46 protein-coding genes (2 of these 46 running past the window's edge) are annotated in these 57671 nt (G+C 60.4%); 24 read left to right on the forward strand and 22 right to left on the reverse strand.

Features of this window, described 5'->3' with window-relative positions; translation table 11 throughout:
• The 8 genes from dgcA to QOL84_RS21965 all read left to right on the forward strand — a co-directional run.
• Positions 1-1549: the 3' portion of a dimethylglycine demethylation protein DgcA gene (gene dgcA, locus QOL84_RS21930; RefSeq protein ID WP_283438523.1), read on the forward strand. The gene continues 512 nt to the left of window position 1, outside the view; the window shows 1549 of its 2061 coding nt (coding positions 513-2061); its start codon lies beyond the left edge, outside the window; it ends in the stop codon at positions 1547-1549.
• A 164-nt stretch (positions 1550-1713) separates the two neighbouring features.
• A complete protein-coding gene (gene dgcB / locus QOL84_RS21935) occupies positions 1714-3663 on the forward strand; it encodes a dimethylglycine demethylation protein DgcB (protein ID WP_283438524.1) in 1950 nt (649 codons plus the stop codon).
• Positions 3663-4883, forward strand: coding sequence for an electron transfer flavoprotein subunit alpha (gene etfA, locus QOL84_RS21940; RefSeq protein ID WP_283438525.1), 1221 nt, complete (start codon positions 3663-3665; stop codon positions 4881-4883). The genes dgcB and etfA overlap by 1 nt, the downstream gene beginning before the upstream one ends.
• Before the next feature lie 9 nt (positions 4884-4892).
• Positions 4893-5663, forward strand: coding sequence for an electron transfer flavoprotein subunit beta (gene etfB, locus QOL84_RS21945; RefSeq protein ID WP_129395831.1), 771 nt, complete (start codon positions 4893-4895; stop codon positions 5661-5663).
• A 152-nt stretch (positions 5664-5815) separates the two neighbouring features.
• Positions 5816-6382 carry a GNAT family N-acetyltransferase gene (locus QOL84_RS21950; RefSeq protein WP_283438526.1) on the forward strand — a complete coding sequence of 189 codons (567 nt, stop codon included), beginning with the start codon at positions 5816-5818 and terminating at the stop codon, positions 6380-6382.
• Positions 6383-7331: 949 nt separating this feature from the next.
• Positions 7332-10784: an alpha/beta fold hydrolase gene (locus QOL84_RS21955; protein WP_283438527.1), complete on the forward strand. Its 3453-nt coding sequence runs from the start codon at positions 7332-7334 to the stop codon at positions 10782-10784.
• A gap of 124 nt (positions 10785-10908) precedes the next feature.
• On the forward strand, positions 10909-12777 hold the full coding sequence (locus QOL84_RS21960) for a c-type cytochrome (RefSeq protein WP_283438528.1): 1869 nt from the start codon (positions 10909-10911) through the stop codon (positions 12775-12777).
• 24 nt (positions 12778-12801) lie between these two features.
• Positions 12802-14046, forward strand: a complete 1245-nt coding sequence (locus QOL84_RS21965; protein WP_283438529.1) for a metallophosphoesterase family protein — start codon at positions 12802-12804, stop codon at positions 14044-14046.
• Between the two features lie 96 nt (positions 14047-14142).
• Here the strand turns inward: QOL84_RS21965 and gbcA are convergent, their stop codons facing one another.
• Positions 14143-15438 (reverse strand): glycine-betaine demethylase subunit GbcA, encoded by a 1296-nt coding sequence (gbcA, locus tag QOL84_RS21970; RefSeq protein ID WP_008083155.1) that lies wholly within the window; start codon positions 15436-15438, stop codon positions 14143-14145.
• A 295-nt stretch (positions 15439-15733) separates the two neighbouring features.
• On the opposite strand from gbcA, the gene gbcB reads away from it, so the two are divergent.
• Entirely contained in the window at positions 15734-16834 is a 1101-nt protein-coding gene (gene gbcB / locus QOL84_RS21975; RefSeq protein ID WP_283438530.1) for a glycine-betaine demethylase subunit GbcB, read from the forward strand.
• Positions 16835-17039: 205 nt separating this feature from the next.
• Here the strand turns inward: gbcB and QOL84_RS21980 are convergent, their stop codons facing one another.
• From QOL84_RS21980 to QOL84_RS21990, 3 genes are all read right to left on the reverse strand, one after another.
• Positions 17040-17864: an SDR family oxidoreductase gene (locus QOL84_RS21980; RefSeq protein ID WP_283438531.1), complete on the reverse strand. Its 825-nt coding sequence runs from the start codon at positions 17862-17864 to the stop codon at positions 17040-17042.
• 295 nt (positions 17865-18159) lie between these two features.
• Positions 18160-18693 carry an REP-associated tyrosine transposase gene (locus QOL84_RS21985; protein ID WP_102359030.1) on the reverse strand — a complete coding sequence of 178 codons (534 nt, stop codon included), beginning with the start codon at positions 18691-18693 and terminating at the stop codon, positions 18160-18162.
• A 314-nt stretch (positions 18694-19007) separates the two neighbouring features.
• Complete coding sequence (locus tag QOL84_RS21990; protein ID WP_064119210.1) at positions 19008-20048, reverse strand: threonine aldolase family protein; 1041 nt, start codon at positions 20046-20048, stop codon at positions 19008-19010.
• A gap of 126 nt (positions 20049-20174) precedes the next feature.
• On the opposite strand from QOL84_RS21990, the gene QOL84_RS21995 reads away from it, so the two are divergent.
• The 8 genes from QOL84_RS21995 (at position 20175) to fdhA (ending at position 30219) form a co-directional block, all read left to right on the forward strand.
• Positions 20175-20885, forward strand: a complete 711-nt coding sequence (locus QOL84_RS21995) for a TraX family protein (protein ID WP_283438532.1) — start codon at positions 20175-20177, stop codon at positions 20883-20885.
• Between the two features lie 257 nt (positions 20886-21142).
• On the forward strand, positions 21143-22396 hold the full coding sequence (locus QOL84_RS22000; protein ID WP_283438533.1) for a serine hydroxymethyltransferase: 1254 nt from the start codon (positions 21143-21145) through the stop codon (positions 22394-22396).
• Positions 22397-22416: 20 nt separating this feature from the next.
• Positions 22417-23667, forward strand: a complete 1251-nt coding sequence (locus QOL84_RS22005) for a sarcosine oxidase subunit beta (RefSeq protein ID WP_129395820.1) — start codon at positions 22417-22419, stop codon at positions 23665-23667.
• A gap of 14 nt (positions 23668-23681) precedes the next feature.
• Positions 23682-24011, forward strand: coding sequence for a sarcosine oxidase subunit delta (locus tag QOL84_RS22010; RefSeq protein ID WP_007913119.1), 330 nt, complete (start codon positions 23682-23684; stop codon positions 24009-24011).
• Positions 24008-27025 (forward strand): sarcosine oxidase subunit alpha, encoded by a 3018-nt coding sequence (locus tag QOL84_RS22015; protein WP_283438534.1) that lies wholly within the window; start codon positions 24008-24010, stop codon positions 27023-27025. The genes QOL84_RS22010 and QOL84_RS22015 overlap by 4 nt, the downstream gene beginning before the upstream one ends.
• 132 nt (positions 27026-27157) lie before the next feature.
• Positions 27158-27790, forward strand: a complete 633-nt coding sequence (locus QOL84_RS22020) for a sarcosine oxidase subunit gamma (protein WP_283438535.1) — start codon at positions 27158-27160, stop codon at positions 27788-27790.
• A gap of 218 nt (positions 27791-28008) precedes the next feature.
• Entirely contained in the window at positions 28009-28866 is an 858-nt protein-coding gene (gene purU, locus QOL84_RS22025; protein WP_283438536.1) for a formyltetrahydrofolate deformylase, read from the forward strand.
• Between the two features lie 153 nt (positions 28867-29019).
• Entirely contained in the window at positions 29020-30219 is a 1200-nt protein-coding gene (gene fdhA / locus QOL84_RS22030) for a formaldehyde dehydrogenase, glutathione-independent (protein ID WP_008086916.1), read from the forward strand.
• A 57-nt stretch (positions 30220-30276) separates the two neighbouring features.
• Here the strand turns inward: fdhA and QOL84_RS22035 are convergent, their stop codons facing one another.
• The 3 genes from QOL84_RS22035 to QOL84_RS22045 all read right to left on the reverse strand — a co-directional run bounded on the left by QOL84_RS22035 (position 30277) and on the right by QOL84_RS22045 (position 32106).
• Positions 30277-30588: a hypothetical protein gene (locus QOL84_RS22035; RefSeq protein ID WP_283438537.1), complete on the reverse strand. Its 312-nt coding sequence runs from the start codon at positions 30586-30588 to the stop codon at positions 30277-30279.
• 211 nt (positions 30589-30799) lie between these two features.
• Positions 30800-31474 carry an anti-sigma factor gene (locus QOL84_RS22040; RefSeq protein ID WP_283438538.1) on the reverse strand — a complete coding sequence of 225 codons (675 nt, stop codon included), beginning with the start codon at positions 31472-31474 and terminating at the stop codon, positions 30800-30802.
• Positions 31471-32106, reverse strand: a complete 636-nt coding sequence (locus QOL84_RS22045) for a sigma-70 family RNA polymerase sigma factor (RefSeq protein WP_283438539.1) — start codon at positions 32104-32106, stop codon at positions 31471-31473. The genes QOL84_RS22040 and QOL84_RS22045 overlap by 4 nt, the downstream gene beginning before the upstream one ends.
• A gap of 148 nt (positions 32107-32254) precedes the next feature.
• On the opposite strand from QOL84_RS22045, the gene QOL84_RS22050 reads away from it, so the two are divergent.
• Positions 32255-32812, forward strand: coding sequence for a DUF2780 domain-containing protein (locus QOL84_RS22050; protein ID WP_129395815.1), 558 nt, complete (start codon positions 32255-32257; stop codon positions 32810-32812).
• A gap of 1 nt (position 32813) precedes the next feature.
• Here QOL84_RS22050 and yihG read toward each other — a convergent pair whose 3' ends face one another.
• Positions 32814-33701: a 1-acylglycerol-3-phosphate O-acyltransferase, YihG family gene (gene yihG, locus QOL84_RS22055; RefSeq protein ID WP_129395814.1), complete on the reverse strand. Its 888-nt coding sequence runs from the start codon at positions 33699-33701 to the stop codon at positions 32814-32816.
• Between the two features lie 257 nt (positions 33702-33958).
• Between yihG and rloA2 the strand changes: the two genes are divergently transcribed.
• From rloA2 to creD, 4 genes are all read left to right on the forward strand, one after another.
• Positions 33959-34462 (forward strand): retropepsin-like aspartic peptidase RloA2, encoded by a 504-nt coding sequence (gene rloA2 / locus QOL84_RS22060; protein ID WP_053124525.1) that lies wholly within the window; start codon positions 33959-33961, stop codon positions 34460-34462.
• Between the two features lie 72 nt (positions 34463-34534).
• Positions 34535-35215 (forward strand): two-component system response regulator CreB, encoded by a 681-nt coding sequence (gene creB / locus QOL84_RS22065; protein WP_129395813.1) that lies wholly within the window; start codon positions 34535-34537, stop codon positions 35213-35215.
• Positions 35215-36633, forward strand: a complete 1419-nt coding sequence (gene creC, locus QOL84_RS22070; protein ID WP_283438540.1) for a two-component system sensor histidine kinase CreC — start codon at positions 35215-35217, stop codon at positions 36631-36633. Before creB ends, creC begins: the two co-directional genes overlap by 1 nt.
• Positions 36634-36804: 171 nt before the next feature.
• Positions 36805-38172 carry a cell envelope integrity protein CreD gene (creD, locus tag QOL84_RS22075; protein WP_283438541.1) on the forward strand — a complete coding sequence of 456 codons (1368 nt, stop codon included), beginning with the start codon at positions 36805-36807 and terminating at the stop codon, positions 38170-38172.
• 208 nt (positions 38173-38380) lie between these two features.
• Here creD and QOL84_RS22080 read toward each other — a convergent pair whose 3' ends face one another.
• From QOL84_RS22080 to QOL84_RS22115, 8 genes are all read right to left on the reverse strand, one after another.
• A complete protein-coding gene (locus QOL84_RS22080; RefSeq protein WP_283438542.1) occupies positions 38381-39010 on the reverse strand; it encodes a glutathione S-transferase in 630 nt (209 codons plus the stop codon).
• Between the two features lie 176 nt (positions 39011-39186).
• Positions 39187-39366 carry a hypothetical protein gene (locus QOL84_RS22085; RefSeq protein WP_283438543.1) on the reverse strand — a complete coding sequence of 60 codons (180 nt, stop codon included), beginning with the start codon at positions 39364-39366 and terminating at the stop codon, positions 39187-39189.
• Positions 39363-40493 (reverse strand): PepSY-associated TM helix domain-containing protein, encoded by a 1131-nt coding sequence (locus QOL84_RS22090; RefSeq protein WP_283438544.1) that lies wholly within the window; start codon positions 40491-40493, stop codon positions 39363-39365. The genes QOL84_RS22085 and QOL84_RS22090 overlap by 4 nt, the downstream gene beginning before the upstream one ends.
• Before the next feature lie 74 nt (positions 40494-40567).
• Positions 40568-43006, reverse strand: a complete 2439-nt coding sequence (locus tag QOL84_RS22095; protein ID WP_283438545.1) for a TonB-dependent siderophore receptor — start codon at positions 43004-43006, stop codon at positions 40568-40570.
• A 208-nt stretch (positions 43007-43214) separates the two neighbouring features.
• Entirely contained in the window at positions 43215-44189 is a 975-nt protein-coding gene (locus tag QOL84_RS22100) for a FecR domain-containing protein (RefSeq protein WP_283438546.1), read from the reverse strand.
• Positions 44186-44662 carry an RNA polymerase sigma factor gene (locus QOL84_RS22105; protein ID WP_256661316.1) on the reverse strand — a complete coding sequence of 159 codons (477 nt, stop codon included), beginning with the start codon at positions 44660-44662 and terminating at the stop codon, positions 44186-44188. Before QOL84_RS22105 ends, QOL84_RS22100 begins: the two co-directional genes overlap by 4 nt.
• A 245-nt stretch (positions 44663-44907) precedes the next feature.
• The gene (locus tag QOL84_RS22110; RefSeq protein ID WP_283438547.1) at positions 44908-45615 is read right to left on the reverse strand and encodes a 3'-5' exonuclease; all 708 of its coding nucleotides are present in this window, start codon (positions 45613-45615) and stop codon (positions 44908-44910) included.
• Positions 45612-47546, reverse strand: coding sequence for a DUF294 nucleotidyltransferase-like domain-containing protein (locus QOL84_RS22115; protein ID WP_346772243.1), 1935 nt, complete (start codon positions 47544-47546; stop codon positions 45612-45614). Before QOL84_RS22115 ends, QOL84_RS22110 begins: the two co-directional genes overlap by 4 nt.
• Before the next feature lie 258 nt (positions 47547-47804).
• Between QOL84_RS22115 and QOL84_RS22120 the strand changes: the two genes are divergently transcribed.
• Positions 47805-48251: a response regulator gene (locus QOL84_RS22120; RefSeq protein ID WP_283438549.1), complete on the forward strand. Its 447-nt coding sequence runs from the start codon at positions 47805-47807 to the stop codon at positions 48249-48251.
• A 412-nt stretch (positions 48252-48663) separates the two neighbouring features.
• Here QOL84_RS22120 and QOL84_RS22125 read toward each other — a convergent pair whose 3' ends face one another.
• Complete coding sequence (locus tag QOL84_RS22125; protein WP_283438550.1) at positions 48664-50841, reverse strand: malate synthase G; 2178 nt, start codon at positions 50839-50841, stop codon at positions 48664-48666.
• A 696-nt stretch (positions 50842-51537) separates the two neighbouring features.
• Between QOL84_RS22125 and QOL84_RS22130 the strand changes: the two genes are divergently transcribed.
• Entirely contained in the window at positions 51538-52056 is a 519-nt protein-coding gene (locus QOL84_RS22130) for a glycine cleavage system transcriptional repressor (protein ID WP_129395799.1), read from the forward strand.
• A gap of 223 nt (positions 52057-52279) precedes the next feature.
• Here the strand turns inward: QOL84_RS22130 and rarD are convergent, their stop codons facing one another.
• The 5 genes from rarD to QOL84_RS22155 form a co-directional block, all read right to left on the reverse strand.
• Positions 52280-53167 carry an EamA family transporter RarD gene (gene rarD / locus QOL84_RS22135; RefSeq protein ID WP_129395798.1) on the reverse strand — a complete coding sequence of 296 codons (888 nt, stop codon included), beginning with the start codon at positions 53165-53167 and terminating at the stop codon, positions 52280-52282.
• 207 nt (positions 53168-53374) lie between these two features.
• Positions 53375-54349, reverse strand: coding sequence for a serine/threonine protein kinase (locus QOL84_RS22140; protein WP_016983182.1), 975 nt, complete (start codon positions 54347-54349; stop codon positions 53375-53377).
• A gap of 193 nt (positions 54350-54542) precedes the next feature.
• Positions 54543-56444 carry a PhoX family protein gene (locus tag QOL84_RS22145; RefSeq protein WP_283438551.1) on the reverse strand — a complete coding sequence of 634 codons (1902 nt, stop codon included), beginning with the start codon at positions 56442-56444 and terminating at the stop codon, positions 54543-54545.
• 70 nt (positions 56445-56514) lie between these two features.
• A complete protein-coding gene (locus tag QOL84_RS22150; protein ID WP_283438552.1) occupies positions 56515-57279 on the reverse strand; it encodes a TOBE domain-containing protein in 765 nt (254 codons plus the stop codon).
• A gap of 175 nt (positions 57280-57454) precedes the next feature.
• Positions 57455-57671, reverse strand: the end of a protein-coding gene (locus tag QOL84_RS22155; RefSeq protein ID WP_283438553.1) for a ComFC family protein. 518 nt of this gene lie beyond the right edge of the window; only the last 217 of its 735 coding nucleotides appear in the window; its start codon lies beyond the right edge, outside the window; it ends in the stop codon at positions 57455-57457.

A 57671-nucleotide genomic window follows, 5' to 3' on the forward strand; every position in this document is an offset into this window, starting at 1 on the left:
CGTTCACCAGCACATGATCGACCAGTTCTGGAGCCCGCGCGTCAACAAGCGTACCGATGAATGGGGCGGCACCTTCGAAGGCCGGATGAAGTTCGGCCTGGAAGTGTTGAAAGCCGTACGCGCCGAGGTCGGTGACGACTTCTGCGTGGGCATGCGTCTGTGCGGTGACGAGTTCCACCCGGATGGCTTGTCCCACGAGGACATGAAGCAGATCGCCAAGTATTACGACGACACCGGCATGCTCGATTTCATCGGTGTGGTCGGCTCGGGGTGTGACACCCACAACACCCTGGCCAACGTGATTCCAAACATGAGTTATCCACCGGAGCCGTTCCTGCATCTGGCCGCCGGGATCAAGGAAGTGGTCAAGGTGCCGGTGCTGCACGCACAGAACATCAAGGACCCGAACCAGGCCACGCGGATTCTTGAAGGCGGTTACGTCGACATGGTCGGCATGACCCGCGCGCACATCGCTGACCCGCACCTGATCGCCAAGATCAAGATGGGCCAGATCGATCAGATCAAACAGTGCGTCGGCGCCAACTATTGCATCGACCGTCAGTACCAAGGCCTCGACGTGCTGTGCATCCAGAACGCCGCAACGTCCCGTGAATACATGGGCGTGCCGCACATCATCGAGAAATCCACCGGCGTCAAACGCAAAGTGGTGATCGTCGGTGCCGGCCCGGCCGGGATGGAAGCGGCCCGCGTGGCCGCCGAGCGTGGCCACGACGTGACCTTGTTCGAGAAAAAGGAATTCATCGGCGGGCAGATCACCACCGCGTCGAAAGCGCCGCAGCGCGACCAGATTGCCGGTATCACCCGCTGGTTCCAGCTAGAACTGGCGCGGCTGAAAGTCGATCTGCGACTGGGCACGGCGGCCGATGCCGACACCATCATGGACTTGCGTCCGGACATAGTGGTGCTGGCGGTCGGCGGGCATCCGTATCTGGAACAGAACGAACACTGGGGCGCCGCCGAAGGGCTGGTGGTCAGTAGTTGGGATGTGCTCGACGGCAAGGTCGCACCGGGCAAGAACGTGTTGGTCTACGACACCATCTGCGAGTTCACCGGGATGTCGGTCGCCGACTTCCTCGCCGACAAAGGCAGCCAGGTCGAGATCGTCACGGACGACATCAAGCCGGGCGTGGCCATTGGCGGTACGTCGTTCCCGACCTACTACCGCAGCATGTACCCGAAAGAAGTGATCATGACCGGCGACATGATGCTCGAGAAGGTCTACCGCGAGGGCGACAAACTCGTGGCAGTGCTGGAGAACGAATACACCGGCGCCAAAGAGGAGCGGGTGGTCGATCAGGTGGTGGTGGAAAACGGCGTGCGTCCGGATGAGGAAATCTACTACGCGCTCAAAGAGGGTTCGCGCAACAAGGGCCAGATCGACGTCGAAGCGTTGTTCGCGATCCAGCCGCAACCTTCGCTGAGCGAGGCGGGCGACGGCTACTTGCTGTTCCGCATCGGCGACTGCGTGGCGCAGCGCAACACGCACGCCGCGATCTACGACGCCCTGCGGCTCTGCAAGGATTTCTAAAAGCTATTGAACCGATCGTTCCCACGCTCTGCGTGGGAATGCCGCAATGGACGCTCTGCGTCCGCTTTGGGACGCGGAACGTCCCGGGATGCATTCCCACGCAGAGCGTGGGAACGATCATTGAACGCCGTGTTTCTCCAGGTTGTACTGGTGGGAGCTTCACCATGTTGAACACCCTTCTTCCAATCCTGTTGTTCGCCGCTTTGGGCCTTGGTGTCCTCGGCGCGTTGCGGCGGGTGGCCATGTGGCGTCAGGGCCGGGCCTCGAAGGTCGATCTGATCGGCGGCCTGTTGGCCATGCCCAAGCGCTATATGGTCGACTTGCACCACGTGGTGGCGCGGGACAAATACATCGCCAACACCCACGTGGCCACGGCCGGCGGTGCGGTGGCGTCGATCGTGCTGGCGCTGCTGGTGCACGGTTTCGGCCTGCATAACCGCATTCTCGGTTACGCCTTGCTGCTGATGACAGCGGTGATGTTCGTCGGCGCGATCTTCGTTTATCGGCGTCGACTCAACCCGCCAGCGCGGCTGTCGAAAGGCCCGTGGATGCGCCTGCCGAAAAGCCTGCTGGCGTTCTCGGCGTCGTTCTTTCTGCTGACATTGCCCGTGGCCGGAATCCTGCCGGAGAACTTTGGCGGCTGGGTGCTCGCAGTGATTCTGGGAATCGGTGTGTTGTGGGGCGTGTCGGAGCTGTTCTTCGGCATGACCTGGGGCGGACCGATGAAGCACGCCTTCGCCGGTGCGCTGCATTTGGCCTGGCACCGTCGCGCCGAACGTTTTGGCGGCGGTCGTTCCACCGGTTTGAAGCCTTTGGATTTGAACGATCCGAGTGCTCCGCTGGGTGTTGAGAAACCCAAGGATTTCACCTGGAACCAGTTGCTCGGTTTCGACGCCTGTGTGCAGTGCGGCAAGTGTGAAGCCGCGTGCCCGGCGTTCGCCGCCGGCCAGCCGCTGAACCCGAAAAAACTGATTCAGGACATGGTCGTCGGCCTCGCTGGCGGCACCGATGCGAAGTTCGCCGGCAGTCCTTATCCTGGCAAACCCATCGGCGAACACTCAGGCAATCCGCATCAACCAATCGTCAATGGTCTGGTCGACGCCGAAACCCTGTGGTCGTGCACCACCTGCCGCGCCTGCGTCGAGGAATGCCCAATGATGATCGAGCACGTCGATGCCATCGTCGACATGCGCCGTCACCTGACTCTGGAAAGAGGCGCGACCCCGAACAAGGGCGCCGAAGTCCTCGAAAATCTCATTGCCACCGACAACCCCGGCGGTTTCGCCCCGGGCGGGCGGATGAACTGGGCGGCGGACTTGAACCTCAATCTGCTCAGCGAAAAGAAATCCACCGACGTGCTGTTCTGGGTTGGCGACGGTGCGTTCGACATGCGCAACCAGCGCACCCTGCGCGCGTTCGTCAAAGTGCTGAAAGCGGCAAAAATCGACTTCGCCGTACTCGGGCTCGAAGAGCGTGACAGCGGTGACGTCGCGCGGCGTCTTGGCGATGAAGCGACCTTCCAGTTGCTCGCCAAACGCAACATCCAGACCCTGGCCAAGTACAGCTTCAACCGAATCGTCACCTGCGATCCGCACAGCTTCCATGTGCTGAAAAACGAGTACGGCGCGTTCGACGGCAACTACCTGGTGCAGCACCACAGCACCTACATGGCCGAAATCATTCAGGCCGGTGCGCTCAATCTCGGTCAGCACAAAGGCAACAGCGTGACCTATCACGATCCGTGCTACCTCGGTCGCTACAACGGCGAGTATGAAGCGCCGCGTGAAGTGCTGCGTGCCCTCGGCATTGAGGTCAAAGAGATGCAACGTTCCGGCTTCCGTTCGCGCTGCTGCGGCGGTGGCGGTGGGGCACCGATCACTGACATTCCGGGCAAGCAGCGGATTCCCGATATGCGCATGGAAGACATCCGCGAGACCGGCGCCGAACTGGTGGCCGTGGGTTGTCCACAGTGCACGGCGATGCTTGAAGGCGTGGTCGAACCGCGTCCGCTGATCAAGGACATTGCCGAGCTGGTCGCCGACGCACTGCTCGAAGACGCCGCGCCGAACAAGCCTGCGACCCCGGCCAAACGTGAACCTGCGGAGGCCCACTGATGAGCGACATTATCCGCCGCGACCCACGCGCCGAATGGATTGCGCGTAACCGTCTGCATCCGCTGCACGCGGCCATGCAACCGGCGCAACACAGCTGGATGGGCCCCAACGGCATCATCCGCAAGAACCTGCACGGCATCGGTTTTATCGGCCCCAACGGCATCAAGCGGATCGACCGCAGCGGCGCGCAGCAGGGCGGGGCGGTCAAACGTTCGGCGGCTGTGGAAGTGCAATTGCCGCTGCATCAGGTGCCCGCGCCCGCGTTTTATATCAGCGTGGTGCCGGACATGGTCGGTGGCCGCTTGAGCAGCCATGATCGCGACTTGCTTGGTCTCGCCCATCAACTTGCCGGCAAGGATGGCGCGGTGTTGGCGGTGGTCTTTGGCGAGCACAAGGAAAACGCTTTCGCCACCGCCGGCGTCGATCGCTTGCTGGTGCTCGAAGGCGAACAGTTCAGCGGTTATGCACCGGAACAGCGGGTGCAAGGTTTGCGCGCTGTGGATAACCAGTTCAACCCGCGTCATTGGCTGCTGCCGGACAGCCGCAGCGGTGGCGGCGAACTCGGTCGGCGCTTTGCCGCTGCACTGGGTGAACGCCCGGCGACGCGGGTCTGGCAGGTCAAGGATCAGGAATGCATCGGCCGCGCTGGCGCTGGGCTGCAAGACCTCGCCCGTCCGATTGCACGGTTGATTCTGGCTGCGGCCGAATGCGCCGAGCCGGTCAGCGAAACCCGTCACGAAGCGTTGTCGGTGGAGTTATCCACAAGCGTCGCGCGCAGCCTGTCGCGGATCGAAGATCTCGGCGCGGTGGCGGTCGATCCGGCAGCGATTCCGATGGCCGAAGCGGAGTTCATTTTCTCCGGCGGTAACGGGGTCAAGGATTGGGCACTGTTCCACGAAACAGCCGCCGCACTCGGCGCCACCGAAGGCGCGTCGCGGGTGGCGGTGGACGATGGCTTCATGGCGCGTGATCGCCAGGTCGGCGCGTCCGGCACCTGGGTTACCGCGCGGGTTTATGTGGCTGTGGGTATCTCTGGTGCGATCCAGCACCTGCAGGGCATCGGCGCCTGCGACAAAGTCGTGGCGATCAATCTCGATCCGGGTTGCGACATGATCAAGCGTGCTGACCTCTCAGTGATTGGCGAGAGCGCCGAGATCCTGCAGGCCCTGATTGCGGCGGTCGCGGCTTACCGCAATGAAGCCAAGCGCGATGCGGCTTAAGGAAACGCTATGAACACGAAGATTATCAGTCTGGTTTCAATTGGCGCCCACCCGACCTCCGGGCGGCCGCGCCGCGCCGATCAGGACGCGCGCGCCGTGGAACTCGGTCTGCAACTGGCTGGGGATAACCTGCAAGTGCTGCATGCCGGCGACGTTGCGGAACCGGCGTTGCGCGCTTATCTGGGCATGGGCCTGGAGCAGATGCATGTGCTCGAGCAGCCTGCTGGCGCCGATGCTTTGCCGGCGCTGACCGCGTACCTGCGCGAAGCGGGCGCCCAAGTTGTACTGACCGGCAGCCAGGCGGAAACCGGTGAAGGTTCGGGGATGTTGCCGTTCCTGCTGGCCGAAGGTCTGGGCTGGCCGCTGGTGGTCGGATTGGCGCAGGTCGAATCGATCAACGACGGCTCGGCGCTGGTGCTGCAAGCGTTACCGCGCGGGCAACGGCGGCGCTTGAAGGTGAAGCTGCCGTTCCTCGCGACTGTGGATAACGCCGCGCCGAAGCCTCGGCAGAGCGCTTACGGCCCGGCGCGACGCGGAATTCTGGAGGCTGCTGATGTCGAGGTTGTCGACGATGAACTCCTCGCGGTTGCCACCCTGCAATCGGCCAAACCACGGCCTAAACGCTTGAAAGTGATCAAAGCCAAAAGCGGCGCCGACCGCATGAAAGCCGCTACCGCCAAAGCCAGTGGCGGCGGTGGGCAAGTGCTCAAAGGCGTCACCCCGCAGGCCGGTGCCGAAGCCATCCTCAAGTTGTTGATTGAAGAAGGCGTCGTCCGCTAGCCCCGCCCCCCCCAAATCTCTGTAGGAGCTGACGAGTGCAACGAGGCTGCGATCTTTTGACGTTGATCTTTGAAAACAAAATCAAAAGATCGTAGCCTCGTTGCACTCGTCAGCTCCTACAGGTCAGTGGGTTCGCCAAAGGAATAATGTGAATGACTGTTGAGTTTCGACCTGCGCGGCGTACGGATGCGCGTGAGATTGCCCGCTTGTTTCAGATTTCCTCGGAGGGGGCTGCGGATTACATCTGGAGTCAGTTGGCCGAGCCTGGGGAAGCGCTGCTGGATGTCGGCGAACGGCGTTATGCCCGCGACGACGTGGATTTCTCTTGGCAGAATTGCCTGATCGCTGAGGCCAATGGGCGGGTCGTTGGCATGATGCACAGCTATGCCATGCGCGAAGATCCCGATCCGACGCCGCCCACCGATCCGGTGCTGGCGCCGTATGCCGATATGGAAGTAGCGGATTCGTTGTACATCTCCAGCCTGGCGCTGCACGAAGGCTGGCGCAATCAGGGATTGGGCGTGCAGTTCCTCCAGCATGCCCAGGCGCGCGCCGATCAGTTGGCGCTCAACGGTTTGAGCCTGATCGACTATGCGGCCAATACCGGTGCGCGGCGTTTCTACGAGCGCCATGGCTTCGGCATCATCAAAACCTGCCAGGTGGCACCGCATCCGCTGATTCGGGTGACCGGTGCGGCTTATCTGATGCACCGCGCTTAACGTTCGGTTATCCACCGGGCAGCGTTTACGCACAATCCCTGTTGGTCAGTCTGTGGATAAGGTGTTCGCGCCTCACTGCAAGTCACGTCAATCGTGGCTTGCAGCCCGCAGATCAAAAAACGACCAGCCTAAGTGACGGTTTTTCCGAGGGTTTTCCTCAGGATAACGGCGTAAGTTGCCCCCAATCTCTGTTGGCGCTTCTGTGGATAAGATGTTCGCTATCCGCTGCGAGCCTTATAAAACGTGGCTTACAGAGTATTGGTCAATATTTGTTCAATTTACGGTTGTGTTCGACAAATTGTCTATCGAAGAGTGATTTTTCACAGCCTTGCGGGTTTTTCCACAGACAAGGCAAAGTTACCCCCGATCTCTGTTGGCGCTTCTGTGGATAACGTGTTCGCCATCTGCTACAGGCCATGCAGGCCGGGGCTTACGAGGATATGATCAAAAAACGACCAATGCGCCTCGCAAACCGTCCTTCTGGATAAGTCACGATTTTTCTTCGCAAATCAGCGAGTTATTTTCCCACTCATCCACAGTTACCCCCATTTGCTGTGGGTGGCTATGTGGATAACTTGTTCGTCGAACCCGATAAGCCCCGCCCGCCATAGTGCAAACGGCACTTGATCACATTTCATACAGTTCTAAGGCGTTGCCTTGACTTCGAATCCGCTGCTGTCTTCACTGCAATGGCACAAGGACAGCCGTCACTTATCCACATCAGGTTCTGGGAGAACGCATGATGGATAGTCGCTCACACCGCTCCCCGCCCTTTCCCCGCAAGCGCACGCTGCGTCGTGCCGCCAATCAGCACGCTCGCCTGTAGCGCGCCAACCTGCCAGACCGCTGTGCTGTCGCCGGACTTGATCCGGTGGCCAGGTGTCCGTTCGCCCATCGATTGCAGGCAACCGCAGAGTTGCCCCATCTGCCTGATTAGAGGATGCACCCCATGACACGGATCGCAACGCCCATCAGCGAGATCAAGGAACACTACGATGTGATTGTCATTGGCTCGGGTTACGGCGGCGGCATTGCCGCGTCGCGCCTGTCCCGTGCCGGCAAACGTGTGTGCCTGCTCGAGCGCGGCCGGGAAATCCAGCCCGGCGAATACCCCAACACCATGATCGCCGCCACCGAAGAGCTGCAGGTGCATGACCCTGATGGTCATATCGGTTCGCGCACCGGCCTGTTCGACTTGCACATCAACGCCCAGCAAAACGTCGTGGTCGGTTGCGGCCTCGGTGGCACGTCGCTGATCAATGCCAACGTAGCCCTTGAGCCCGAGCCTGGTGTGTTCGACGACCCGCGCTGGCCGCAAGCGGTGCGTGAACACCGCGACACGCTGCTCAAGGACGGTTATGCCCGCGCTCGCGAGATGCTCAAACCCACTCCTTATCCGAGCACTTCGCCGAACCTGCCCAAGCTCGACGCCAACAAGAAATCGGCTGATTTTCTCAAGCAAGGTGCGCATTTCTACAAGCCGCCGATCAACGTGACCTTCGACAAGTTGCCGAATAACCTCAACCACGTCGGTGTCGAGCAGCTGCCGTGCAATCAGTGCGGCGACTGCGTCTCGGGCTGTAACAACAAAGCCAAGAACACCACGTTGATGAACTATCTGCCGGACGCCTGGAACCACGGCGCAGAGATTTTCTGTCAGGCCGAGGTGCGCCATCTGGAGCGCGACGGTGACGGCTGGATCGTGCATTTCCAGTACCTCGACAGCGGGCGTGAAATGTTCAGCGCGCCGACATTGTTCGTGAAGGCCGATATCGTCGTGGTCTCCGCCGGCACACTTGGCTCGACCGAAATCCTCCTGCGTTCGCGCGACAAAGGCGTGGTGATGTCCGGCCAACTCGGCGAGAACATGAGCGGCAACGGCGACATCCTCGGCTTCGGCCACAACTGCGAGCAGGTCATCAACGGCATCGGTTTCGGCGCACATTCGGCCAAGGAACTGCACCCGGTCGGCCCGTGCATCACCTCGGTCATCGACATGCGCACCGAAGGCGACTGGCGCAGCCGCATGGTCATCGAAGAAGGCTCGATCCCCGGCGCGCTCGGCCGGCCGATGGTGCCGAGCATGGCGGGTTTCGCCGAGATGATCGGCGTGGCCACCGATGACAGCTTCAGCGGCAAGGTGAAATACAAGGAGCGCGAAGCCGAAAGCTTCCTGCGCGGCCCGTATTACGGCGCGCTGCACAACATGCAGACCTACCTGATCATGAGCCATGACAGCGGTCAGGGGCGGATGGTCCTCGACAACAAAGATCAACTGCGCATCGATTGGCCCGGCGTTGGCGAGCAGGAGAACTTCAAACTCGGCAACCAGCGTTTGCAGCAGAGCACCAAGGCGCTCGGCGGCGTGTGGGTGGAGAATCCGATCTGGACCAAACTGCTCAAGCACAGCATCGTCTCCGTGCATCCGTTGGGCGGTTGCGTGATGGGTGAAGACGCCGCGCAAGGCGTGGTCAATCACAAAGGCCAAGTGTTCAGCGGCGCCAGTGGCACCGATGTCTACACCAATTTGTACGTGACTGACGGCGCGGTGATTCCGACGTCGCTGGCGGTCAATCCGTTGCTGACCATCTCTGCCGTGAGTGAACGCAACATGGGTTTGCTCGCCGCCGACCGTGGCTGGCAGATCGACTACACGCTGCCGTCGGCCCCGCGCAAACCGGTGGCGCCGCCAACCCTTGGCGTGCAGTTCACCGAAACCATGAAAGGATACTTCTCCCGCGCCTTCACCGCGGCACAAAGCACCGATCTGAAAGTCTACGAAGCGGCAGCCAAGCGCGGCGAGGCGGATAACTCGCCGATCGACTTCACCCTGACCATCACCGCCAACGACCTCAACCGGATGATCAAGGAACCCGAGCACGCGGCCACGATTGTCGGCACCGTCATCGCGCCGGCGCTGTCAGCACAGCCGCTGACCGCGAGTAACGGCGTGTTCAACCTGTTCGAACAATTCGAGCAGCAGGTCGATACACGCCACATGAAATACGACATGAAACTGACTGCCGAGGACGGCAACGACTATTTCTTCAGCGCCTTCAAAACCGTGCCGGAAGACAATGGCGTGCTGAACATCTGGCACGACACCAGCACCCTTTATGTGACCTTGTATCGCGGCCCCGACAAGACCGGCGAGGTGATCGGCTCCGGGGTGATGCACATTCATCCGACCGATTTCGCCAAGCAGATGACCACCATGAAGGTCCTCAATGCGCGTAACGAACGTGAGCGCATCGAAGGGCTGGCGCGGTTCGGCAAGTTCTTCGCCGGGATTCTCTGGGAAAGCTACGGCGGCGTGTTTGCCGGCGATATCTACTTCAATCCGGATGCACCGCCACGGTTGAAGCGGCCGCTGGATGCACCGGTTCCGGCAGTGCATTTTTTCCCCACCGAAGATGGCGTCGAATTGCGCCTGACGCGTTATCAGGCCGGCAGCAAAGGCCCGGTGATGCTGGTGCATGGCTTGGGTGTGGGCTCGAACATCTTCTCCACTGATACCATTCAAACCAACCTGCTCGAATACCTGTGCAAGCACGATTATGACGTGTGGCTGCTGGATTTTCGCGTGAGCATTCTGCTGCCGGCGAGCAAGAAGGAGTGGAACGGCGACCAGATCGCGCAATACGACTTCAAGGCTGCCATCGCGCAGATTCAGCAGCAAACCAACGCCCGCGATGTGCAGTGCGTGGTGCATTGCTACGGCGCGACGACGTTCTTCATGTCGCTACTCGCCGGTTTGCAGGGCGTGCGTTCGGTGGTCTGCTCGCAGATTGCTGCGGACACCGTGGTCGCTACCGCCACCGGATTGAAAGCCGGTCTGCATTTGCCGGGGATGCTCGATGCCATCGGCATCAAGTCGATGACCGCTTACGCCGACAGCAAGGAAAACTGGTTCAACAAACTCTACGACAAGGCCCTCAACGGTTATGCGCGGATCGAGGCGCAGGGTTATTGCACCAATCCGGTGTGCCACCGCATCACCTTCATGTACGCGTCGCTGTATCGCCACGACACCCTCAACGAAACCCTGCACGACAACCTGCACGAGTTGTTCGGCGAATCGAACATCGAGACCTTCGAGCATCTGGCGCTGATCGTGCGCAGAGGGCATCTGGTGGATTTCAAAGGCAACGATGTGTACATGCCGCACTTTGATCGGCTGACCATGCCGATCTGCTTTATCAGCGGGGCGGAGAACCAGTGTTACCTGCCGGAAAGTACTCTCAAGACCTACCAGCGTTTGTGCGATATGCACGGGCCGGAGCGTTACAGCCGGCAAGTGGTACCGGGCTATGGCCACATTGACTGCATGTTCGGCAAGAACGCAGTGGTCGATGTCTACCCGATCATCCTTGAACACCTGGAGAAAACTGCTCAGGCCTGACCCTCTCCTGTAGGAGCTGCCGCAGGCTGCGAACTTTTGATCTTGAAGGGCAAAAGATCGCAGCCTGCGGCAGCTCCTACAGGTGCAGTGTCGTGTTCGCAATTCAGACAAGGAAATGGATGATATGGACAGCTACATCCGCTGGTTTCAACGCTTCATCTGGATCGGCATTGCCATGAACATGGTGTTCGCCATCCCCGCGCTGTTCGCGCCGGGGTTGCTGACATCGGTGGTCGGGCTGCCGCCGCAACTCTCCGACCCATGGCTGGAAAACGCCGGGATGCTGCTGGTCGGCATCAGCGTGTTTTACATGCCGTCGGGTTTCAACGCACCGCGATACGTGGTGCATTCCTGGCTGTGTGTGCTGACGCGGTTGATCGCGGTGATCTTCTGGATTTACCTGATCAACACCAGTATTCAAGGTTCGGTGTTCGTACCGATGTTGATGGGCGATCTGAGCTTCTTTCTGATTCTCGGCATTTTGCTGTACTTGGGCACCGCGCCGCAGAATCGGCCATGGGCGCTGCTCTGCGATGGCTGGCGCGAGTGGCGCGCGGCGTGGGCGCGGCAATGGCAGAGTCACGCCTTCAAAGTCGGCACGCTGATCGTGGTCGCGGTGCTTGGTTTTATCGGCTACGAAACCTGGTATCAGATGCTCCGCGTCGTTCCCGAGCAGGAATATGCCTCCGACGAAGACCACTACAAGTACGCCGCCATTGGCCTCGGTATCGAAGCGCGTATTCCGTATTACCTGTTCGCGGTGCTGCCGCAGATGTGCCCGGAGAAAATGCCCAAACCCGGTGGTTGGGAAGTCTTCGGCTTCCTCTTCGAGAGCGGCAAGGAGCTGCCGATCGGCATGGCCAAGCGACAGATCGGCTACCCGACGGTTGAGCCGAATTGCGCGCTGTGCCACACCGGTTCCTACCGCGCCAATGCCAGCGATGTCGCCGTCAATGTACCCAGTGCACCGGCCAATACCCTGCAACTGCAAGCCTTCCAGTGGTTCGCCTACGATTGCGCCAGCGACCCGAAATTCACCACCGACGCGGTGATGGCGGCGATCAACAGCAAGTTTCAGTTGGGCTTCTTCGAAAAACTCTACAACCGCTACCTGATCATGCCGATGGCAAAAAGCGCACTGCTCAAGCAGAAACAGGCCTACGCCTGGCAGAAACTGCGTCCGCAACAGGGCCCGGGCCGCACGGATACCTTCAACCCGACGAAAATGGTCGTGTTCGGCTTCCCGGATGACTCGACCATCGGCACTGTCGATTTGCCGCAGGTGTGGAACCAGCAACCGCGCGAATCGATGTACCTGCACTGGGATGGCAATAACAACAAGATCCACGAACGCAACTACGCCGCGGCAATGGCCGTCGGTGCGACGCCGGAATCGGTGTTGCCGCCGAGCTTCAATCGCGTGACCAACTGGCTGCTCGGGCACAAGGCGCCGGCGTGGCCGTGGGCGCTGGATCAAGCAAAAGTCGCGCAGGGCAAACCGATCTGGGAGGCCAACTGCGCCGCTTGTCATGACTTCGGCCGCGCCGATACCGGGCAGGTCACGACCAACATCGACCAGCTCGGCACCGATCCGCACCGGCTCGATTCGTTTACCACCGGTCTGGTGGCCGCGTTCCATTCCTTCAAGAAACCGCCGTTTGATTTCGGCGCGTATCGCAAAACTCAGAGCTACAGCAACACGCCCACCGACGGCGTCTGGTTGCGCGCGCCGTACCTGCACAACGGCTCGGTACCGACGCTGTGGGACTTGCTGCAACCAGCGGAAAAACGTCCGCAGACGTTCATCACCGGTTCCGACATCTACGATCCGGTCAACGTTGGTTTTGTCACCAGCGGCGCCCAGGCCAAGGCCTCGGCCGACTTCAAATACGACACGCGGCTGGAGGGTAACCACAACAGCGGTCACCTGTACGGCACAACCCTGTCGGACGACGACAAACGCGCGCTCATCGAATTCATGAAAACCCTGTGAACCTTACGGAGAGAGGATTACGCCATGTCACTGGTCAGTCATTGGGAACACGAGTACGACAAGGTCAAAGTGCGCATTCACGGCTTGTTCACGCGCATGGAAATGGCCTGGATGAAACTCATCAGCGAGCTGGAGCCGCAGGAGTTTCAAGCGATCATCAAGTTGCTGCAGCGCGGCCATGATCAGGCGCAGTACGTGCTGAAAAATGGCGAGTTGCCGGACGACGAACCCGCCGTACCGTGGGAGTTGTCCCATGGTCTGTCGATCCTGCGTATTGGTAACGCCACACCGCTGCCGCAATCGCCGGATCAACTGGCGACCCGGGTGCTCAAGGACGGCACGATGCTTGGCTGTCGCAAGTGGGAACTGCTCGATCTGCTGTGGAGTGAGGCGCTGCTGAAGTGGATCGAGAACCTGCGCCATCACGCGACGTTCGGCACTGACCCGGCGGTGGTGCAAATGGACCGTGAGGTGACCCTGGCGATTGCCGGTGACTGGGGCACCGGGCCGTTCGACAGCCACGCACCAGCGGTGTCGGTGGCCAATCAGATGCAACTGGCTCAGGCCGATTTCACCATTCATCTGGGCGATGTGTATTACGCCGGCAGTCATTCCCAGGAAGACGTCGACATGGCGGGCTGGCCGATGGGGACGCACGGCTCGTTCACCCTCAACTCGAACCACGAGATGTACAGCGGCGCCCACGGCTACTTTAAGGAACTGGCCAAGCGTTTTCCCGGGCAGCAGGGCACCAGTTATTTCGCGCTGATCAATGATGACTGGCTGGTGGTCGGGCTGGATTCCGCCTACGCCTCGGACGCGATGAACCTGTACATGGACGGCATGTTGAACGAGCCGCAGATCGAGTGGATGAAAGGTCTGCCGAAACGCAAAAAAATCATGGTGCTCAGCCATCATCAGGGCTTCGATATTTCCGGGCACAACGAGACTGCGTTGTATCAACCGGTGTGCGATGCACTGGGGCGTGAGCCGGACTATTGGTATTGGGGGCATCTGCACAACGGCATCGTTTATGCGCAGCAGGGCGGTTTGCACGCGCGTTGCGCAGGGCACGGGGCGATTCCCTATGGCAGTTCCAGTGAGCTGAACGGGCATTCGCGGGTGTTGTGGTCGGAGACGCAGGATGCCAAGGATCCGGCGTATCCGCTGCGGGTGTTGAACGGGTACGCGAAGATCCGCTTGGTGGGGGAGGAGATATTTGAGGAGTTTATTGGTGAGGATGGATCGGTGAGGTGGTCATCCAAATGAGGCGGTGACTGTTCTGACGCCATCGCGAGCAGGCTCACTCCTACAGTTGGAATGCGTTCCCCTGTAGGAGTGAGCCTGCTCGCGAAGCCTTTGCTTTTAGCCTTGGACGGGGACGCCTTTGAGGTACGGCGCAGGCTCGGCGCCGAGGTTGTTCAGCAAGCGCTCGCTGTACCAGTCGACGAAGTTGACCACGCCAAATTCATAGGTCTTCGAATAAGGCCCTGGCTGATACGCCGTCGAGTTGATCCCGCGCTGGTTCTCCTCAGCCAGACGCCGATCCTGATCGTTGGTCGCATCCCACACCTGGCGCATGCGCTCGACATCGTAATCCACGCCCTCGACCGCGTCCTTGTGCACGATCCACTTGGTGGTGACCATGGTTTCCTGCGCGCTGATCGGCCACACGGTGAAGACGATGATGTGATCGCCCATGCAGTGGTTCCACGAGTGCGGCAGGTGCAGGATGCGCATCGAGCCCAGATCCGGATTCTTGATCCGGCCCATCAGTTTCGCGCAGCCCTGTTTGCCGTCGAGGGTCATCGACACGGTGCCCTTGAGCAGCGGCATGCGCACGATGCGGTTGCGCAGGCCGAAACTGGCGTGGGCATAAGGAATCTTTTCGGCTTCCCACGCTGCAGCGGAGGCGGCGACGTGATCCTTGAACGCCTGATCGGCGCGCGGGTCGGTGACGTCGTCCCATTCCAGCAGGGTTTTCAGCAATTCCGGGTGCGACGCGTTGCAGTGGTAGCACTCGCGGTTGTTTTCCAGCACCAGTTTCCAGTTGGCCTTTTCCATCAAGGTGGTGGTGATCGCCACCTTGGTGTTTTCCATGTCGTACGGTTCCATGTAGTGGTTCAGTGTCGACAGGAAGTCATCGATGGCTGGCGGGTTCTCGGCCAGGCTGATGAAGATGTAGCCGCCGGCGGTCTTCACGTTCACCGGTTTCAAACCGTACTGCTTCATGTCGAAGTCGGCGCCCATTTCGGTGCCAGCGAACAGCAGGCGGCCGTCCAGCTCGTACGTCCACTGGTGGTAGTGGCAGACCAGTTTGGCGACTTTGCCTTTTTCACTGGTGCACAGGCGCGAGCCACGGTGGCGGCAGACGTTATGGAACGCATGCACCACACCCTCGGCGCCTCGGATGACGATGATCGGGTTCTTGCCGATCTGCAGGGTCAGGTAGTTGCCCTTGGCCGGGATCTCGCAGGTCATGCCGGCGATCAACCACTCTTTCTGGAAGATCTCCTGCATGTCGATATCGAACAGCCGCTCGTCGCTATAGAACGGCTGTGGCAGCGAAAACGTCCGCTCGCGCTCCTGGAGCATTTGTGCGGTGGCCTTGCGTGCGGGTTCCAGCGGATCGCCCAGGCTGATTTTTGCGGTGACGTCCATCGATGTAATCCTCAAGGCCATCTGCGTGGCCGGCGAAAGTGGCTGATCAGGTGTGCTGCAACGGGTGCTACGCAAGGTGTAAAGAAGCTGTCTTGGTGTTGGGGCGAGTGTGGGCCCGGCGCAGGGCGCAACCTTATCCATGGGCGACATGGTGCAATCTGTTCCCGACGCGCAACCCCCGGTGGTTGGGGGCTGGTCGCGATAAGTATGCCGATGTCGCGGATAGGTAAACGGACGGTCTGCGCTATACGCAGAATCGCCGACATGAGGCCGACAGTCGGCCGTGGAGAACAGCATGTCCAACAGCTTCCTGAATCCGGTCACCACCCAGACCTGGGCCAATGGCCGACACATCGTCCGTTGCGTCAAAGTCATCCAGGAAACCTGGGACGTGCGCACCTTCTGCTTCATGGCTGATCAGCCTATCCTGTTCTTCTTCAAACCCGGGCAGTTCGTCACCCTGGAGTTGGAAATCGAAGGCCAGCCGATCATGCGCTCGTACACGATCTCCAGTTCGCCGTCGGTGCCGTACAGCTTTTCGGTGACGATCAAGCGCGTGCCGGGTGGCAAGGTTTCCAACTGGCTGCACGACACGCTTCACGAGGGGCAAGAGTTGGCGGTGCACGGGCCGGTCGGGCTGTTCAATGCCATCGACTTTCCGAGCCCGAAAGTCTTGTACCTCAGTGGCGGCGTCGGCATCACGCCGTGCATGTCGATGGCGCGCTGGTTTTACGACACCAACGCCAACGTCGACATGACCTTTATCCACAGCGCGCGTTCGCCGAAAGACATCATCTATCACCGCGAGCTGGAGCATATGGCGTCGCGGATCGACAACTTCAGCTTGCACCTGATTTGTGAGAAGCACGGCTTGGGTGAGCCGTGGGCTGGGTATCGCGGTTACCTCAATCACAAGATGCTTGAGCTGATGGTGCCGGACTTCCTTGAACGCGAGGTGTTCTGCTGCGGTCCGACGCCGTACATGAACGCGGTCAAGCGCCTGCTGGAAGTGGCCGGTTACGACATGTCGCGGTACCACGAGGAATCCTTTGGCGCCACGCCGCCGGAAGCCCGTGCCGATGCAGTGGAACAGGCCGAACAGGCAGCCGATGCGCCGGAAATCGATGCGGCGGATCTGCATCAGGTTGAATTCACCTCGTCCGGCAAGAGCATTCGTGTGGCCCCGGGTGAAACCGTGCATGCGGCGGCGGCCAAGCTGGGGCTGATGATTCCAAAAGCGTGCGGCATGGGCATTTGCGGGACGTGCAAGGTGCTTAAGCTGGGGGGCGAAGTGGAGATGGAGCACAACGGCGGGATTACCGAGGATGACGAAGCCGAGGGGTACATTCTGTCTTGCTGCAGCGTGCCGAAGGGGGATGTGCGGATCGAGTTCTGAAGTCCGCGCCAGACTCAAGCTGCCCCTCACCCTAACCCTCTCCCAGAGGGAGAGGGGACTGACCGAGTTGTTCTCACGAGGTACACCGACTTGAGATATCGAGTCGACTATGGATTCGGTAAAACAGTTTCAGGTCGGCGAAATCCTCAAATATCCCCCATTCAGTCCCCTCTCCCTCCGGGAGAGGGCTAGGGTGAGGGGCTTTTCAGTCGATAAACAAATCCGGCATCAACGCCGCGTCGCTTTCTCGATCAAAGCGATATTGACCGAACTCCGTCACGCCGCTCTCGCGCAAAATCTCCTCATCAATCAACAACCGGCCGGTGATCTGTCGCTCGCGGCTAGCCAGGATCACATGCGCCGCATCCGCCATGATCGAAGGCAGGCGCGCCTGCTTGAACGACTCCCGATTCCCCAACTGAAACTCAATCGCCGCCGTAGCGATCATCGTCTGCGGCCACAGCGAATTGACGCTGATCCCATAACCGGCAAATTCCTCGCTCATCCCCAGCGTCAGCATGCTCATGCCGTACTTGGTCACGGTGTAAGGGCTGAACTGTGCAAACCATTTGTTCGCCAGATTCAGCGGCGGCGACAGGTTGAGAATGTGCCCGGCGGATTTCTTCAGATAGGGCAGGGCGGCCTGGCTGCACAGCAGCACCGCGCGGGTGTTGATCTGGTGCATCAGGTCGAAACGCTTGAGTTCGATGTGCTGCACACCGGTCAACTTGATCGCCCCAGCGTTGTTCACCAGCGCATCGATCGCGCCGAAATGTTCGTTGGCCTGGGCCAGAGCCTGACGCACCGCCTCTTCATCACGCACATCCAGCTGCAATGCCAAGGCCTTGCCGCCCGCCGCTTCGACTTCGGCGGCGACGCTGTGAATGGTGCCGGGCAGTTTGGCGTGGGGTTCGGCGCTCTTCGCCGCAATGACGATGTTGGCCCCGTCCTTCGCGGCACGCAGCGCAATCTCACGGCCAATGCCACGGCTGGCGCCGGTGATGAACAGGGTTTTGCCTTGTAACGACATGCCGATGCTCCTGCTTATTGTAATGTGAGCGGAGGGCTCGACAGACAATGTAGACCAAGCAGATCAGGTAACACTGTCTACGCCATGATCGTTCCCACGCTCCGCGTGGGAATGCAGCCACTGACGCTCCGCGTCATAGCGGTGTTAAGGATGTCGACAACGGTGAGTCTGGAACGCGGAGCGTCCCGGGATGCGTTACCACGCGGAGCGTGGGAACGATCAGTGCGGAGGGAAGGGATTCGATCGTTCCCACGCTCTGCGTGGGAATGCAGCCGTCGACGCTCCGCGTCCCTTATCAGTACCAGCACTGAACCTCAATCAGTCCCGGCATTCCCACGTAGTTGCTGGCGCTCGAATAACGCCAATGCTCCGGCAAATCCACATACCCGCGTTTGACCGGGTTGTTGTGAATGTATTCAAGTTTCTGGCGCATGACCGATTCGCTATAAACCATCTCTGCGTGGGAGCCTTCCTGCCACAGCTGATACACGCGATCCTGCTTGTGTGCGCGTTTGCTGAAGCGAAGCCGTTGCAGTGCTTTATCAGCGCCTTTGCTTTGCAGGTCATCAATAATCTGTCGAGCGGTGAAAGATTTGAACTGACTGAGACATTTGCTCAGGTCGGGCGCCTGGGCGACGAAGTGAAGATGGTTTTCCAGGATCACGTAGCCGTACAGTTTCAGATCGTGATGAGTCTGTTGATAACGCCAGCAGTTGAGCAGGTGGTCGACGATGTAGGGGCGGATGAACAGCGGTAACCATTCCATGATCGTGCAGGTCAGAAAATGCGGTTTGTCGGTTTCGGTAATGGTGTAGCGGCTGCGGCCCATGGGATTCTTCCTTGAATCTTGCGGTGCGACGGGAATGGAACGCGGAGCGTCCCGGGATGCGTTACCACGCGGAGCGTGGGAGTGATCAGGATGAGCCGGGTTGCATTTTCTCGCTAGAAGAGAAGTCTGGTCTTACGGTGGGAAAAGTCATTCCCGGCCGAAGATCGTTCCTACGCTCCGCGTGGGAATGCAGCCACTGACGCTCAGCGTCATAGCGGTGCTCAGCTTTACATCTGTGGTGGAGCAGGAGCGCGGAGCGTCCCAGGAGGCATTCCCACGCGGAGCGTGGGAACGATCAGTGCGGTGGCGTCAGGTCAGGCGGACATGACTTCGCGGATGTCGCGGGCGAGTTCGCGGACGCGTTCTTCTTCGGTGTCCCACGAGCACATGAAGCGTGCGCCGCCCTTGCCGATGAAGGTGTAGAAGCGCCAGTTCTTCGCGGTCAGCGCGGCAATGGCCGGTTCCGAGAGTTGCAGGAACACGCCGTTGGCCTGCACCGGGAACATCAGTTCAACGCCCGGAATGTCACTGACCAGTTCTGCCAGCAATTGCGCGCAGTGGTTGGCGTGGCGCGCATATTTCAGCCAGGCGTCGGTTTCGAGAATGCCAACCCATGGTGCCGATAGGAAGCGCATTTTCGACGCCAGTTGCCCGGCCTGTTTGCAGCGGTAATCGAAATCTTCCGCCAGTTTGTGGTTGAAGAACAGGATCGCTTCACCCACGGCCATGCCGTTTTTCGTGCCGCCGAAGCACAGTACGTCAACGCCGGCCTTCCAGGTCAGATCGGCTGGCGAGCAGCCGAGGAAGGCGCAGGCGTTGGAGAAGCGCGCGCCGTCCATGTGCAGGTGCAGGCCGAGTTCTTTGCAGGTGGCGCTGATGGCGCGGACTTCTTCCGGGGTGTAGACGCTGCCGACTTCGGTGGCTTGGGTCAGGGTCACGACGCGCGGTTTCGGGTAGTGGATGTCCTGGCGCTTGAGCGCGACTTCGCGGATCGACTGCGGGGTGATCTTGCCGTTTTCAGTGCCGGCGATCAGCAGTTTCGAGCCGTTGGAGAAGAATTCCGGCGCGCCGCATTCGTCGGTTTCGACGTGGGCGGTTTCCGAGCAGATCACGCTGTGGTAACTCTGGCACAGTGACGACAGGGCCAGCGAGTTGGCGGCGGTGCCGTTGAAGGCGAAGAATACTTCGCAGTCGGTTTCGAACAGTTTGCGGAAATGATCGGACGCGCGTGCGGTCCATTCATCGTCGCCATAAGCGCGTTGGTGGCCGTGGTTGGCCTGCTCCATGGCAGCCCAGGCTTCAGGGCAGATACCGGAGTAGTTGTCGCTGGCGAATTGTTGGCTCTTGTCGGTCATGGCCGGCTTCCGTGGTCGAGACTCTTGTGAAGGCTCGTGGTCAATGAGGGTGCGCACTTTACCGAAGATCTTCCGGGGAGCACACGGGATGTCGCTGGCAGAACATTACATGGACGCAGGCCGATTATGCACCTGACTAAACGCGACGGCGCGCTGGATCTGCTCAAGTGGCTGGCGCTGCTGAGCATGTTGCTCGATCACCTGCGATATGTCGGGTTCTCCGCCGATTGGCTGTATGTGCCGGGACGGCTGGCGTTTCCGTGGTTTTGTCTGGCAATGGCGGCAAATCTGGCGCGCGATGGGTCGCGGAGGATGGAGTGGCGGTATCTGGGGTGGTTGATGCTGTTCAGTGCGGTGAGCGAGATTCCGTATCGGTTGTACATTCCGGAGCCGGATACGTTGAATGTGCTGCCGACGTTGGCGTTGGGTTTGCTGGTGGCGCGGGGGTGGCAGGATCCATCGGTGATGTCGCGATTGCTCGGTGTTGCTGCGCTGGTGCTGGCGATGGTTTTCCCGGAGCGGCTGATGTTCGGGTTCTTCGGGGTTGTGCTGCCGTTGGCAATGCTGCTGGTGTTTCGTCGGCCGTGGTATTTCAGTCTTTTGCCGGGATTGGTATGCCTCGCAGCGAATCAATGGCAAGTGCTTTACGACTCGGCGAGGTTCGGCAGTAGCGTGGCCATTCTTGGGATTGCCGCGTGTCTGTTTGCGCCAGTGCTCGGAATGTTCCTGTTGCGACATGTGCGACATCTGCAGCCACCGCCAATGCGTCGCTGGGCTTACGCCCTTTATCCCGCGCATTTCCTCCTATTGCTCGCCGTCCGCCAGTTGCTCGCCTAACCCCTGTAGGAGCTGCCGAAGGCTGCGATCTTTTGATCTTGAAAATCAAAGTCAAAAGATCGCAGCCTTCGGCAGCTCCTACAGGGGGATGCATTCTTTGGGTCATTTCCAGCCATGTCGTAAACGCACCTTTGCGTGGCGCGCGCAGGCATTTGAGCTGTCTGCGCCGGTCATACCATCGGCATCAAAGGGCACTGCCGTGATTGCCAGTGCCTTACCGAGACGAATGGCGCACAGATGCCGCTGGGAGAGACGCGATGTTCAGCAAGCAAGACCAGATCCAGGGTTACGACGATGCACTGCTGGCGGCGATGAATGCCGAGGAGCAACGTCAGGAAGATCACATCGAGCTGATCGCGTCGGAGAACTACACCAGCAAGCGCGTGATGCAAGCGCAAGGCAGCGGCCTGACCAACAAATACGCTGAAGGTTATCCGGGCAAGCGCTACTACGGCGGTTGCGAGCATGTGGATAAAGTCGAAGCGCTGGCCATCGAACGCGCCAAGCAACTGTTCGGCGCCGATTACGCCAACGTCCAGCCGCACTCCGGTTCCTCGGCCAACAGCGCTGTTTACCTGGCGCTGATCCAGCCGGGCGACACCATCCTCGGCATGAGCCTGGCCCATGGCGGTCACCTGACCCACGGCGCCAAAGTGTCGTCCTCGGGCAAGCTCTACAACGCTGTGCAGTACGGCATCAACACCGACACCGGGCTGATCGATTACGACGAAGTCGAGCGTCTCGCCGTCGAATCCAAGCCGAAAATGATCGTCGCCGGTTTCTCCGCTTACTCGAAGACTCTCGATTTCCCGCGCTTCCGTCAGATCGCTGACAAGGTCGGCGCGCTGCTGTTTGTCGACATGGCCCACGTCGCCGGTCTGGTCGCCGCCGGTCTGTACCCGAACCCGCTGCCGTACGCCGACGTGGTCACCACCACTACGCACAAAACCCTGCGCGGTCCACGGGGCGGGCTGATCCTGGCCAAGTCCAACGCAGAAATCGAGAAGAAGCTCAACGCCGCCGTCTTCCCCGGCGCTCAGGGCGGCCCGCTGATGCACGTTATCGCCGGTAAAGCCGTGTGCTTCAAGGAAGCGCTGGAGCCGGGCTTCAAGGCTTATCAGCAACAAGTGATCGAAAACGCTCAGGCGATGGCCAGCGTATTTATCAAACGTGGCTACGATGTAGTGTCCGGCGGCACCGACAACCATTTGTTCCTGGTCAGCCTGATCCGTCAGGGCCTGACCGGCAAAGACGCCGACGCCGCCCTCGGCCGTGCGCACATCACCGTCAACAAGAACGCCGTGCCGAACGACCCGCAATCGCCGTTCGTGACCTCGGGCCTGCGCATCGGCACCCCGGCCGTCACTACGCGCGGTTTCAAGGTGACTCAGTGCGAAGTGTTGGCTGGCTGGATCTGCGACATCCTCGACAACCTCGGTGATGCCGATGTCGAGGCCAATGTTGCCCAGCAAGTGTCGGCCCTGTGCGCAGACTTCCCGGTTTATCGCTGAGTGTTCTGGAGTAACTGACTATGCAACGCTATTCGGGCTTCGGCCTCTTCAAACACTCCCTCAGCCACCACGAAAACTGGCAGCGCATGTGGCGCACGCCGACGCCGAAAAAGGTCTACGACGTGGTCATCGTCGGCGGCGGCGGGCACGGTCTGGCGACTGCTTACTATCTGGCGAAAGAACACGGCATCACCAACGTCGCCGTGGTCGAAAAGGGCTGGCTGGGCGGTGGTAACACCGCGCGCAACACCACCATCGTTCGCTCCAACTACCTGTGGGACGAGTCAGCGCACCTCTACGAACACGCGATGAAACTGTGGGAAGGCCTGTCGCAGGATCTCAACTACAACGTGATGTTCTCCCAGCGCGGCGTCTATAACCTGTGCCACACCCTGCAGGACATCCGTGATTCCGAGCGTCGGGTCAGCGCCAACCGCCTCAACGGCGTCGATGGCGAACTGCTCAACGCCAAGCAAGTCGCTGACGAGATTCCGTACCTCGACTGCACAAAAAACACCCGCTACCCAGTGATGGGTGCGACCGTTCAGCGTCGCGGCGGCGTCGCCCGTCATGATGCCGTGGCCTGGGGCTTCGCGCGTGCCGCCGATGCGCTCGGCGTGGACTTGATCCAGCAGACCGAAGTGATCGGTTTCCGCAAGGAAAACGGCGTGTGCATCGGTGTTGAAACCAACAAGGGTTTCATCGGCGCCAAGCGCGTCGGCGTGGTCACGGCCGGTAACTCCGGACACATGGCCAAGCTCGCCGGTTTCCGTCTGCCGATCGAATCCCACCCGCTGCAAGCGTTGGTGTCCGAACCGATCAAACCGATTATCGACAGCGTGATCATGTCCAACGCCGTGCACGGTTACATCAGCCAGTCCGACAAGGGCGACCTGGTGATCGGCGCCGGTATCGACGGCTACAACGGCTACGGCCAGCGCGGTTCGTACCCGGTGATCGAACACACCATTCAGGCCATCGTCGAGATGTTCCCGGTGTTGTCGCGCGTGCGCATGAACCGTCAGTGGGGCGGCATCGTCGACACCACGCCGGACGCGTGCCCGATCATTTCGAAAACCCCGGTACCGAACATGTTCTTCAACTGCGGTTGGGGCACCGGTGGTTTCAAAGCCACACCTGGCTCGGGCAACGTGTTTGCCGCGAGTCTGGCCAAGGGTGAAATGCACCCGTTGGCCGCACCGTTTTCCATCGACCGTTTCCACAACGGCGCACTCATCGACGAACACGGCGCTGCTGCCGTCGCCCACTAACAGGAGAAATCCCCATGTTGCATATCTTCTGTCCTCACTGCGGCGAACTGCGCTCCGAAGAGGAATTCCACGCATCCGGTCAGGCGCACATTCCGCGCCCGCTCGACCCTGGCGCCTGCACCGACGAGGAGTGGGGCGACTACATGTTTTTCCGCGATAACCCGCGCGGTCTGCACCACGAACTGTGGGATCACGTTGCCGGTTGCCGTCAGTACTTCAACGTCACTCGCGACACTGTGACCTACGAGATTCTCGAGACCTACAAGATCGGCACCAAGCCGCAATTCACCGACAAGGCTGATTCTGCGAAAACAGCCACGACGGCGCTGGGAGAGAAGGTATGAGCCAGACCAATCGCCTGTCCAACGGTGGACGGATCGACCGCAACAAAGTGCTGAGCTTCACCTTCAACGGTCAGAGCTACAAAGGCTTCGAGGGTGACTCGCTGGCCGCCGCGCTGATCGCCAACGGCGTCGACATCATTGGTCGCAGCTTCAAGTATTCGCGTCCGCGCGGGATCTTCGCCGCCGGTGCCGAAGAGCCGAACGCGGTGCTGCAGATCGGCGCGACAGAAGCTACGCAGATCCCCAACGTGCGCGCCACGCAACAGGCGCTGTATCAAGGTCTGGTTGCGACCAGCACCAACGGCTGGCCGAGCGTCAACAACGACATGATGGGCATTCTCGGCAAGGTCGGCGGCAAGCTGATGCCGCCGGGTTTCTACTACAAAACCTTCATGTACCCGCAATCGTTCTGGATGACCTACGAGAAGTACATTCGCAAGGCTGCCGGTCTGGGCCGTTCGCCGACCGAAGTCGATCCGGACACTTACGACTACATGAACCAGCATTGCGACGTGCTGATCGTCGGTGCTGGCCCTGCCGGTCTTGCCGCTGCTCTGGCTGCTGCGCGCAGCGGTGCCCGAGTGATTCTGGCCGATGAGCAGGAAGAATTCGGCGGCAGCCTGCTCGACTCGCGTGAAAGCCTCGATGGCAAACCGGCGATGGATTGGGTCACCAGTGTCATCACTGAACTGAAGAACACCCCGGACGTGCTGCTGTTGCCGCGCGCCACGGTCAATGGTTACCACGACCACAACTTCCTGACCATTCACGAGCGTCTTACCGATCACCTCGGTGACCGTGCGCCAATCGGTCAGGTGCGTCAGCGTATTCACCGTGTCCGCGCCAAGCGTGTGGTGCTGGCGACCGGCGCTTGCGAGCGTCCGCTGGTTTACGGCAACAACGACGTGCCGGGCAACATGCTCGCTGGTGCGGTGTCGACTTACGTGCGTCGCTACGGTGTAGCGCCGGGCAAGAAGCTTGTCCTCAGCACCAACAACGATCACGCCTACCGCGTCGCACTGGATTGGCTCGACGCCAGTCTGCAAGTGGTGGCCATCGCCGATGCCCGTAGCAATCCGCGTGGTGCGCTGGTGGAAGAGGCGCGTGCCAAAGGCATCCGCATTCTGACTGGCAGTGCCGTGATCGAAGCCCGTGGCAGCAAGCGTGTGACCGCTGCCCGCGTTGCCGCGATCGATGTCAAAGCGCACGCCGTGACCAGCCCGGGCGAATGGCTCGACTGCGATGTGATCGCCAGTTCCGGCGGTTACAGCCCGGTTGTTCACTTGGCTTCGCACCTCGGTGGCAAGCCGACCTGGCGTGAAGACATCCTCGGTTTCGTACCGGGCGAAGCCCCGCAGAAACGCGTGTGCGTCGGTGGCATCAACGGCGTATACGGTCTCGGCGATTCGCTCGCTGACGGTTTTGAAGGCGGCGTACGTGCTGCCGCTGAAGCTGGTTTCCAGACTGTTGAAGGCGTGCTGCCGAAAGCCCTGAGCCGTCATGAAGAACCGACGCTGGCGCTGTTCCAGGTGCCGCATGAAAAGAACACCGCACGGGCGCCGAAGCAATTCGTCGACCTGCAAAACGACGTGACCGCTGCAGCGATCGAGTTGGCGACCCGCGAAGGTTTCGAGTCGGTCGAGCACGTCAAACGCTACACCGCGCTGGGCTTCGGCACCGATCAGGGCAAGCTCGGCAACGTCAACGGTCTGGCCATCGCGGCCCGCTCGCTGAACGTGACCATCCCGCAGATGGGCACCACGATGTTCCGCCCGAACTACACGCCGGTGACTTTCGGCGCCGTCGCCGGTCGTCACTGTGGGCACATTTTCGAGCCGGTGCGTCATACCGCGCTGCACGCCTGGCATGTGAAGAACGGCGCCGAGTTTGAAGACGTCGGTCAGTGGAAGCGTCCTTGGTACTTCCCGAAAAACGGCGAAGACCTGCATGCCGCCGTGAAGCGCGAATGCAAAGCCGTGCGCGACAGCGTCGGCCTGCTCGACGCCTCGACCCTCGGCAAGATCGACATTCAAGGCCCGGATGCCCGCGAGTTCCTCAACCGCGTGTACACCAACGCCTGGACCAAACTCGACGTGGGCAAGGCTCGCTACGGTTTGATGTGCAAAGAAGACGGCATGGTCTTCGACGACGGTGTCACGGCGTGTCTTGCCGACAACCATTTCGTCATGACCACCACCACCGGCGGCGCGGCGCGCGTGCTGCAATGGCTGGAGCTGTACCACCAGACCGAATGGCCGGACATGAAGGTTTACTTCACCTCCGTCACCGACCACTGGGCGACCATGACCCTGTCCGGGCCGAACAGCCGCAAGCTGCTCAGCGCCGTGACCGACATTGATCTAAGCAACGAAGCGTTCCCGTTCATGACCTGGAAAGAAGGTCTGGTCGGCGGTGTGCCGGCGCGGGTGTTCCGCATCTCGTTTACCGGTGAACTGTCGTACGAAGTCAACGTGCAGGCCGACTATGCGATGGGCGTGCTGGAGAAAATCGTCGAGGCCGGCAAGCAGTACAACCTGACCCCGTACGGCACTGAAACCATGCACGTCCTGCGCGCCGAGAAGGGTTTCATCATTGTCGGTCAGGACACTGACGGTTCGATGACCCCGGACGACTTGAACATGGGCTGGTGCGTCGGTCGCACCAAACCGTTCTCGTGGATCGGCCAGCGTGGCATGAACCGTGAAGACTGCGTGAAGGATCAGCGTAAGCAACTGGTCGGCTTGAAGCCGATCGATCCGAACGTGTGGCTGCCGGAAGGTGCGCAGTTGGTGTTCAACACCAAGCAGGCGATTCCGATGACCATGGTCGGCCACGTGACCTCCAGCTACGCGCACAACTCCCTCGGTTATTCGTTTGCCATGGGTGTGGTCAAGGGCGGTCTGAAGCGCCTCGGTGAGCGGGTGTTTGCACCGCTGGCGGATGGCAGCGTGATCGAGGCGGAGATTGTTTCTTCGGTGTTCTTCGACCCGAAGGGTGATCGCCAGAACATCTGACACTGATCGTTCCCACGCTCTGCGTGGGAATGCATCCCGGGACGCTCTGCGTCCCAAGAGCGGACGCCGAGCGTCCATGGCGGCATTCCCACGCAGAGCGTGGGAACGATCAAGAATTCAGGAAGGTGCTTTATGACCACAGCCAATATTTACCAACAACGCCCGACTACCGGCGCCAAGGCCGAGTCGTCGCTGCAGCATGCCGACCTCGCCAGCCTGGTCGGCAAGGGCCGCAAAAACGCCGGCGTGATCGTGCGGGAAAAGAAACTCCTCGGCCATCTGACCATTCGTGGCGACGGCCACGATGCCGCGTTCGCCGCCGGTGTGCACAAGGCCTTGGGCATCGAACTGCCTGGCGCCCTCAGCGTCATCGTCAAAGGTGAAACCAGCCTGCAATGGATGGGCCCGGACGAATGGCTGCTGATCGTGCCAAGCGGTGAAGAATTCGCTGCTGAACAGAAACTGCGTGAAGCGCTGGGCGATCTGCACATCGCGATCGTCAACGTCAGTGGCGGCCAGCAAGTGCTCGAACTGAGCGGGCCGAATGTGCGTCAGGTGCTGATGAAATCGACCAGCTATGACGTGCACCCGAACAGTTTTCCGGTGGGTAAAGCGGTCGGCACGGTGTTCGCCAAGTCGCAGTTGATGATTCGACATACCGCTGAAGACACCTGGGAACTGCTGATTCGTCGTAGCTTCTCGGATTACTGGTGGTTGTGGTTGCAGGATGCTTCGGCTGAGTACGGCCTCAGCGTCCAGGCCTGATAGATCAAGAGCCACCCCCTCACCCCAGCCCTCTCCCCCAGGGGGGAGAGGGGGAAAGGGAGCCGATCTCGGGTGTTTTTGCGATCTGCATTCACCTTCAGATTTTCAGGTCGGCGTAGCTCGAACCAACACCACGGTCAGTCCCCTCTCCCTCTGGGAGAGGGCTAGGGTGAGGGAAAAACCTGACACCCCGCACAAAGAACAGGAGCCACCGCACCATGAGCCGCGCCCCAGACACATGGATTCTGACCGCCGACTGCCCCAGCGTCCTCGGCACCGTGGACGCGGTGACGCGTTTTCTGTTCGAGCAGGGTTGCTACGTCACCGAGCACCATTCGTTCGATGACCGCCTCTCCGGGCGTTTTTTCATCCGCGTGGAATTCCGTCAGCCTGACGGTTTCGACGAGCAATCCTTCCGCGCAGGCCTCGCCGAACGTGGCCAGTCCTTCGGCATGATCTTCGAACTGACGGCGCCAAACTACCGGCCAAAAGTGGTGATCATGGTCTCCAAAGCCGATCACTGCCTCAACGACTTGCTCTACCGCCAGCGCATCGGCCAGTTGTCGATGGACGTTGCGGCGGTGGTCTCCAATCACCCTGACCTCAAGCCGCTGGCCGACTGGCACCAGATTCCCTACTACCATTTCCCCCTCGACCCCAACGACAAGCCGTCGCAGGAGCGTCAGGTGTGGCAGGTGATCGAAGACTCCGGCGCCGAACTGGTGATCCTCGCCCGCTACATGCAGGTGCTGTCGCCGGAGTTGTGCCGCAAGCTCGATGGCAAGGCGATCAACATTCATCACTCGTTGCTGCCGGGTTTCAAGGGCGCCAAGCCGTATCACCAGGCCTACAACAAGGGCGTGAAACTGGTGGGCGCGACGGCGCATTACATCAACAACGATCTCGATGAAGGGCCGATCATTGCCCAAGGCGTCGAGGCGGTGGATCACAGTCATTACCCTGAGGATTTGATTGCCAAGGGGCGCGATATCGAAGGCCTGACGCTGGCGCGGGCCGTGGGTTATCACATTGAGCGGCGCGTGTTCCTGAACGCCAATCGCACCGTCGTTCTCTAGATCGCTAAAAGATCGCAGCCTTCGGCAGCTCCTACAGGAGGGTGCGATTCATGTAGGAGCTGCCGAAGGCTGCGATCTTTTGATTTACCGAGCATTTAACGCGCTGCCTGCCTGGGCAACGCGGTTCCATAAAAACAACAGCGAGGTGAAAGCATGTCTGGCAATCGTGGTGTGGTGTATCTCGGCGCGGGCAAGGTCGAAGTACAGAAAATCGACTATCCGAAAATGCAGGACCCGCGCGGTCGCAAGATCGAGCACGGGGTCATTCTCAAAGTGGTTTCCACCAACATCTGCGGCTCCGACCAACACATGGTGCGCGGCCGTACCACGGCGCAGACCGGTCTGGTGCTGGGCCACGAAATCACCGGCGAGGTGATCGAAAAAGGCTCCGACGTCGAAAACCTGAAAATCGGTGATCTGGTCTCGGTACCGTTCAACGTTGCATGCGGGCGCTGCCGTTCCTGCAAAGAGCAACACACCGGCGTCTGCCTGACCGTCAACCCGGCCCGAGCCGGCGGTGCTTACGGTTACGTCGACATGGGCGACTGGACCGGTGGCCAGGCCGAATACGTGCTGGTGCCGTACGCCGACTTCAACCTGCTGAAACTGCCGGACCGGGACAAGGCCATGGAGAAAATCCGCGACCTGACTTGCCTCTCCGACATCCTCCCGACCGGTTACCACGGCGCCGTGACAGCGGGCGTCGGCCCGGGTAGCACCGTGTACATTGCCGGCGCCGGCCCGGTCGGTCTGGCCGCTGCCGCTTCCGCGCGTCTGCTGGGGGCGGCGGTGGTGATCATCGGCGACGTCAACACCATCCGCCTGGCTCACGCCAAGGCTCAAGGTTTTGAAATTGTTGACCTGTCGAAAGACGCACCTTTGCACGAACAGATCGCCGCGTTGTTGGGCGAACCGGAAGTAGATTGCGCGGTGGACTGCGTCGGTTTCGAAGCCCGCGGTCACGGCCATGACGGTGCCAAATCGGAAGCACCGGCCACCGTACTCAACTCGCTGATGGGCGTGGTCCGCGTGGCGGGCAAGATCGGTATTCCGGGCCTGTATGTCACCGAAGATCCGGGTGCCGTCGACGCTGCGGCAAAAATGGGCAGCCTGAGCATTCGCTTCGGTCTGGGCTGGGCCAAGTCGCACAGCTTCCACACCGGCCAAACCCCAGTGATGAAGTACAACCGCCAACTGATGCAGGCGATCATGTGGGATCGCATCAACATTGCCGAAGTGGTGGGCGTGCAGGTGATCAGCCTCGATCAGGCGCCAGAAGGTTACGGCGAGTTCGATGCGGGCGTGCCGAAGAAGTTTGTGATTGATCCGCACAAATTGTTTAGTGCGGCGTAAGTTTCGCTCCCATGAAAAAGGGCAACCTGTCGGGTTGCCCTTTTTTTACGTTGGTTTTTATTCTTTGAACGAGCATTTGCTGGCGTCACCGTCAGCAGTAGCACAGTCATCACCTTTCCAGTTGCTCCCGGTGGCTTTAACCGGGGTCTCGTTTCGATAACTGATCGAGGCGCCGCGATCGCCCTTACCTTCATACCGGCAAATAACCACCGATTTTGGTGTGTCTTTGTCTTTAAGGCGTGCGGAAGTGAAGGTGAGATCGTCGGCGTCTTGAGATTGGCTCACCGAGACTGTCGGGCAAGTAGCGGCATAGGCGGTACTCATCATGGCCAGACTCATCAGGACACCCGTGATAACTTTCAGCTTCATCATTTGTACTCCGTTACATAAATGGGAGCCGCAATACTCGCGTGGATGATGGTTGTCGCCTAGTGTCAGATCTGACAGGTTTATAGTTCGTTTTGAAATATCGATTCACATGGCGTGCAACTAAAGGGCCTAAAAGATCGCAGCCTTCGGCAGCTCCTACACCAATCCATGTAGGAGCTGCCGAAGGCTGCGATCTTTTGATCTTCCGCAATTAGAGGGCTGCCAAAGCACCCTGATAAAGAACCGGTCCAGTCGGCTGCCCGGTCGGCGAACCACCCTTCGGTTCCAGACTCACCGCCAGCGCAATCGGCTTCCCGATCAGAGTCTTCTGCGCCTCGCTCAACTCGACCTTGCCCTTGCCACCCGCCGGGATCACACCCAGCGAGATCGGTTTGCCGTCGGCAGGGATTGCCCACAGTTCCAGGCTGCGATCAGGCGCGACGGAGGCCAGTGTCAGCGGCTCCACTTGCAGATAATCCGCATGCGCCTCGACCTTCAGCGCCGGTTGCGCCTCGGCGGTCAGCAGGGTGGCGCTGTAGCGGGTGTCGTCGCGGTTGTACAGCGAACCGAGGAACACCAGCACGACAATCGAGCAAGCTGCCGCCGAGAGTCGTAGCCAATTCCAGAACGGACGTTTCTCGGGGACATGCAGCACTTGCGGTTCGATGCGCGCGGTGATGCCTTGCCACACGCGGTCCGGCACCGGATGTTCCGGCAAGGATTCGGTGAGGCTGACCAGCGCTTCCTGCCACTGCGCCAGTTCGGCACGCAACGCAGGGTCATCCAGCAGCAATTGTTCAAAACGCCGACGTGCAGGCGCAGGCATCAGGCCGATGGCGTAATCGGCGGCGAGGGCGCGGCGCAGGGCGGGGGTCTGGTAGTTCATGATTCAAGGCACCGGCGCAAGCGTTCCATGCCGCGGCGGATCCATGATTTGACCGTCCCCAGCGGTGTCGCGAGGTGTTCGGCGAGTTCCGTACACGACAATCCCTGAAAGTAGGCCACAGTGATCGACTGGCGCTGCATGCTTTCAAGCGTTTCCAGGCAACGGTTCAACGCATGAGCCTCACGGGCGCTGTCCAGTTGTTCGTGAGCCGAAGGACTGGCGTCCGCCAGCGCGTCCTGTTCCAGATCGGTCAGCGGGCGCTCGCGCTGTTTGCGCAACTGGTCGATGGCTTGATTGCGGGTGATGTTGATCATCCAGGTCAGCGGCGCCGACAAGTGCGCTTGATAGCGCGAGGCGTTGTTCCAGATGCGCACGAAGGCTTCCTGCAATACTTCTTCAGCCAGATCCGCGCGGCCCATGAAACGCAGGGCCACGCCATGCAGGCGCGGGCCGACGCTGCGGTAGAGGGTTTCGAAGGCGCGACGGTCACCCAGTGAACACTGGGCCAACAGCTGTCGCAACTGATCGGTGTCGGCGGTGGAAATAGCGACTCTCCAGGCAAATGTCGGGCGACGAGGGCGCAGCTCGGGCTGTTCACAGGCTAGTTCAGCGATAGCGGTTGTGCCATTCATCGCGGCAATTCCAGGGTTTCACGATTCATATACGTGGGTATGATGAAAATGGATGCGCAGGCGAGGAACATGCCCGCGAGTCCCCGGTCAAACCGGCAGTTTTATCGTCCATCGACGGACGGTTTTCACAGCGCAAGAGGATGTCTGAATGAAGATTTCACGCGGTATTGCCATGGCTTCGCTGATGACCCTTGCGGCCAGCCCGGTGTTTGCCGGTTTCAGCCTGGACGATGTGACCAAGGCAGCTTCAAGCATGCAGGGCGGCAACGCGGCCACTGCTGCGGCACCGACCTCGGAAACCGCTGGCCTGCTGCAAGCGGTCACCGGTCTGGGTGTTACCCCTCAGCAAGCCGTCGGCGGCACCAGTGCAATGCTTGGCCTGGCCAAGAACCAGTTGAGCAGCACCGATTATTCGCAGTTGGCCAAAGAAGTGCCGGGCATCGACAAGCTGTCGGGCGGTAGCGGCAACCTGGCAGCGTTGAGCGGGTTGTTGGGCTCGTCGGGCAAGTCGGCCGGTCTGGAAAACGCACTGGGCAACGTCAAGAACACCAGTGACCTGAACAACGCCTTCGGCGCGTTGGGCATGGACAGCGGCATGGTCGGCCAGTTTGCCCCGGTGTTGCTCAAGTATCTGGGTGACCAAGGCGTCGGCGGCCCGCTGCTGCAAAGCCTTGGCAGCATCTGGGGCGCCGGCACCGGTAGCTGATTCAGCGCCGCTCGCTGCGCAGTTCGGCGATGCGTCGATCCTTGTCGTTCCAGAGCTGGTTGACCCAGTTCTGGACCGTCTGGCGAAACGCCGGATCGTTCTCGTAATCGCCCTGCCACAGCGCCGGATCGAGTTCGCGGGTCTGGATGTCGATGATCACGCGCGGCACGGCGCCGCTGATCAAATCCCAGAAGCCTGGAATTTTCTCCTGTGGATAAACCACAGTGACATCGAGAATCGCATCCAGCTGTTCACCCATCGCCGCCAAGACAAACGCCACGCCGCCAGCCTTGGGCTTGAGCAAATGGTTGAACGGTGATTGTTGCTCGGCGCTTTTCGCCGCCGTGTAGCGCGTGCCTTCCAGATAATTCACCACGGTCACTGGCTGTCGCTTGAACAGCTCGCAGGCCTGTTTGGTGATCTCCAGATCCTTGCCCGCCAGCTCGGGGTTCTTCGCCAGAAAGGCCTTGGTGTAGCGCTTCATGAACGGGTAATCCAGCGCCCACCACGCCAGCCCCAGAAACGGCACCCAGATCAGTTCTTTCTTGAGGAAGAATTTGAAGAACGGCGTGCGCCGGTTCAGCGTCTGGATCAGCGCCGGGATGTCGACCCACGATTGGTGGTTGCTGACCACCAGGTACGAGGTGTCGCCACGCAGATCCTCGCCACCGCGAATGTCCCACTGAGTGGGGATGCACAGGCGGAAAATCAGCTTGTCGATCTCGGCCCAGGTCTCGGCGATCCACATCACCGCCGACGACGCATAGTCGCGCCAGCGGCCCGGGGCGACCAGTTTGAGCAGGGCAAACACCAGCAACGGCCCGATCAGGATCAGGGTGTTGAGCAACAGCAGCAAGGTGACGAAACAGCCGGTGAGCAGGCGGCGCATAAGCAACTCTTTGCAAACGGATGGGCGCGCCATGATAAGCAGCTTCGCGCGGCAGGCCAAATCAACGCTGACGAATGTTTCACTTTAGTCGCGTTAACCTGATCGTTCCCACGCTCTGCGTGGTAACGCCGCCCGGGACGCTCCGCGTCCCTGTGACGCAGAGCGTCACTGGATGCATGCCCACGCAGAGCGTGGGAACGATCAAGCGCGCAACGGTCTAAAATTCCGTTGCCTAACTCCCCAAGGAAGCCCCTTACGTGAAATCCCTCCTTGCACTGTTTGCCCTCGTCGCCCTGCCGGTCATGGCCGCCGAGCCGACCCTGTACGGGCGCTACGAATACATCGCGCTGCCGGAAATCGGCGGCGAAGTGCTCAAGGCCAAGATGGACACCGGCGCGCTGACTGCCTCGCTGTCGGCCAAGGACATCGAAACCTTCACCCGCGATGGCGAGGATTGGGTGCGTTTCCGCCTCGGCACCAAGGACGCCAGCAACAAGGTCTACGAACACAAGGTCGCGCGGATCAGCAAGATCAAGAGCCGCTCGGATGAAGAGGACGAGGGCGAAAGCACCGAAGTCGCCAAGCGCCCGGTGGTCGACCTGGAGCTGTGCCTGGGCGACGTCAAGCGTACCGTAGAGGTCAACCTGACCGACCGCAGCAACTTCAATTATCCGCTGCTGATCGGTGCCAAAGCCTTGCGCGAGTTCGGTGCGGCAGTCAACCCGGCGCGGCGCTTCACGGCTGACAAACCGGACTGCTGAGCCAAGTGGTCTCATTGACGTAACGTCAGGCTTGGGGCACCGTTCGCGCACTCAACCACGGGCTCGGACGCCATGCCTCATATCCTGATTGTCGAAGACGAAGCGGCGATTGCCGACACGCTGATTTTTGCCTTGCAGGGCGAGGGTTTCAGCACCACGTGGCTGAGCCTTGGCGCAGCGGCGCTGGAGCATCAGCGACAGACCCCGGCCGATCTGATCATCCTCGACATCGGCCTGCCGGACATCAGCGGTTTCGAGACCTGCAAACAGCTGCGGCGTTTCAGCGAAGTGCCGGTGTTGTTCCTCAGCGCCCGTGATGCCGAGATTGATCGCGTGGTCGGGCTGGAGATCGGCGCTGACGACTACGTGGTCAAGCCGTTCAGCCCGCGCGAAGTCGCGGCGCGGGTCAAGGCGATCCTCAAACGCATGGCGCCACGTCCCGCCATCGAGGCCGCTTCGGCGCTGTTTCGCATTGATCCCGAGCGCGTGCAGATCAGCTATCGAGGCCAGCCGCTGAGCCTGACCCGCCACGAATTCCGTCTGCTGCAATGCCTGCTCGAACAACCCGAGCGGGTGTTCAGCCGCGAACAATTGCTCGACGCGCTGGGCGTGGCGGCCGATGCCGGTTACGAGCGCAGCATCGACAGCCACATCAAGAGCCTGCGCGCCAAGTTGCGGCTGGTGCGTGCCGCCGCCGAGCCGATCCAGACCCATCGCGGCCTCGGCTACAGCTATAGTCCGGGGCACAGCTGATGTCGTTGGGCCTGCGGATATTTCTGGTGTATGTGCTGTTTATCGGCCTCACCGGTTATTTCGTGCTCAATACGGTAATGGAAGAAATCCGTCCCGGCGTGCGTCAGTCCACCGAAGAAACCCTGGTGGACACCGCGAACCTGATGGCGGAAATCCTTCGTGACGACTTCAAGGCCGGCACCCTCAGCGAGAATCGCTGGCCGCAGTTGCTGCGCGCCTATGGCGAACGCCAGCCGCAAGCGACGATCTGGGGCTTGCCGAAAAATCAGGTCAACCACCGCATCTACGTAACTGACGCCAAGGGCATCGTCGTCCTCGACTCCAGCGGGGTGGCGGTCGGTCAGGATTACTCGCGCTGGAACGACGTCTACCTGACCCTGCGCGGTGAGTACGGCGCGCGCTCGAGCCGCAGCGATCCGAATGACGCCAACTCTTCGGTAATGCACGTCGGCGCGCCGATTCGCGATAACGGCAAAATCATCGGCGTGGTCACCGTGGCCAAGCCCAACAGTTCATTGCAGCCTTATGTTGATCGCACCGAGCGGCGCTTGCTGTTTTACGGCGCGGGTCTGATCGGCCTCGGTCTGCTCTTCGGTGCATTACTGTCGTGGTGGCTGAGCCGTGCGCTGCATCGTTTGACCGGTTACGCCCAAGCCGTCAGCGAAGGTCGGCGGGTGGAAGTGCCGCATTATCGCGGCGGTGAACTGGAACAACTCGCCACCGCTGTGGAGCAGATGCGCACGCAACTGGAAGGCAAGGCCTACGTCGAGCGTTATGTGCACACACTGACCCATGAATTGAAGAGCCCGCTGGCGGCGATTCGTGGCGCCGCCGAGTTGCTGCAAGGGGAAATGCAGCCGGTTCAGCGCCTGCGGTTTGTCGGCAACATCGACAGTGAAAGCGCGCGGATGCAGCAGTTGATCGAGCGGTTGCTGAATCTGGCGCAAGTCGAACAACGCCAAGGCCTGGAAGAACGGGTCGCGGTGCCACTGGCGGTGTTGGTGGATGAGTTGTTGCAGGCGCAGGCCGCGCGGATTGAAGGTAAACAGCTGCGGATCGAGCAGATGATTGCGGCGGATCTGCTGTTGACGGGCGAGCCGTTTCTGTTGCGCCAGGCGCTGGGCAATCTGCTGGAGAATGCCCTCGATTTCACCCCTCGAGAGGGGTTGTTGCGTTTCAGTGCCGAGCGGGTTGACGAGCAGATCGAGTTTCGTCTGTTCAATGAAACTGCGCCGATTCCTGACTACGCTTTGCCGCGTCTGACTGAGCGCTTCTACTCGTTGCCGCGTCCGGACAGTGGGCGCAAAAGCACGGGGTTGGGGCTTAACTTCGTTGAAGAAGTGGTCAAGTTGCATGGTGGGGTGATGCGGATTCGCAATGTCGAGAACGGGGTTGAAGTGAGATTGCGCTTGCCTTGATACCGAGGTGCGGCTATTGCGAGCTGGCTCACTCCTACAGTTTGGAATGCGTTCCCCTGTAGGAGCTGCCGAAGGCTGTGATCTTTTGATCCCCACACAAACTCCACAATCTCCCCACATTCCTCCCACAACCAATCACCAGACTCTGCCCATCCAAACAGGGAGAGTCCCATGAACAAGAATCTGACAATAAAGCTCGGCGCCATTGCCCTGCTGATCCTGCTGCTGTTGATCCCGTTGCTGATGATTGATGGCGTTATCGATGAGCGCCAACAACTGCGCGACGGCGTACTCGAAGACATTGCCCGCAGTTCCAGTTACAGCCAGCAACTGAGCGGGCCGGTGATGGTGGTGCCGTATCGCAAAGTGGTACGCACGTGGAAAACCAACGAAAAAACCAATCAGCGTTATGAAGACATCGGCGAAGAGCGCGGACGTCTGTATTTCTTGCCGGAGCGTTTCGAACTCGACGGGCAGGTGCAAACCGAGCTGCGCAAGCGTGGCATTTACGAGGCGCGGCTGTTCCACGCGGATAACCGTATCAATGGGCATTTCTCGTTGCCGGCCCAGTTGGGCATCAAGGAAAACTTCGCCGACTACCAGTTCGACGCGCCGTTTCTCGCCGTGGGCATCAGCGATATTCGCGGGATCGAAAACGCGCTGAAACTGGAACTCGACGGTCAGCGCCTGGACTTTGTGCCAGGTACCGAGGTCGGCTGGCTCGGTCAAGGTGTGCGGGTAGCACTGCCAGTGCTCGACACCAGCAAACCTGTGGAAATGGCCTTCGCTTTCGACCTGCGCCTGCAGGGCACGGGTTCGTTGCAGGTGTTGCCGGTGGGCAAGACCAGCGGCGTCAGCCTCGCCGCCAACTGGCCGCATCCGAGTTTCGTCGGCAACTTTCTGCCGGCCAAGCGCGAGATCAACGATCAGGGTTTCAGCGCCGATTGGCAGACTTCGTTTTTCTCCACCAACCTGCAAGAGGCGATGGAGCGCTGCGTGCTCGGCGACTGCGAGGCGTTCAACGGGCGCAGTTTCGGGGTGAGTTTCATCGACCCGGTGGATCAGTATCTGAAGAGTGACCGGGCGATCAAATATGCCTTGCTGTTCATCGTCCTGACGTTCGCCGGTTTCTTCCTCTTCGAAGTGCTCAAGAGCCTGGCGGTGCACCCGGTGCAGTACGCGTTGGTCGGTGTCGCGCTGGCGTTCTTTTATCTGTTGTTGCTGTCGTTGTCCGAGCACATCGGCTTTGCCCTCGCGTATCTGCTGTCGGCCAGTGGTTGTGTGTTGTTGATCGGCTTTTATGTCTGCCACGTGTTGCACAGCGTGCGCCACGGCTTGAGTTTTTCGGCGGGGTTGGCGGCGTTGTATGGCCTGCTGTATGGGTTGCTGAGTGCCGAGGATTACGCGCTGTTGATGGGCTCGTTGTTGCTGTTCGGTTTGCTCGGGGTGTTCATGGTGCTGACGCGCAAACTGGATTGGTACGGGATTGGGCAGAAACCGGCCAAGCCGTTGGCGTTTGATATCGGGGTGGTGGAATGAGCCGGTCGTTGGGGTTGCGCGAGGATCAGCGCTGGAAGGATGAGTTGGTGACGCGGATTATCGGCTATTTGCCTGTGGAACCGAGTTGCCGCCATCGCTGGCAAGCCAGCTCCCACAGGGTTTGTGGCGGATCGGTGGTTGGTGTCATCACCGATTCCATTGTGGGAGCGGGCTTGCTCGCGAAGAGGCCGGAACAGGCACCCAAGAACTAAGGCTTGGGCATCGTCGCGATCATGGACGCTCGCTGACTCACCTCAAAAAACCAGTTGGCCAATTGCGGGTTGGCGTCACGCCAGCCTAGGTCCGGGAAGCGCAGGTCGAGGTAACCGAGCGCACACGCCACGCTGATCGCGGCCACATCGAAGTGGCTGGTCAGCTCGGCGATTGCATCGTTTTCCAACAGATTCAACGCGCGACGGATCTTCTCGCGTTGGGCTTCGAGCCATTCGTCCCAATGTTTCTCTGGCGCGCGCAAGACCAGTTCATAACGCACCATCACCGAGGCGTCCATGATCCCGTCAGCCATCGAGGCCAGAGTCAGACGACGCCAGCGGGCCGCGCCTTCACGCGGGATCAACGGGTTGCCGACGTGTTGGTGGTCGAGGTATTCGAGGATCACGCGGCTGTCATGGATGACGTTGCCATCGGCCAGGCGCAGGGCCGGAATCTTGCCCAGCGGATTGTCGGCGTTGAGCTCGGCACTCGGGCTGACCGGGCTGAGCACACAGTCTTGCAACGCGACGCGATCCTGCTGGCCGGTCTCGTGCAGCAACACCATCACTTTGCGTACGAACGGGGAAAGCGTGTTGTGGTACAGGGTCATGCTGGGGGCGGACATTGGCAGGGTCTCGATCAGAACGATGAGGGAGCAGCATAGCGCGTCAGCGCACGAGCTCAAGCCTGACGCCGGACCCAATGTAGGAGTGAGCCTGCTCGCGATAGCGCAATAACATTCAACATCAATGTTGGCTGACCCACCGTTATCGCGAGCAGGCTCACTCCTACAAAGGTTTTTCAGCTTCGCAGCAGTAGACCTCTTATGGCCAGAACCGCCGGCACACCCAGCCCGACCCAGCTCAACGCATCCCAGACCCCGTCCCCCAGCAACGCCGCAAACAACCCCGCCGCACTCAGCAACGCAATCACGATCGGCGTGCTGAAGACTTTCCAGAAATTCGACTGACGCGGCTTCATGCAGAGGCCTCCGCCGGTTCCGGCACAGGCTTGGCGGCCTTGCGCCGCACCACCCACAGATACACGCCACTGCCAAGAACGATGATGGTCAGCACATCGAGCGTGGCCCAGAGGATTTTCATTGGCATGCCGCCGTAGTCACCGAAGTGCAGCGGCTGCGACATGCCCATGGCGTCCATGTACCACGGCCGCTCGGCCACCGCCGTGACCTTCAGGGTAGTGGCGTCGATCAACACCGGCGTCAACAAGTGCGAAGTCAGGTGCGTGCCGCCCTTCATGAACACCGAGTAATGATGCTCGCTGGAAAACCGCGTGCCGGGGAAGGCAATGAAATCCGGCTTCATGCCCGGTGCAACTTCAGCGGCGATATCGAGCAACCGCGTGGCCGGCGCCAGATGGGTCAGTGGCGGGGCGTCGCGATAAGGCTCGATCAGCGCAGTCAGTGCTTCGTTGCGCCAAGCGGCGATCAACAGATCGGCGCAGGCGCTGATCACACCGGTGACGCCCACCACCAGCGCCCACGTCAGGGTGACTACGCCGATCAGGTTATGCAGGTCAAGCCAGCGCAACCGGGTGGATTTATCCTGGCGCACCGTGCCGAATTTCAGCCGGCGCATGAACGGCAAATACAGCACCGTCCCGGAGACGATGGCCACGACAAACAGCAAACCCATGAACGCCAGCAGCAACTTGCCCGGCAGCCCGGCGAACATGTCGACATGCAGGCGCAGGATGAACAGCATCAAGCCGCCGTTGGCCGACGGGGTTTCCAGCGCTTCACCAGTGCGCGCATCGAGCATGAAGGTGTGCGAGGAGTTCGGCTCGGTGCCGGCGGTTTTCGCCATGATCGTCAGCACGGCATTCGGCTCATCGTCGTCGAAGCCGAAGTACTGCACGACGTCGTCAGGGCGATGTTTTTCTGCGGCCTCGACCAGTTGCGCCAGATTCAGCCGCGGCGTGTCGGCGGGCATCTCACGCACTTCGGGGGCATCGCCGAGCAGGTGCTCGATCTCGTGATGGAAAATCAGTGGCAAACCGGTCAATGCCAGCATCAGCAAAAACACGGTGCAGATCAGACTGGTCCAGGTGTGGATAAACGACCAGCGACGAATTGTTTTACTTTTCATTTCATGACCTTCAAAAACACCAAAGCCGTCCACGAGGGACGGCCTGGTCACAGGGCCTGTTTCAGCTCAGTTGCTTACCACTTGTAAGTGGCACTGGCGACGACGCTGCGCTGGTCGCCGTAGTAGCAGTAGAAACCGTCGCAGGTGGAAATGTAGTCCTTGTCGAACAGGTTGGTCGCGTTGAGTGCCAGCGACGCGCCTTTGAGGCTGTTGTCCAGACGGCCGAGGTCGTAATGCACGGCCGCGTCGAACACGGTGTAGGCGTCAGCCTTGCCCAGCCAGGTGTTGCCTTTGTCGCCGTAGGTGTTGCCGGTGTAGCGCACGCCGCCGCCGATGCCGAAGCCGTCGAGTAGGCCGGTGTGCCAGGTGTAGTCGGTCCACAGCGAGGCTTGCTGGTTCGGCATCAGTTGCAGGCGATTGCCTTTGTCGACGCCTTTCTGCACCTCGGACTTGGCCAGGGTGTAGGCGGCGATGACTTTCAGGTTATCGGTCACGTCGGAGACCGCTTCCAGCTCCAGGCCTTTGACTTTCACTTCGCCGGTCTGGCTGGTGATCGTCACGTTGTTGACGATGCTGTTGACCGAGACGTTCTTCTGGGTCAGGTCATACACCGCCGCGCTGAGCAGGGTTTTGCTGCCCGGTGGCTGGTACTTGATGCCCATTTCCCACTGCTTGCCTTCGGTCGGCTTGAACGAGTCGGTCGAGGTCGCGTCGGCGCCGCTGGTGGGCTGGAACGATTCGGCATACGACAGGTATGGCACAAAACCCGAGTCGAACACGTAGCTGATCGCCGCGTTGCCGCTGAACGCTTTGTCACGCTGAGTGTTGGTGGCGTCGCCCTTGTTGATGAACTGCGTGCTGGTGTGCACCCAGTCTTCACGCCCGCCGAGGGTCAGGCGCCACTGGTCGAGGGCCATCTGGTCCTGCACGTAGAGACCGGTCTGGGTGGTCTTCTGGTCGTAATCGTAAAACGCGCTGGAGCGCGGTGGACGCACGATGGTCTGGCCGTAGATCGGGTTGTTGACGTTGATGTCCGGCGCGGAGCCAAAGATCGAGGTGTAGTTGGTGTTGCTGCGTTGATGATCGAGACCCAGCAGCAGCGTATGGCGGATGTCGCCGGTGGCGAAATCGGCCTGGAAGTTGTTGTCCACGGCGAACTGGCTGATGTCTTCATCGACGTTGGTGGTGCCGCGGCCGACATTGCCCTGATCGTCGACGGTGAACCCGGCGAACGACGGGTTGTAGCTGTTGACGGTGACGGTCTGGAAGGCCAGATCCGACTTGGTGTAACGCAGGTTCTGCTTGAACTGCCAGACGTCATTCAGGCGATGTTCGAAGGCGTAACCGAGCGCGTAGTAGGTGCGGTCGTAGTAGTCGTAGTCAGGATCACCGAGGTTCTTGTGGTGGGAGATCTTGCCGAACGGCATGTCGATCTTGGTGCCCTGGATCGGGTAGAACTGGCTGGTGACGCCGGTATCGTCACGGGTGAACTGCGTGAGCAGGGTCAGCTTGGTATCGTCGTCGATATTCCAGGTCAGGCTCGGCGCGATGTTGTAGCGCTTGTTTTCGATGTGGTCGATCTGCGTGTCGCTGTCGCGCACGACGCCGCTGATGCTGTACAGGAACTGACCAGCCTCATCAATCTTGTCGGTGCTGGCGAAGTTGATCTGGCGATGGTTGTCGCTGCCGTATTGCAGCTGAATTTCGCTGCTGGCTTCGGCACTTGGACGGCGGCTGACCATGTCCAGCAAGCCGCCCGGAGGCGTCTGGCCGTATACCGACGACGCCGGGCCACGCAGCAGGGCGAGGCGATCGAGGTTCCAGGTTTCCGGTTTCGGGTTGGCGTAGACACCGCGTGGCAGCGGCAGGCCATCGAGGAACTGGGTCGGCTCGAAACCACGCACGCGCAGCCAGTCGATGCGGGTGTCGCTGCCGTAGCTGCTGGCGGTGATGCCCGGCATGTAGCGCACGGCGTCGTCGAGGCTGTGCACGCCACGATCTTCCATTTGCTGGCGCGTCGCAACCGAGATCGAGCGGGGAGCTTCGACCAGCGCGGTGTCGGTCTTGGTGCCGGCGGCGGTGCGGGTGGCGGTGTAGCCCTCGACCGGGCTCCAGGCGGTTTCGCTGTTTTCCACGCCGATGACCGAAGTCTCCGGCAGGGCCAGCGTACCTTCAGGCACGGCGACCAGGCTGTAAGTGCCGGCGTTGCTTTGTTCCAGTTGCAGACCGGTGCCACGCAGGGCTGCACGCAAGGCGCCGGCCGCGTCGTACTGACCGCTCACCGGTGCCGAGGTCTTGCCGGCTGCCAGCGCCGGGTTCAGCGACAGCGCGAGGCCGCCCTGGCTGGCGATCTGGTTGAGCGTGGTCGACAGCGGCGCGGCGGGCAGGTTGTAGGCGCGAACGCTGGACGCTTGTTCAGCGGCGAGCAACGGGTTGCTGATCAGCGGCGCGCTGAGAGCAATGGCGACGGCCAGCAGGCTGGGGCGCAACAAGGTGTCTAGCGAACGGGACATACGGCGGCTCCTGAATGGAAATATTTCTCAATTGCCTGTGTGCCGGATGAAACTCGAAAAGTGATAGGGCTGGATGAAAATAATTTCGATTTGCGGAAAACAGCGGTGTGGCGGATGACGCCATCGCGAGCAGGCTCACTCCTACAGGGGAACGCATTTCAACTGTAGGAGTGAGCCTGCTCGCGATAGCAACCGCTCAGCCACCCGATCATTCAGGCTTGGAATCAGCCTTCGCGACTGTCACCCAATACTGCGTGTGCTGCTCGATCTGTACCGGCAGGGTCGGCAGCAGGGCGTTCAGCGCTTTGTCGGTGTCATGCAGCGGAAAGCTGCCGGTAATCCGCAGATCAGCCACGTCCGGCGCGACGCCCAGGTGCCCGCGTCGATAACGCCCGAGTTCATGCACCAGATCGCCCAGCCGCGCGTTGTCGACCACCAGCATGCCGCGCGTCCACGCGTCGGCGCCGGGATTGAGCGCGACAATCGGGTCCAGCCCGTCGCTACGCAGCAGCACTTGCTGGCCTTCACGGAGGATCTGTTCTTCAGGGTTCGTTGGCGTGTGTGCCGCCACCGCCGACTGCAACACGCTCAGGCGCGTGCCATCTTCCTCGCGCTTGACCAGGAACCGCGTGCCGAGGGCGCGCATGCTGCCCTCGCGGGTTTCGACGATAAACGGCCGCGCATCGCCATGACCGGTTTCGACGAGAATCTCGCCTTCCTGCAAAACGATCAGCCGGCGCTTGTCATCGAAACGCACATCCACCGCGCTGTGGGTGTTGAGATTGAGCACGGTACCGTCGGCAAGGTGCAGGGTGCGTTGTTCACCGGTGGCTGTGCGCTGATCGGCGAGCCAGTAATCCAGCGGCAGATAACGCTCACTCAGGAACAGGCCCAGGCCGATGACCACGACGACGCTGGCCAAACCGCTGCCAAGCCTGCGCACGCGCCGGCGAATGCCCTCGCGCGATTGCAACAAGGCACTGCGCGCCGGACCTTTGGCCACGCTGAAGCGCTGATCGAGCATGCCCAGCTGCCGCCAGGCGCGCGCGTGTTCTTCATGCGCTGCGTGCCATTTGGCGAACTCTTCGCGTTCCAGCGGGCTGCTCGAATCGAGGGTCAGTTGCCAGGCAATTGCCGCGTCCAGCACATGCGCCGGTACGGGGCGGGAACTGGCGGGACTCATGTCGGCTCACCGTACAGGGCGATGTAGCACTGACGAATGCCTTGCGCCAGATACTGACGCACGCGCGGCACCGAAACACCGAGCTTCTCGGCGATCTCGGCATGGCCGAGGCCATCAAGGCGGTTGTACAGGAAAGCGGCGCGGGCCTTGGTCGACAGTTTGCCGAGCAAGCGGTCGATGGCCTTGAGGTCTTCGAGGATCAGTTGCTGTTCTTCTATAGAAGGTTGTTCGCCTTCAGGGATCAGCATCAATTCGGTGAGATAGGCCTGCTCCAGCGCGGCGCGACGGAAATAGTCGAACAGCAGGCCTTTGGCGATCGCCACCAGAAAGGCCCGTGGCTCACGCGGCGTCAGCAATTCATCGCGGCCGAGCAGGCGCACGAAAGTGTCCTGGCTCAAGTCTTCGGCGCGTTGCGGACAGGCCACATTGCGCCGCAGCCACGCCAGCAGCCAACCGCGATGGTCGCGATACATCGCACCGACGAGCTGACTGTGAGGGCTTGGGGCTGACGACACCGGACATCACCGATTGGGAAATGTTAACTAACGCGAATTGTTCGCGATTCTGGCAGAGGTGGGAATGGTTAGCAATTGGCCACTGGTCAGATGACACGTTTGGACAACCCTGTAGGAGCTGCCGCAGGCTGCGATCTGTTGATCTTGTTTTTGCAGATCAAGGTCAAAAGATCGCAGCCTTCGGCAGCTCCTACAGGGGGGGGTTAGAAGGACGGCGCTTGCTGGCGGCGCTTCCATTGGCTCAGGCGTTGCTGCAGGTTCAGCGGGCTGTGCATCTGTTGCTGACGCGCGCGACTGAACAAAATCAATGCCAGTTCCGCCGTGGCCAACGCATCGGCACTCGCGTTATGCCGTTCGAACACCTCAAGCTTGAACCAGTCGATCCACTCATCCAGCCCGGCTTCGCGAATGTTCGCCTGTGGGCACAGCAGCGGGGCGATGTCGGCGACATCCAGAAACACCTGCTGCAACTTGTGCCCCAGATGCTCCTTCAACGCGCGTCCAAGCATGTGCTGATCGAATGGCGCATGAAACGCCAACACCGGGCTGTCGCCGATAAACTCCAGCAGTTCCAGCAATGCTTCGACCGGGTCACTGCCGGCGGCAATCGCATTCGGCCCCAGGCCATGAATCAATACGCTGGGGCTGAGCTTCAACTCTGTGCATTGCAGCGTGCGTTCGAACTGCTGGCTGAAATCGATCGCGCCATCCTCGATCACCACCGCGCCAATCGACAACACCCGATCCTTGTTCAGGTTGAGCCCGGTGGTTTCCAGATCCAGCACCACCCAGCGCTGCTCACGCAGGCTGCATTCACCCAGCTCGGTGATCGCGGGCAGTTTTGCCAGGCGTTGCTGTAAATCCACTGACAGCACCGGGCTGGCCGGACGCAGCCACGAAAACAGGCTCATAGCTGATACCGCAAGGTCAGGCTGCTTTGCAGGCGCTGCGCCTGTCGCAACGACTCACGCAGAATGCGCCGATCGAGATGGTTGAGGCTGTCCGGATCGACGCGGTTGGAGTACGGCAGATTCTCGCGGGTCTGCAGTTGATGCTGTTGCATGCGCGTCTGCTGGATGAAGTGATACGCCTCTTCATAGGCCGCGCCGTCGAGCCGTTCGATGACTTCCTTGTCGACCAACTGACGGAAACGTTCGAGGGTGTTGTTGGCGTCGATGCCGTTGGCCAGCGCCAGCAGTCGCGCGCCATCGACGAACGGCGTCAGGCCTTGGACCTTGAGATCGAGCGTGGCTTTCTCGCCATTCTTGCGCGCCAGTACAAACTCGCGGAAGCGCCCGACCGGCGGACGATTGCGTAGCGCGTTGTCGGCCATCATGCGCTGGAACAAGCGGTTGTCGCCGACCTGATCGAGAATGCTCCGGCGTAGTTGCGCGCAACCTTGTTCATCGCCCCAGACCACGCGCAGATCGAAATAAATGCTCGACCCCAACAGGTTCTCCGGCGTCGCCTCACGAATAAACGCCGCAAAGCGCCGTGCCCATTCCGCCCGCGACAAGCACAGCTCGGGGTTGCCGGCCATGATGTTGCCCTTGCACAAGGTGAAGCCGCACTGCGCCAGGCTCTGATTGATCTGTTGGGCAATCGGCAGCAGCTTGCCGCGAATCTCCGCCGCATGCGCGGCATCGCGGGCATCGAACAGAATGCCGTTGTCCTGATCGGTGTGCAGCGTTTGCTCGCGGCGGCCTTCACTGCCGAAACACAGCCAACTGAACGGCACGCCGGGGTCGCCTTTTTCGGCGAGGGTCAGTTCGATCACCCGGCACACGGTGTGGTCGTTGAGCAGGGTGATGATGTGGGTGATCTGCGTCGAAGACGCGCCGTGAGCGAGCATGCGTTCGACCAGTTGGCCGATCTCGCCGCGCAGGCTCACCAATTGTTCGACGCGTTGCGCGCTGCGAATGGTCCGCGCCAGATGCACCAGATCGACCCGTTGCAGCGAGAACAGATCACGCTCCGAGACCACTCCGCACAGGCGTTGATCCTTGACCAGACAGACGTGGGCGATGTGCCGTTCGGTCATGGCAATCGCCGCATCGAAGGCGCTGTGGTCCGGTGAAAGGTAGAAGGGCGCGTGGGTCATATGGCGCTCGATGGCTTCGCCGAAATCGCCGATGCCTTCAGCCACGACATGGCGCAGATCACGCAGGGTGAAAATCCCCAGCGGCGCCTTGTGCTGATCCACGACGACGATGCTGCCGACCTGTTGCTCATGCATCAGCTTCACCGCTTCGCGCAGTGGCGTTTGCGGGCTGCACGTCACCGGGTGACGCATCGCCAGTTCGCCGAGGCGGGTGTTCAGCGAGTACTGGGTGCCGAGGGTTTCCACGGCTTTCTGCTGCACTTGCTGATTGACCTGATCGAGCAGGCTGCTGACCCCGCGCAAGGCGAAATCACGGAAGCTGTTGGAGAGCGCGAATAACTTGATGAACGCCAGTTTGTTCAGTTGCAGGCAGAAGGTGTCTTCGCCAGCCAAATGCTCGGTGCGCGTCGCGCGTTCGCCGAGCAATGCGGCCAGCGGAAAACATTCGCCGGTAGTGATTTCAAACGTGGTCTCGGTGCCGGGTTTGGTGATGTGCTGGCGTTCGCCAACCACCCGGCCCTGTTTGACGATATAGAAGTGTTCGACCGGGCCGTCGCTGGGTTTGATGATGCTCTCGCCCTGACCATAGAACCGCAGCTGACATTGCTCCACCAGATAAGCCAGGTGAGCGTGTTCCATCTGATTGAAGGGCGGGAAGCGCTGGAGGAATTGCAGGGTGCCCTGAATGTTCTGCAATACCGCGGTTTTCCCTGCCTGGGTGAAGGCGTCCGCTTTACTCATAACCATTACCGCAGTCTTTTTTGAATTGTTGTTGTCGGATCGTTGCGGCCATGGTCGACCCCTGCGCGCAGGGTGCCCATTGGACGTAAGTCTAGGTTTTGCCACCATTGGCGCAGTTTCGGAGATGCCCTACGCAAACAGTCGGAAATTCCCGCAGTTACCCCCTTGGAAAAAAATCCGACGAAGTGCACATTGAAGCTCTGCCCAGCGATGTCTGACCACATGCCAGGTGATTGATTTGCACACTTAGAGAACGCTATGTCCGACCACGATATTTTGAGCGATGCCGAGCGTGAAGCGCTCAGCGCAGTGATGCTCGAACCCGATCTGCCGCCGCAACGTGTCCTGATCGTCGATGACGACAAGGATGCGCGGGAACTGCTATCGGAGATTCTCGCGTTGGACGGCATTCGTTGCATGACCGCGGCCAGTGGCGAAACGGCACTGAAGATGCTCGCCGAGAAACCTTTGATCGGCTTGGTGATCACCGATCTGCGCATGGGCAATGTCGATGGCCTGGATCTGATTCGCCAGGTGCGCGAGTCGGTGAGGGCGGCGATGCCGATCATCATTGTCTCGGGCGACGCCGATGTGAAGGACGCAATCGCGGCGATGCATTTGAGCGTGGTGGATTTTCTGCTCAAGCCGATTGATACGGTGAAGTTATTGGCGTTGGTGAAACATGAATTGGGGATTGAGCTGTAGAAGCCCCTCACCCTAGCCCTCCCGAAACGTCGGACCGCCCGGAGGGAGAGGGGACTGACCGCGGTGGATGTTCGAGGTACACCGACTTGAGATTCCCAGTCGAACTCAGGTTTTGAAAAGCACCAAGATCAGCTCCCTTGCCCCTCTACCCTTGGCAATTCCTGAGTCGAGCTCAGATTTTGAAAAGCATACAGATCTGCTCCCTTTCCCCTCTACCCGTGGCAATTCCTGAGCCGAGCTCAGATTTTGAAAAGCATATAGATCTGCTCCCTTTCCCCTCTACCCCATGGGGGAGAGGGCTGGGGTGAGGGGGATGGATCTTAAGCCGACCAGAAAACCCAGCCCCGCAGCATAAACAAAAAAGCCCTGATCTCTCGATCAGGGCTTTTTCATATCCGGCATCTACGCAAATTTACAGGCCGTTGGCTGCCTTGAACTCGCGACGACGACGGTGCAGGACCGGCTCGGTGTAGCCGTTCGGCTGCTTGGTGCCTTCGACCACCAGTTCGACCGCCGCCTGGAAGGCGATGTTGCTGTCGAAGTTGGGGGCCAGCGGACGGTACAGCGGATCGTTGGCGTTCTGACGGTCAACCACCGGCGCCATGCGCTTGAGGCTTTCCATCACTTGCGCTTCGGTGACCACGCCGTGGCGCAGCCAGTTGGCGATGTGCTGGCTGGAAATACGCAGCGTGGCACGGTCTTCCATCAGGCCGACGTCATTGATGTCCGGCACTTTGGAGCAACCAACGCCTTGGTCGATCCAGCGCACTACATAACCGAGAATGCCCTGGGCGTTGTTGTCCAGTTCGTTCTTGATCTGCTCCGGGGTCCAGTTCGGGTTGACCGCCAGCGGGATGGTCAGGATGTCGTCCACCGAAGCGCGAGCACGTTTGGCCAGTTCGGCCTGACGGGCGAACACGTCGACCTTGTGGTAGTGCAGCGCGTGCAGTGCAGCAGCGGTCGGCGATGGAACCCAGGCGGTGTTGGCGCCGGCCAGTGGATGCGCAATTTTCTGCTCGAGCATCGCCGCCATCAGGTCCGGCATCGCCCACATGCCTTTGCCGATTTGTGCGCGACCTTGCAGGCCGGTGCTCAGACCGATATCAACGTTCCAGTTTTCGTAGGCGCCGATCCACTTCTCTGCCTTCATGTCGGCCTTGCGTACTACCGGGCCGGCTTCCATGGAGGTGTGGATTTCATCGCCAGTGCGGTCGAGGAAACCGGTGTTGATGAACACCACGCGCTCGCTGGCTGCCTTGATGCAGGCCTTGAGGTTGACCGTGGTACGGCGTTCCTCGTCCATGATCCCGACTTTCAGCGTGTTGCGCGCAAGGCCCAGCACGTCTTCGATGCGACCGAACAGCTCGTTGGTGAACGCTGCTTCTTCCGGGCCGTGCATCTTCGGTTTAACGATGTAGACCGAACCGGTGCGGGTGTTGCGACGCGAGGTGTTGCCGTTGAGGTTGTGCATCGCCGCGAGGCAAGTGACCAGACCGTCGAGGATGCCTTCCGGCACTTCGTTACCGTCTTTGTCGAGAATCGCGTCGATGGTCATCAGATGGCCAACGTTACGCACGAACAACAGCGAACGACCGTGCAGCGTCACTTCACCGCCATTCGGCGCGGCGTAGGTACGATCCGGATTCATGGTGCGAGTGAAGGTCTGGCCGCCCTTGGACACGGATTCCGACAGATCGCCCTTCATCAGGCCGAGCCAGTTTCGGTAGATCACCACTTTGTCGTCGGCATCGACGGCCGCCACGGAGTCTTCGCAGTCCATGATGGTGGTCAGGGCCGCTTCCATCAGGATGTCTTTGACGCCGGCCGCATCGGTCTGGCCGACCGGGGTGGTGGCGTCGACCTGGATTTCGAAATGCAGACCGTTGTGTTTCAGCAGGATCGCGATTGGCGCGTTGGCGTCGCCCTGGAAACCGATCAGTTGCGCATTGTCGCGCAGGCCAGCGTTGCTGCCATCCTTGAGGGTGACCAGCAGTTTGCCGTCAGCGATTTTGTAGCCGGTCGAATCAACGTGGGAGCCAGCGGCCAATGGCGCGGCTTCGTCGAGGAAGGCACGGGCGAAGGCAATGACTTTGTCGCCACGCACCTTGTTGTAGCCTTTGCCTTTTTCCGCGCCACCGTCTTCGCTGATCGCGTCGGTGCCGTAGAGGGCGTCATACAGCGAACCCCAACGGGCATTCGAGGCATTGAGAGCGAAGCGGGCGTTCATCACCGGCACAACGAGTTGCGGGCCGGCGGTACGGGCGATTTCATCATCGACGTTTTGTGTCGTTGCCTGGAAATCAGCCGCTTCTGGCAGCAGATAACCGATTTCTTGCAGGAACGCTTTGTAGGCTACGGCGTCGTGCGCCTGACCGTTGCGTTCCTGATGCCAGGCGTCAATGCGTGCCTGGAAGTCATCGCGTTTGGCGAGTAGGGCTTTGTTCTTCGGCGCCAGGTCATGAATGACCTTGTCGGCACCTTCCCAGAATTTGTCGGCGGTGAGGCCGGTACCGGGAATGGCTTCGTTGTTCACGAAGTCGAACAGGACTTTGGCGACCTGCAGGCCACCGACTTGAACGTGTTCAGTCATTGCTTGCCTCACTCTGCTCAGCTATTTCGCTTTTCAGCTCTTCAATTTGACAATGAAGCCTCTGGCCATTTAAACCACAAACCTGCCGACCAGTACATGCCATTGCTGGCGGCTGGGCTGGGACCAATCAAAGGCTTGGGGCCTTGCTGACGGGGCTTTCAGGGTTGCGAACGTGCCTTGGGCAGACATCGGTTCAGCGTTATGTAGTGCGCGCTGCGGCATACTACATGATGAGTTGCGCTTGTGAAAATCAGACTAATTACGTCGTTCTGCGACCTCATGTCGCATTGCGGTCACATCGCGGAACGGGATGTTCTCAAAAAACCATTGGATTGTTCCAGCTAAATATCAAAAGTTGTACACATAAATACTATTTGGCTGCTATGGCGCAGTTTTTGTGGTGCGCACCTTGATGGCGAGTGGATTTGTGGCGAGGGGATTTATCCCCGTTGGGTGGCGAAGCCGCCCCCAGCGTTTCTGGCAGATAAACCGAATTGGCAGGATTTACGACTGCTGCGCAGCCGGACGGGGATAAATCCCCTCGCCACAAATTGATACCCAAACCCAAACCCAAACCCAAACCCAAACCCAAACCCAGGCACAGTTTTTCAGCAAGGCAGGTCGGGTCGGGCTGAATTGACGTGCTTGCCTATACTTGCCCTTCTATAACAAAAGTCATGACAAGAGGGCGGCGCCATGGACCATCTCGTACTCACCGTGTTCGCCCCGGACAAGCCCGGGCAGGTCGAGCGCATTGCCCAATGCATCGCCGACCATGGTGGAAACTGGCTGGAAAGCCGGATGTCGCGGATGGCCGGGCAGTTCGCCGGGATTCTCCGGGTGGGCGTGCCGGCGGAGGCTTACGACGAATTAGTCGATTCCCTACAAGCCTTGTCGACACATGGCATTCGCGTGCTGATTGCCGAAAGCGGTATCGAACAGTCCTGTACCTGGAAACCGATCGCCATGGAGCTGGTAGGCAACGACCGGCCGGGGATTGTGCGCGACATCACGCGGCTGTTGAGCGAGCAGGGCGTCAACCTCGAACGGCTGGTGACTGAGGTGCGTCCGGCACCGATGAGCAGCGAACCGCTGTTTCACGCCGAGGCGATTCTCGCGGTGCCGCTAACCTTGTCGCTCGACGTCTTGCAGTCACGCCTGGAAACCCTGGCCGATGATCTGATGGTCGAGTTGGTGTTACGCACAGACCTTTGAACACCGTCCGGGTTATCCAGTTTTAACGTGCACCTGCCTGTGGATAACCTGTAGAGACCAGCCGCAGCGCCATACAGACTGCGGCTTTGCGCTAATTGATCAAAAAACCGCCAGCATTCAGTGACTTGCACACAAACGGCGGGGATCACGCTGTGGATAACCTTGGGAAGGAACGTGGCAGGCCACGAGAACCGTGGCCTGCGGGGGTTTGTACGTTTTTTGATCAGGCGCGGCGACGCAAACTGATTACGGCGTCGACGCTGTAAACGGCCAGACCGGCCCAGATGAAGATGAATGCGATCAGTGTGCTGGACGACAAGTGTTCACCGAACAGCAGCACCGCTTGCAACAGCACCAGTGTCGGTGCGAGGTATTGCAGGAAGCCGATCGTGGTGTAAGGCAAGTGTCGCGTGGCGGCGTTGAAGCACACCAACGGGACCAAGGTGACCGGCCCGGCGGCCACCAGCCACCACGCTTGCGACGTGGTCCAGAACTCGGGTTGTGCGCTGGTCGCGGTCTGGTTGAAGAGCAGCCAGGCAATGGCAATCGGCACCAGCATCCAGGTTTCCACCACCAGCCCCGGCAACGCCTTGACCGGCGCCTGCTTGCGGATCAGGCCGTAGAAGCCGAAGGTCAACGCCAGCACCAGCGACACCCACGGCAAGCTGCCGACCTGCCACACCTGCTGCGCCACGCCCACCGCCGCCAAGGCGACTGCGACCCACTGCATCCGCCGCAGACGCTCGCCAAGAAGCAACATCCCCAAGAGCACGTTGACCAGCGGGTTGATGTAGTAACCGAGGCTGGCTTCGAGCATGCGCCCGTTGTTCACCGACCATACGTAAGTCAGCCAGTTGGCGGCGATCAACGTACCGCTCAACGCGAGGATCGCCAGGCGTTTCGGGTTGTCGAGCAGTTCGCGCAACCAGCCCGGGTGCTTCCACACCATCAGCAACAGCGCGCCGAACAACGCCGACCACAACACCCGGTGGATGATGATCTCGACCGCCGGAACCTCGGCAATGGCTTTGAAATAGATCGGGAACAGGCCCCAGATGATGTAGGCACTCAGGCCCAGAATGTACCCGCGACGCGGGTTGGCGGCTTGCATGCAGAATCCTTGCTCAGGCAGCTGACAAAGGGGGGATTGTAAGGAGATTTGTCTACGAATGTCGTAGCGCAATGGTCGGGAAATTGTGAACACCGAACAAATGTAGGAGTGAGCCTGCTCGCGATAGCGCTCTGACATTCAACATTTTCGTTGACTGGATAAAACGCTATCGCGAGCAGGCTCACTCCTACAGAGGATGAAGGCGGGTCAGAAGAGTTTCAGTGGCTCTTCATTCAGTGCGGACAGTTGCTCGCGCAACGCCAACACCTGATCGCCCCAGTAACGTTCAGTACCGAACCACGGAAAACTGTGCGGAAACGCCGGGTCATCCCAACGCCGTGCCAGCCAAGCGCTGTAATGCATCAGGCGCAGCGCGCGCAACGGTTCGATCAGCGCCAGTTCGCGCGGGTCGAAATCGTGGAATTCGTTGTAGCCGTCCATCAACTCAGACAGTTGCCCGAGGCATTCCTGACGGTCGCCGGCCAGCATCATCCATATGTCCTGCACGGCCGGGCCCATGCGGCAATCGTCGAGGTCGACGATGTGGAACATCTCGTCGCGGCACATCATGTTGCCGGGGTGGCAGTCGCCGTGCATGCGGATGTTCTGGTGCGGCGTGTTGGCGTAGGCATCTTCCACACGCTTGAGCAGGTCGCGGGCGACCGACTCGTAGGCCGGCAGCAGGCTTTTCGGAATGAAATTGCCTTCGAGCAAAGTGTTCAGCGAGGCGTGGCCGAAGTTCTGCACGGCGAGGGCTTCACGGTGTTCAAACGGCTTGGTTGCGCCGACCGCGTGAATCCGCCCGAGCAACTGGCCCAGGCGATACAACTGATCAAGATTGCCCGGCTCCGGCGCCCGACCGCCGCGACGCGGGAACAGAGTGAAGCGGAAACCGGCATGCTCGTGCAGGGTTTCGCCGTTGTGGATCAGCGGCGCCACCACCGGGATTTCGACGTCGGCCAACTCGAAGGTGAACTTGTGTTCTTCGAGGATGGCTTCGTTGGTCCAGCGCTGCGGGCGGTAGAACTTGGCGATCAGCGGCTCGGAGTCTTCGATGCCGACCTGATAAACGCGGTTTTCATAGCTGTTGAGCGCCAGAATGCGCGCATCACTGAGGAAGCCGATGCTTTCAACGGCATCGAGGACGAGGTCGGGTGTGAGGGTTTCAAACGGGTGGGCCATGCTGACTCCTGCGCGCAGCAGGCTGCCGCGTCCGGCCCAGCATGGTAGCGCAGATGGCAGCGGGGGAGGTGGTTGGTGTCTGGGAGGGCCTCTTCGCGAGCAAGCCCGCTCCCACATTGGATTGTCTGTGTGCCTGAGATAGTTGGCACACTGAAGACCCTGTGGGAGCGAGCCTGCTCGCGAAGGCGGTTTATCAGGCGCCGACTATTCCGCCATCCTCACGGGTAATCGCCATCACTGACGAGCGCGGTTTGCCATTCGGCAAATGCTCAGGGAACGTCGAACCGCCGTTCTCCCCCGGATGCTGAATCCCGACAAACAGGGTCTTCTGATCCGGCGAGAAGCTGATCCCGGTAACTTCACAACCAATCGGCCCGACCATGAAGCGGCGAATTTCACCGGTCTTCGGATCGGCGCAGAGCATCTGGTTATTGCCCATCCCGGCAAAGTCGCCGGCGTTGCTGGAGTCGCCATCAGTGAGAATCCACAAGCGCCCGGCCTTGTCGAAGCCCAAACCATCGGGGCTGTTGAACATGTTCTGCGCGGTGATGTTTTTCGAGCCGCCCTTCGGCGTCCCGGCGTGCACGCCCGGGTTGCCGGCGACCACAAACAGATCCCAGGCAAACGTCTTCGCCGCGTGATCGTCGCGATCAGTGCGCCAGCGCAGGATCTGCCCGTAAACGTTCTTTTCACGAGGGTTCGGTCCGCCCACCGGTTGCCCGTCTTCGCCGCGCTTGGCGTTGTTGGTCAGGGTGCAATAAACCTGGCCATCCTTGGGGCTGACGACGATCCATTCCGGGCGGTCCATGCGCGTGGCACCAACAACACTGGCGGCGAGGCGCGCGTGGATCAGCACTTCAGCCTGATCGGCGAAACCGCTGCTGGCGTCGATACCGTTTTTGCCGTGGGTCAGTTCGATCCACTGGCCCTGGCCTTTCGGATGGTCGGGGTTGCTGTCGCCGTTGTCGAACTTGGCCACGTACAGGGTGCCGTGATCGAGGATGTCGCGGTTGGCCTTGGCGTTGCGATGGTTGATGCGGTCACGGCTGACGAATTTGTAGATGAACTCGCCACGCTCGTCGTCGCCCATGTACACCACAGCGCGGCCGTCGTCGGTCTCGGCGAGTGCGGCGTTTTCATGTTTGAAACGACCCAGCGCCGTACGCTTGACCGGGGTCGATTGCGGATCGAACGGATCGATCTCGACCACCCAACCGTGACGGTTGAGTTCGTTGGGGTTCTTCGCCATGTCGAAGCGCGGGTCATACGGATGCCAGTTGATCTCGCGGCTGGCGGCCGACACACCGTAGCGCTTCTGCGCCGGATCGAACTGTTGCTGGGCGTTGCTGCTGCCGAAGCAGTCGGTGAAGTTTTCTTCGCAGGTCAGGTAAGTACCCCACGGGGTTTTACCGTTGGCGCAGTTCTGGAAGGTGCCGAGGACTTGTTTGCCGTGTTTGTCGGCGGCGGTTTTCATCAAGGCGTGACCGGCAGCGGGGCCGCCGATGCGCAGCGGTGAGTTGCCGTGGATTCGGCGGTTGTAACGCGAGCCTTGAACGAACTGCCACTGGCCGTTCTTGCGCTGCACCTCGATCACCGAAACGCCTTCGCAGGCCAGCGCCTTGCGTACGTCCTCGGCCGATTTCGGCATGCCACCGTGCGGGTAGAGATAGCGGTAGTTGGTGTATTCGTTGTTGATCGCCATCAACGCGCGGTTGCGGTCGTCGGGGAAAGCGAACAGGCTCATGCCGTCATTGTTGTCGCCGAACTGCACTTCCTGTGCAGCGGCGGTGCCGTTGCCGCTCGGGTCGAAGGCCGGGCCGTTTTTGTGCAACGGATGGCCCCAGCTGATCAGCACCGAGGATTTGTAGCCTTTGGGCAGGCTGATCACGTCGGTGGTCGCCGCCGGAATGCTTTCGAAACCGAGCAAACGGCTGTTACCGGCACTGATGCCGGTGGCCAGCGCGCTACGGCTCAACAGGCTGCCACCGAGGAACATCGCTGCGCCGCACAGCGCACCGGCGCCGATGAAACCGCGACGGCTGAGGCCGACCATTTTTTCCAGGTCAGTCGATTGGTTTTCTTCTAATAGGCTCACATCAGGCTCCCTGCTTGGTTTTGGCAGCTACCTTAATGAGCGTCGATGACGCTTTCGTTGCAGCGCCCGACTACAGCGGAGTACCGATCAGCACGTTGGACGCTGAAAACTGCACCTGCACCGGTTGTTCAACGGTCAGACCACGGGTGCGCAAGTCCAGCGGCTCGGCCAGGGCGCAGAGGGTATGGCCGTTGGGCAGGGTAATGCGCACTTCGCTGGGGCCGTCCTCGGCATCGAGAATGGCTTCGATGGTGCCCTTCAGAAGATTGTGACCAGACGTTGCAGGTTGCTCGACGGTCAGCAGTTCGAGCCAGCCAGCCTTGATCAACGCCACCACTTCGGTGCCGGACTGCAGTTCCAGGTGCACGGTGCTGTCGTGGGTGATCTGCGCGTCGAGGTGCAGGCCTTCAGCCAGTTCGAGGCGGATCAGGTCATTGCGGCCCTGACTGTCAATCGCCACGACCTTGCCGTGCAACTGATTGCGCGCGCTGGTTCGGAGCATCAGCCGACCAAGCAGGTCAAGATCGCTAGCGTCTTCCGCCGCTTCCAGCACCTGCGCCTGCAAGGCTTGCAGCTTTTGATACAGGCGCAACACCCGTTCGCCTTCGCTGGACAGTTTTGCGCCGCCGCCGCCCTTGCCGCCGACGGCGCGTTCGACCAGCGGTTTCTGCGCGAGATTGTTCAGCTCATCGATCGCATCCCACGCCGCTTTGTAACTCAGGCCTGCGCTTTTTGCCGCGCGGGTGATCGAACCCTGTTCGGCGATGTGTTGCAGCAGGGCGATGCGCTGCGGACGGCGGACGATGTGCTGGGACAACAGGGAAGGCATGGGCATGAATGGGGTGCTTTTTAGCTGTGGCGGTGGGGAGTGAAGTTGGCCGCTCGCGACGCGAGAGTCAAGTCAAACCCAATCCCCTGTAGGAGCTGCGGCACGCTGCGATCTTTTGATCTTGTTTCCAGAGATCCAAAGATCGCAGCGTGCCGCAGCGCCTACAGGGGTTATGTAGGCTTCAGGTTCCGGGTTTTGGCGTGCGGGCGAGGCAATAGACGTCAACTCTTGCTGCGCCAGCTTTCATTAACAATCGGGCCAACGCTTGGGCGGTGGCGCCGGTCGTCAGCACATCATCGATCAACGCCAGATGTCGGCCCTTCACCTGTGCATCGGGATTGAGGCTGAAGGCTTGCAGCAGATTGCGTTTACGCGCCTTGGCGTCGAGATCCTGCTGC

The sequence above is a fragment of the Pseudomonas helmanticensis genome (genome assembly GCF_900182985.1).
In the GTDB taxonomy this organism is placed as follows: Bacteria; Pseudomonadota; Gammaproteobacteria; order Pseudomonadales; family Pseudomonadaceae; genus Aquipseudomonas; species Aquipseudomonas helmanticensis.

Coding starts and splice junctions, on each gene's coding strand:
- QOL84_RS22105 (WP_256661316.1), bottom strand. CDS start 44,662: ATGTATCGCGACCATCGCGGTTGGCTGCTGGCGTGGCTGCGGCGCAAT.
- QOL84_RS22090 (WP_283438544.1), bottom strand. CDS start 40,493: ATGAAAAGTAAAACAATTCGTCGCTGGTCGTTTATCCACACCTGGACC.
- QOL84_RS22015 (WP_283438534.1), top strand. CDS start 24,008: ATGAGCCAGACCAATCGCCTGTCCAACGGTGGACGGATCGACCGCAAC.
- gbcA (WP_008083155.1), bottom strand. CDS start 15,438: ATGGACGTCACCGCAAAAATCAGCCTGGGCGATCCGCTGGAACCCGCA.
- QOL84_RS21965 (WP_283438529.1), top strand. CDS start 12,802: ATGTCACTGGTCAGTCATTGGGAACACGAGTACGACAAGGTCAAAGTG.
- QOL84_RS22010 (WP_007913119.1), top strand. CDS start 23,682: ATGTTGCATATCTTCTGTCCTCACTGCGGCGAACTGCGCTCCGAAGAG.
- etfA (WP_283438525.1), top strand. CDS start 3,663: ATGAGCGACATTATCCGCCGCGACCCACGCGCCGAATGGATTGCGCGT.
- QOL84_RS22045 (WP_283438539.1), bottom strand. CDS start 32,106: ATGAATGGCACAACCGCTATCGCTGAACTAGCCTGTGAACAGCCCGAG.
- QOL84_RS22095 (WP_283438545.1), bottom strand. CDS start 43,006: ATGTCCCGTTCGCTAGACACCTTGTTGCGCCCCAGCCTGCTGGCCGTC.
- QOL84_RS22080 (WP_283438542.1), bottom strand. CDS start 39,010: ATGTCCGCCCCCAGCATGACCCTGTACCACAACACGCTTTCCCCGTTC.
- QOL84_RS22020 (WP_283438535.1), top strand. CDS start 27,158: ATGACCACAGCCAATATTTACCAACAACGCCCGACTACCGGCGCCAAG.
- QOL84_RS21980 (WP_283438531.1), bottom strand. CDS start 17,864: ATGTCGTTACAAGGCAAAACCCTGTTCATCACCGGCGCCAGCCGTGGC.
- QOL84_RS22140 (WP_016983182.1), bottom strand. CDS start 54,349: ATGGCCCACCCGTTTGAAACCCTCACACCCGACCTCGTCCTCGATGCC.
- QOL84_RS22130 (WP_129395799.1), top strand. CDS start 51,538: ATGGACCATCTCGTACTCACCGTGTTCGCCCCGGACAAGCCCGGGCAG.
- creB (WP_129395813.1), top strand. CDS start 34,535: ATGCCTCATATCCTGATTGTCGAAGACGAAGCGGCGATTGCCGACACG.
- QOL84_RS21985 (WP_102359030.1), bottom strand. CDS start 18,693: ATGGGCCGCAGCCGCTACACCATTACCGAAACCGACAAACCGCATTTT.
- QOL84_RS22050 (WP_129395815.1), top strand. CDS start 32,255: ATGAAGATTTCACGCGGTATTGCCATGGCTTCGCTGATGACCCTTGCG.
- rarD (WP_129395798.1), bottom strand. CDS start 53,167: ATGCAAGCCGCCAACCCGCGTCGCGGGTACATTCTGGGCCTGAGTGCC.
- purU (WP_283438536.1), top strand. CDS start 28,009: ATGAGCCGCGCCCCAGACACATGGATTCTGACCGCCGACTGCCCCAGC.
- QOL84_RS21955 (WP_283438527.1), top strand. CDS start 7,332: ATGACACGGATCGCAACGCCCATCAGCGAGATCAAGGAACACTACGAT.
- QOL84_RS22085 (WP_283438543.1), bottom strand. CDS start 39,366: ATGAAGCCGCGTCAGTCGAATTTCTGGAAAGTCTTCAGCACGCCGATC.
- fdhA (WP_008086916.1), top strand. CDS start 29,020: ATGTCTGGCAATCGTGGTGTGGTGTATCTCGGCGCGGGCAAGGTCGAA.
- QOL84_RS21950 (WP_283438526.1), top strand. CDS start 5,816: ATGACTGTTGAGTTTCGACCTGCGCGGCGTACGGATGCGCGTGAGATT.
- QOL84_RS22000 (WP_283438533.1), top strand. CDS start 21,143: ATGTTCAGCAAGCAAGACCAGATCCAGGGTTACGACGATGCACTGCTG.
- QOL84_RS21960 (WP_283438528.1), top strand. CDS start 10,909: ATGGACAGCTACATCCGCTGGTTTCAACGCTTCATCTGGATCGGCATT.
- QOL84_RS22120 (WP_283438549.1), top strand. CDS start 47,805: ATGTCCGACCACGATATTTTGAGCGATGCCGAGCGTGAAGCGCTCAGC.
- yihG (WP_129395814.1), bottom strand. CDS start 33,701: ATGCGCCGCCTGCTCACCGGCTGTTTCGTCACCTTGCTGCTGTTGCTC.
- QOL84_RS22150 (WP_283438552.1), bottom strand. CDS start 57,279: ATGCCCATGCCTTCCCTGTTGTCCCAGCACATCGTCCGCCGTCCGCAG.
- QOL84_RS22035 (WP_283438537.1), bottom strand. CDS start 30,588: ATGAAGCTGAAAGTTATCACGGGTGTCCTGATGAGTCTGGCCATGATG.
- QOL84_RS22110 (WP_283438547.1), bottom strand. CDS start 45,615: ATGAGCCTGTTTTCGTGGCTGCGTCCGGCCAGCCCGGTGCTGTCAGTG.
- QOL84_RS22125 (WP_283438550.1), bottom strand. CDS start 50,841: ATGACTGAACACGTTCAAGTCGGTGGCCTGCAGGTCGCCAAAGTCCTG.
- creC (WP_283438540.1), top strand. CDS start 35,215: ATGTCGTTGGGCCTGCGGATATTTCTGGTGTATGTGCTGTTTATCGGC.
- QOL84_RS22100 (WP_283438546.1), bottom strand. CDS start 44,189: ATGAGTCCCGCCAGTTCCCGCCCCGTACCGGCGCATGTGCTGGACGCG.
- QOL84_RS22040 (WP_283438538.1), bottom strand. CDS start 31,474: ATGAACTACCAGACCCCCGCCCTGCGCCGCGCCCTCGCCGCCGATTAC.
- QOL84_RS22005 (WP_129395820.1), top strand. CDS start 22,417: ATGCAACGCTATTCGGGCTTCGGCCTCTTCAAACACTCCCTCAGCCAC.
- QOL84_RS21990 (WP_064119210.1), bottom strand. CDS start 20,048: ATGACCGACAAGAGCCAACAATTCGCCAGCGACAACTACTCCGGTATC.
- creD (WP_283438541.1), top strand. CDS start 36,805: ATGAACAAGAATCTGACAATAAAGCTCGGCGCCATTGCCCTGCTGATC.
- dgcB (WP_283438524.1), top strand. CDS start 1,714: ATGTTGAACACCCTTCTTCCAATCCTGTTGTTCGCCGCTTTGGGCCTT.
- etfB (WP_129395831.1), top strand. CDS start 4,893: ATGAACACGAAGATTATCAGTCTGGTTTCAATTGGCGCCCACCCGACC.
- gbcB (WP_283438530.1), top strand. CDS start 15,734: ATGTCCAACAGCTTCCTGAATCCGGTCACCACCCAGACCTGGGCCAAT.
- QOL84_RS22115 (WP_346772243.1), bottom strand. CDS start 47,546: ATGAGTAAAGCGGACGCCTTCACCCAGGCAGGGAAAACCGCGGTATTG.
- QOL84_RS21995 (WP_283438532.1), top strand. CDS start 20,175: ATGCACCTGACTAAACGCGACGGCGCGCTGGATCTGCTCAAGTGGCTG.